Source organism: Micromonospora humi, from assembly GCF_900090105.1.
GTDB lineage: Bacteria > Actinomycetota > Actinomycetes > Mycobacteriales > Micromonosporaceae > Micromonospora > Micromonospora humi.
In genome coordinates this window covers 110,127-166,128 of sequence record NZ_FMDM01000002.1, presented here as the reverse complement: position 1 = coordinate 166,128, position 56,002 = coordinate 110,127, and the positions used below count along the sequence as shown (strand labels likewise).

General features: G+C 74.9%; 51 protein-coding genes and 1 pseudogene (2 of these 52 only partly in view). 33 read left to right on the top strand and 19 right to left on the bottom strand.

Annotation, left to right across the window (positions count from 1 at the left end; translation table 11 throughout):
* Positions 1 to 987: the end of a beta-galactosidase gene (locus tag GA0070213_RS03870; RefSeq protein ID WP_091057277.1), read on the top strand. The gene continues 1,005 nt to the left of window position 1, outside the view; the window shows 987 of its 1,992 coding nt (coding positions 1,006-1,992); its start codon lies beyond the left edge, outside the window; the stop codon is at positions 985 to 987.
* A 15-nt stretch (positions 988 to 1,002) separates the two neighbouring features.
* Here GA0070213_RS03870 and GA0070213_RS03865 read toward each other — a convergent pair whose 3' ends face one another.
* Positions 1,003 to 1,653, bottom strand: coding sequence for a LysE family translocator (locus tag GA0070213_RS03865; RefSeq protein WP_091057274.1), 651 nt, complete (start codon positions 1,651 to 1,653; stop codon positions 1,003 to 1,005).
* Positions 1,654 to 1,752: 99 nt separating this feature from the next.
* On the opposite strand from GA0070213_RS03865, the gene GA0070213_RS03860 reads away from it, so the two are divergent.
* Positions 1,753 to 2,301: a GNAT family N-acetyltransferase gene (locus GA0070213_RS03860; RefSeq protein WP_091057271.1), complete on the top strand. Its 549-nt coding sequence runs from the start codon at positions 1,753 to 1,755 to the stop codon at positions 2,299 to 2,301.
* A 4-nt stretch (positions 2,302 to 2,305) separates the two neighbouring features.
* On the opposite strand, the gene GA0070213_RS03855 is transcribed toward GA0070213_RS03860, so the two are convergent.
* Positions 2,306 to 2,695: a YkvA family protein gene (locus tag GA0070213_RS03855; protein WP_091057268.1), complete on the bottom strand. Its 390-nt coding sequence runs from the start codon at positions 2,693 to 2,695 to the stop codon at positions 2,306 to 2,308.
* Between the two features lie 101 nt (positions 2,696 to 2,796).
* Between GA0070213_RS03855 and GA0070213_RS03850 the strand changes: the two genes are divergently transcribed.
* The 5 genes from GA0070213_RS03850 to GA0070213_RS03830 all read left to right on the top strand — a co-directional run bounded on the left by GA0070213_RS03850 (position 2,797) and on the right by GA0070213_RS03830 (position 5,493).
* On the top strand, positions 2,797 to 3,264 hold the full coding sequence (locus GA0070213_RS03850) for a DnaJ family domain-containing protein (protein ID WP_091057264.1): 468 nt from the start codon (positions 2,797 to 2,799) through the stop codon (positions 3,262 to 3,264).
* A 36-nt stretch (positions 3,265 to 3,300) separates the two neighbouring features.
* Positions 3,301 to 3,657: a hypothetical protein gene (locus GA0070213_RS03845; RefSeq protein WP_091057261.1), complete on the top strand. Its 357-nt coding sequence runs from the start codon at positions 3,301 to 3,303 to the stop codon at positions 3,655 to 3,657.
* On the top strand, positions 3,657 to 4,316 hold the full coding sequence (locus GA0070213_RS03840) for a nucleotidyl transferase AbiEii/AbiGii toxin family protein (protein WP_091057258.1): 660 nt from the start codon (positions 3,657 to 3,659) through the stop codon (positions 4,314 to 4,316). Before GA0070213_RS03845 ends, GA0070213_RS03840 begins: the two co-directional genes overlap by 1 nt.
* 69 nt (positions 4,317 to 4,385) lie before the next feature.
* Positions 4,386 to 4,826: a VOC family protein gene (locus tag GA0070213_RS03835; protein ID WP_091057255.1), complete on the top strand. Its 441-nt coding sequence runs from the start codon at positions 4,386 to 4,388 to the stop codon at positions 4,824 to 4,826.
* Positions 4,827 to 4,875: 49 nt separating this feature from the next.
* Complete coding sequence (locus GA0070213_RS03830; RefSeq protein WP_091057252.1) at positions 4,876 to 5,493, top strand: hypothetical protein; 618 nt, start codon at positions 4,876 to 4,878, stop codon at positions 5,491 to 5,493.
* A gap of 44 nt (positions 5,494 to 5,537) precedes the next feature.
* Here the strand turns inward: GA0070213_RS03830 and GA0070213_RS03825 are convergent, their stop codons facing one another.
* From GA0070213_RS03825 to GA0070213_RS31390, 4 genes are read right to left on the bottom strand one after another with little or no spacing between them, the layout of a single operon-like run.
* Positions 5,538 to 6,104 (bottom strand): hypothetical protein, encoded by a 567-nt coding sequence (locus GA0070213_RS03825; protein ID WP_091057249.1) that lies wholly within the window; start codon positions 6,102 to 6,104, stop codon positions 5,538 to 5,540.
* On the bottom strand, positions 6,101 to 6,880 hold the full coding sequence (locus GA0070213_RS03820) for a class I SAM-dependent methyltransferase (protein ID WP_091057245.1): 780 nt from the start codon (positions 6,878 to 6,880) through the stop codon (positions 6,101 to 6,103). The genes GA0070213_RS03825 and GA0070213_RS03820 overlap by 4 nt, the downstream gene beginning before the upstream one ends.
* Positions 6,880 to 7,287 carry a nuclear transport factor 2 family protein gene (locus tag GA0070213_RS03815; RefSeq protein WP_245716246.1) on the bottom strand — a complete coding sequence of 136 codons (408 nt, stop codon included), beginning with the start codon at positions 7,285 to 7,287 and terminating at the stop codon, positions 6,880 to 6,882. Before GA0070213_RS03815 ends, GA0070213_RS03820 begins: the two co-directional genes overlap by 1 nt.
* Complete coding sequence (locus GA0070213_RS31390) at positions 7,274 to 7,441, bottom strand: hypothetical protein (RefSeq protein ID WP_175441188.1); 168 nt, start codon at positions 7,439 to 7,441, stop codon at positions 7,274 to 7,276. Before GA0070213_RS31390 ends, GA0070213_RS03815 begins: the two co-directional genes overlap by 14 nt.
* On the opposite strand from GA0070213_RS31390, the pseudogene GA0070213_RS03810 reads away from it, so the two are divergent.
* Positions 7,428 to 8,151: pseudogene (locus GA0070213_RS03810) on the top strand (dienelactone hydrolase family protein). The gene GA0070213_RS31390 and the pseudogene GA0070213_RS03810 overlap by 14 nt on opposite strands.
* 77 nt (positions 8,152 to 8,228) lie before the next feature.
* On the opposite strand, the gene GA0070213_RS03805 reads toward GA0070213_RS03810, so the two are convergent.
* Positions 8,229 to 8,768, bottom strand: coding sequence for a DUF1062 domain-containing protein (locus GA0070213_RS03805; protein ID WP_245716245.1), 540 nt, complete (start codon positions 8,766 to 8,768; stop codon positions 8,229 to 8,231).
* Between the two features lie 395 nt (positions 8,769 to 9,163).
* Between GA0070213_RS03805 and GA0070213_RS03800 the strand changes: the two genes are divergently transcribed.
* The gene (locus GA0070213_RS03800) at positions 9,164 to 9,562 is read left to right on the top strand and encodes an NUDIX hydrolase (protein WP_091057234.1); all 399 of its coding nucleotides are present in this window, start codon (positions 9,164 to 9,166) and stop codon (positions 9,560 to 9,562) included.
* 6 nt (positions 9,563 to 9,568) lie between these two features.
* Here GA0070213_RS03800 and GA0070213_RS03795 read toward each other — a convergent pair whose 3' ends face one another.
* Together GA0070213_RS03795 and GA0070213_RS03790 are read right to left on the bottom strand one after the other, a co-directional pair.
* A complete protein-coding gene (locus GA0070213_RS03795; protein ID WP_091057230.1) occupies positions 9,569 to 10,027 on the bottom strand; it encodes an HNH endonuclease in 459 nt (152 codons plus the stop codon).
* A 121-nt stretch (positions 10,028 to 10,148) separates the two neighbouring features.
* Positions 10,149 to 10,793 carry a TetR/AcrR family transcriptional regulator gene (locus GA0070213_RS03790; protein WP_281182236.1) on the bottom strand — a complete coding sequence of 215 codons (645 nt, stop codon included), beginning with the start codon at positions 10,791 to 10,793 and terminating at the stop codon, positions 10,149 to 10,151.
* A gap of 112 nt (positions 10,794 to 10,905) precedes the next feature.
* Between GA0070213_RS03790 and GA0070213_RS03785 the strand changes: the two genes are divergently transcribed.
* A complete protein-coding gene (locus tag GA0070213_RS03785) occupies positions 10,906 to 11,526 on the top strand; it encodes a CatB-related O-acetyltransferase (protein WP_245716244.1) in 621 nt (206 codons plus the stop codon).
* Positions 11,526 to 12,728 (top strand): macrolide family glycosyltransferase, encoded by a 1,203-nt coding sequence (locus GA0070213_RS03780; RefSeq protein ID WP_245716243.1) that lies wholly within the window; start codon positions 11,526 to 11,528, stop codon positions 12,726 to 12,728. Before GA0070213_RS03785 ends, GA0070213_RS03780 begins: the two co-directional genes overlap by 1 nt.
* A gap of 68 nt (positions 12,729 to 12,796) precedes the next feature.
* Here GA0070213_RS03780 and GA0070213_RS03775 read toward each other — a convergent pair whose 3' ends face one another.
* The 3 genes from GA0070213_RS03775 to GA0070213_RS03765 form a co-directional block, all read right to left on the bottom strand.
* Positions 12,797 to 13,105 (bottom strand): hypothetical protein, encoded by a 309-nt coding sequence (locus GA0070213_RS03775; RefSeq protein WP_091057218.1) that lies wholly within the window; start codon positions 13,103 to 13,105, stop codon positions 12,797 to 12,799.
* Between the two features lie 74 nt (positions 13,106 to 13,179).
* Positions 13,180 to 14,340 carry an XdhC family protein gene (locus tag GA0070213_RS03770; RefSeq protein ID WP_091057216.1) on the bottom strand — a complete coding sequence of 387 codons (1,161 nt, stop codon included), beginning with the start codon at positions 14,338 to 14,340 and terminating at the stop codon, positions 13,180 to 13,182.
* Positions 14,333 to 14,911: a nucleotidyltransferase family protein gene (locus tag GA0070213_RS03765; RefSeq protein ID WP_091057213.1), complete on the bottom strand. Its 579-nt coding sequence runs from the start codon at positions 14,909 to 14,911 to the stop codon at positions 14,333 to 14,335. Before GA0070213_RS03765 ends, GA0070213_RS03770 begins: the two co-directional genes overlap by 8 nt.
* A gap of 105 nt (positions 14,912 to 15,016) precedes the next feature.
* On the opposite strand from GA0070213_RS03765, the gene GA0070213_RS03760 reads away from it, so the two are divergent.
* The 5 genes from GA0070213_RS03760 (at position 15,017) to GA0070213_RS03740 (ending at position 20,494) form a co-directional block, all read left to right on the top strand.
* Entirely contained in the window at positions 15,017 to 16,891 is a 1,875-nt protein-coding gene (locus GA0070213_RS03760; RefSeq protein ID WP_139128614.1) for an acyl-CoA dehydrogenase family protein, read from the top strand.
* Positions 16,888 to 17,928, top strand: coding sequence for a phosphate acetyl/acyltransferase (locus tag GA0070213_RS31385; RefSeq protein WP_175441187.1), 1,041 nt, complete (start codon positions 16,888 to 16,890; stop codon positions 17,926 to 17,928). The genes GA0070213_RS03760 and GA0070213_RS31385 overlap by 4 nt, the downstream gene beginning before the upstream one ends.
* A gap of 78 nt (positions 17,929 to 18,006) precedes the next feature.
* Complete coding sequence (locus GA0070213_RS03750; protein ID WP_091057205.1) at positions 18,007 to 18,963, top strand: ATP-binding cassette domain-containing protein; 957 nt, start codon at positions 18,007 to 18,009, stop codon at positions 18,961 to 18,963.
* Complete coding sequence (locus tag GA0070213_RS03745; RefSeq protein WP_091057202.1) at positions 18,960 to 19,733, top strand: ABC transporter permease; 774 nt, start codon at positions 18,960 to 18,962, stop codon at positions 19,731 to 19,733. Before GA0070213_RS03750 ends, GA0070213_RS03745 begins: the two co-directional genes overlap by 4 nt.
* On the top strand, positions 19,730 to 20,494 hold the full coding sequence (locus GA0070213_RS03740; RefSeq protein WP_091057199.1) for an ABC transporter permease: 765 nt from the start codon (positions 19,730 to 19,732) through the stop codon (positions 20,492 to 20,494). The genes GA0070213_RS03745 and GA0070213_RS03740 overlap by 4 nt, the downstream gene beginning before the upstream one ends.
* Positions 20,495 to 20,507: 13 nt before the next feature.
* Here GA0070213_RS03740 and GA0070213_RS03735 read toward each other — a convergent pair whose 3' ends face one another.
* Positions 20,508 to 21,347, bottom strand: coding sequence for an acyl-CoA thioesterase (locus tag GA0070213_RS03735; RefSeq protein ID WP_139128612.1), 840 nt, complete (start codon positions 21,345 to 21,347; stop codon positions 20,508 to 20,510).
* Positions 21,348 to 21,425: 78 nt separating this feature from the next.
* Here GA0070213_RS03735 and GA0070213_RS03730 point away from each other — a divergent pair, with 78 nt between their 5' ends.
* Together GA0070213_RS03730 and GA0070213_RS32480 are read left to right on the top strand one after the other, a co-directional pair.
* A complete protein-coding gene (locus GA0070213_RS03730) occupies positions 21,426 to 22,583 on the top strand; it encodes an acyl-CoA dehydrogenase family protein (RefSeq protein WP_091057192.1) in 1,158 nt (385 codons plus the stop codon).
* A 35-nt stretch (positions 22,584 to 22,618) separates the two neighbouring features.
* Positions 22,619 to 23,695, top strand: a complete 1,077-nt coding sequence (locus GA0070213_RS32480) for an acyl-CoA dehydrogenase family protein (RefSeq protein ID WP_091057188.1) — start codon at positions 22,619 to 22,621, stop codon at positions 23,693 to 23,695.
* Here the strand turns inward: GA0070213_RS32480 and GA0070213_RS03720 are convergent.
* Complete coding sequence (locus tag GA0070213_RS03720) at positions 23,674 to 24,069, bottom strand: VOC family protein (RefSeq protein WP_245716241.1); 396 nt, start codon at positions 24,067 to 24,069, stop codon at positions 23,674 to 23,676. The genes GA0070213_RS32480 and GA0070213_RS03720 overlap by 22 nt on opposite strands.
* A gap of 78 nt (positions 24,070 to 24,147) precedes the next feature.
* On the opposite strand from GA0070213_RS03720, the gene GA0070213_RS03715 reads away from it, so the two are divergent.
* Positions 24,148 to 25,677, top strand: coding sequence for a GMC family oxidoreductase (locus GA0070213_RS03715; protein ID WP_175441186.1), 1,530 nt, complete (start codon positions 24,148 to 24,150; stop codon positions 25,675 to 25,677).
* A gap of 82 nt (positions 25,678 to 25,759) precedes the next feature.
* Here the strand turns inward: GA0070213_RS03715 and GA0070213_RS03710 are convergent, their stop codons facing one another.
* Positions 25,760 to 27,046: a condensation domain-containing protein gene (locus tag GA0070213_RS03710; RefSeq protein ID WP_245716240.1), complete on the bottom strand. Its 1,287-nt coding sequence runs from the start codon at positions 27,044 to 27,046 to the stop codon at positions 25,760 to 25,762.
* Between the two features lie 79 nt (positions 27,047 to 27,125).
* Here GA0070213_RS03710 and GA0070213_RS03705 point away from each other — a divergent pair, with 79 nt between their 5' ends.
* Genes GA0070213_RS03705 through GA0070213_RS03665 form a run of 9 tightly spaced genes read left to right on the top strand, consistent with a single transcriptional unit; the run spans position 27,126 to position 45,973 of the window.
* A complete protein-coding gene (locus GA0070213_RS03705) occupies positions 27,126 to 28,094 on the top strand; it encodes a ferritin-like domain-containing protein (RefSeq protein WP_091057176.1) in 969 nt (322 codons plus the stop codon).
* Positions 28,095 to 28,105: 11 nt separating this feature from the next.
* Positions 28,106 to 34,843 (top strand): non-ribosomal peptide synthetase, encoded by a 6,738-nt coding sequence (locus tag GA0070213_RS03700; RefSeq protein ID WP_091058491.1) that lies wholly within the window; start codon positions 28,106 to 28,108, stop codon positions 34,841 to 34,843.
* Complete coding sequence (locus GA0070213_RS03695; RefSeq protein ID WP_091057173.1) at positions 34,840 to 39,867, top strand: non-ribosomal peptide synthetase; 5,028 nt, start codon at positions 34,840 to 34,842, stop codon at positions 39,865 to 39,867. Before GA0070213_RS03700 ends, GA0070213_RS03695 begins: the two co-directional genes overlap by 4 nt.
* A 1-nt stretch (position 39,868) precedes the next feature.
* Positions 39,869 to 41,008, top strand: coding sequence for an NAD(P)H-binding protein (locus GA0070213_RS03690; protein WP_091057170.1), 1,140 nt, complete (start codon positions 39,869 to 39,871; stop codon positions 41,006 to 41,008).
* Positions 41,005 to 42,168, top strand: a complete 1,164-nt coding sequence (locus tag GA0070213_RS03685; protein ID WP_091057166.1) for a Gfo/Idh/MocA family oxidoreductase — start codon at positions 41,005 to 41,007, stop codon at positions 42,166 to 42,168. The genes GA0070213_RS03690 and GA0070213_RS03685 overlap by 4 nt, the downstream gene beginning before the upstream one ends.
* Positions 42,165 to 42,938: a thioesterase II family protein gene (locus tag GA0070213_RS03680; RefSeq protein WP_091057163.1), complete on the top strand. Its 774-nt coding sequence runs from the start codon at positions 42,165 to 42,167 to the stop codon at positions 42,936 to 42,938. The genes GA0070213_RS03685 and GA0070213_RS03680 overlap by 4 nt, the downstream gene beginning before the upstream one ends.
* Positions 42,935 to 43,756: an FAD binding domain-containing protein gene (locus GA0070213_RS03675; protein WP_091057160.1), complete on the top strand. Its 822-nt coding sequence runs from the start codon at positions 42,935 to 42,937 to the stop codon at positions 43,754 to 43,756. Before GA0070213_RS03680 ends, GA0070213_RS03675 begins: the two co-directional genes overlap by 4 nt.
* Entirely contained in the window at positions 43,753 to 44,256 is a 504-nt protein-coding gene (locus GA0070213_RS03670) for a (2Fe-2S)-binding protein (RefSeq protein WP_091057156.1), read from the top strand. Before GA0070213_RS03675 ends, GA0070213_RS03670 begins: the two co-directional genes overlap by 4 nt.
* A 28-nt stretch (positions 44,257 to 44,284) precedes the next feature.
* Positions 44,285 to 45,973: a carbamoyltransferase family protein gene (locus tag GA0070213_RS03665; RefSeq protein WP_091057153.1), complete on the top strand. Its 1,689-nt coding sequence runs from the start codon at positions 44,285 to 44,287 to the stop codon at positions 45,971 to 45,973.
* A gap of 35 nt (positions 45,974 to 46,008) precedes the next feature.
* On the opposite strand, the gene GA0070213_RS03660 is transcribed toward GA0070213_RS03665, so the two are convergent.
* Together GA0070213_RS03660 and GA0070213_RS03655 are read right to left on the bottom strand one after the other, a co-directional pair.
* Positions 46,009 to 46,488, bottom strand: coding sequence for a VOC family protein (locus GA0070213_RS03660; RefSeq protein WP_091057148.1), 480 nt, complete (start codon positions 46,486 to 46,488; stop codon positions 46,009 to 46,011).
* A 10-nt stretch (positions 46,489 to 46,498) separates the two neighbouring features.
* On the bottom strand, positions 46,499 to 47,569 hold the full coding sequence (locus GA0070213_RS03655) for a methyltransferase (protein WP_091057144.1): 1,071 nt from the start codon (positions 47,567 to 47,569) through the stop codon (positions 46,499 to 46,501).
* 59 nt (positions 47,570 to 47,628) lie between these two features.
* Between GA0070213_RS03655 and GA0070213_RS03650 the strand changes: the two genes are divergently transcribed.
* Entirely contained in the window at positions 47,629 to 49,065 is a 1,437-nt protein-coding gene (locus GA0070213_RS03650; RefSeq protein WP_245716239.1) for an LLM class flavin-dependent oxidoreductase, read from the top strand.
* On the opposite strand, the gene GA0070213_RS03645 is transcribed toward GA0070213_RS03650, so the two are convergent.
* Positions 49,008 to 50,159, bottom strand: a complete 1,152-nt coding sequence (locus tag GA0070213_RS03645) for an acyl-CoA dehydrogenase family protein (RefSeq protein ID WP_091057142.1) — start codon at positions 50,157 to 50,159, stop codon at positions 49,008 to 49,010. The two genes, GA0070213_RS03650 and GA0070213_RS03645, sit on opposite strands and share 58 nt — an antisense overlap.
* A gap of 92 nt (positions 50,160 to 50,251) precedes the next feature.
* Here GA0070213_RS03645 and GA0070213_RS03640 point away from each other — a divergent pair, with 92 nt between their 5' ends.
* From GA0070213_RS03640 to GA0070213_RS03630, 3 genes are read left to right on the top strand one after another with little or no spacing between them, the layout of a single operon-like run.
* The gene (locus tag GA0070213_RS03640) at positions 50,252 to 51,973 is read left to right on the top strand and encodes an AMP-binding protein (protein WP_091057139.1); all 1,722 of its coding nucleotides are present in this window, start codon (positions 50,252 to 50,254) and stop codon (positions 51,971 to 51,973) included.
* A 24-nt stretch (positions 51,974 to 51,997) separates the two neighbouring features.
* Positions 51,998 to 52,303, top strand: a complete 306-nt coding sequence (locus GA0070213_RS03635) for an acyl carrier protein (protein WP_091057136.1) — start codon at positions 51,998 to 52,000, stop codon at positions 52,301 to 52,303.
* Complete coding sequence (locus GA0070213_RS03630) at positions 52,300 to 53,433, top strand: class I SAM-dependent methyltransferase (RefSeq protein ID WP_245716238.1); 1,134 nt, start codon at positions 52,300 to 52,302, stop codon at positions 53,431 to 53,433. Before GA0070213_RS03635 ends, GA0070213_RS03630 begins: the two co-directional genes overlap by 4 nt.
* Positions 53,434 to 53,472: 39 nt before the next feature.
* On the opposite strand, the gene GA0070213_RS03625 is transcribed toward GA0070213_RS03630, so the two are convergent.
* A complete protein-coding gene (locus GA0070213_RS03625) occupies positions 53,473 to 55,065 on the bottom strand; it encodes a (2,3-dihydroxybenzoyl)adenylate synthase (protein ID WP_091057132.1) in 1,593 nt (530 codons plus the stop codon).
* Positions 55,066 to 55,157: 92 nt separating this feature from the next.
* On the opposite strand from GA0070213_RS03625, the gene GA0070213_RS03620 reads away from it, so the two are divergent.
* Positions 55,158 to 56,002 carry the 5' portion of a methyltransferase gene (locus tag GA0070213_RS03620; RefSeq protein WP_175441185.1) on the top strand. 193 nt of this gene lie beyond the right edge of the window, so 845 of the gene's 1,038 nt are visible here — the first part of the coding sequence; the start codon lies at positions 55,158 to 55,160; the stop codon falls past the right edge of the window.

The window sequence follows — 56,002 nt, the reverse complement described above, 5'->3', positions numbered from 1 at the left end:
CGCGGCTCCGCCGGGGTGATGTTCTTCCAGTGGCGCGCCCCGGCCGGCGGCGCGGAACACTTCCACTCGGCCGTGGTGTCGCACGCCGGCCCGGAGACCCGGGTGTTCCGCGAGGCCACCGACCTCGGCACGACGCTCGGGCGACTCGGCGCGGTCCAGACGGGCCGGATCGAGGCGCGGGTGGCCATCGCCTACGACGCGGCCAGCGGCTGGGCGCTGCGCCACCCCGGGATGCCCCGCACCGGCCTCGACCATCCGGGCGAGGTGGCCGCCGCGCACCGGGCGCTGTGGCAGGCGGGCGTCACCACCGACCTGGTGGTGCCCGGCGACCCGCTCGACGGGCACCGGCTGCTCGTGCTGCCCGCGCTCTACCTGGCCTCCGACGCCACCGCCGAGTGGGTACGCCGGCACGTCCACGCCGGCGGGCACCTGCTGGTCACCTGGCTCAGCGGGGTCGCCGACGAACACGCCCGGGTCCGCCTCGGCGGCTACCCGGGCGCGTACCGGGATCTGCTCGGGGTGCGGGTGGAGGAGTTCCACCCGCTCGCCGACGACGAACGGGTACCGCTGACCAGCGGCGGGTTCGGCCGAATCTGGTCCGAGACGGTGCACCTGGCCGGCGCGGAACAGGTCACCGCCTACATCGGCGGGGTGCTCGACGGCCGGCCCGCGGTCACCCGGCACCGCATCGGCGACGCCCGCGCCTGGTACGTCTCCACCCGGCCCGACGATGACAGCTACCGCCGGCTGCTCACCGACGCGGCCCGGCTCGCCGGCGTCGTCCCGACCTGCCCGGCGGCGCCCCCCGGCGTCGAGGCGGTACGCCGGCGCGACGGCGACCGCAGCTGGCTGTTCCTGCTCAACCACACCGACCGGCCGCAGCGGGTGCCGGCCGCGGGGCACGAGCTGCTCACCGGCGAGCCGGTCGACGACCGGGTCACCGTGCCGCCCGGCGGCGTGGCGGTGCTGCGCGAACCGCCGTGCTGAGGCACGCGTACCGGATCAGGGGGTGGCGACGGCGGCGCGGGAGCGGTCCGCGGCGATGCGCACCGCGAGCCCGGCCAGCACGGTGCCCATCACGTAGCGCTGGAGGCGGGCCCAGCCCGGCCGGCGGGTGAGGAACGCCGACACCGCGCCGGCGCTGAGCACGATCAGCGCGTTGACGGTCAGCGCGATGCCGATCTGGGTCAGCCCGAGCAGCAGGCTCTGCACCGCCACGTGCCCGCGCGCCGGGTCGACGAACTGCGGCAGCAGCGACACGTAGAGGATCGCGATCTTCGGGTTGAGCAGGTTGGTGACCAGACCCATGGTGAACAGCCGCCGGGGCCGGTCCGGCGGCAGCGGCGCCGGCGTGAACGCCGACCGGCCGCCCGGGCGCAGCGTGCGCCAGGCCAACCAGAGCAGGTAGGCCGCGCCGGCCAGCTTCACGGCCGTGTAGAGCGGCGGGACCAGCACGAAGACGGTGGCGATGCCGGCCACCGCGGCGGCCAGGTAGACCAGGAAGCCGACCGCCACCCCGAGCAGCGACACCAGCCCGGCGCGGCGCCCCTGGGTGACCGACCGGGACACCAGGTAGACCATGTTCGGCCCGGGCGTGAGCACCAGACCGAGCGCCACCAGGGCGATGCCCACCACCGCGCCGAGCGTGACCATGCCGCCTCCCGCCGTCGACCCTGCCCGGACCCTACGCCGCCGGGCCCGCCCACGGGTGCGGGGTCGCGGCCGAGGCGCGTGACGCGCGACACTGTCGCAATGTCCGTCGTGCTGTCCGCCGCCGCCACTCCCGCCGCGCCCGGCCTGACGCTGCGACCGTGGTGCGACGGTGACGCCGACGACCTGCTGGAGATCTACCAGGATCCGGTGCTGCGTGCCTGGACCCGCCACCCGGTGACCAGCCGGGGCGAGGCGCGGGCGTTCGTGCGCCGCAGCCGGCAGGGCTGGGCGGCCGACCGCCGGTTCAGCTTCGCCGTGCTGGAGCAGGCGCCGGCGGGGGAGCGGCTGGTCGCCTGCGTCGTGCTCAAGGAGGTCCGCCCGGGCCACCCGGCAGCCGAGGTCGGCTACTGGACCGCCGCGCCGGCGCGGGGGCGGGGCGTCGCGCCCCGGGCCGTCGACGCGGTCACCGGCTGGGCGTTCACCCGCTTCGCCGCCGCCGGGCTGACCCGCATGGAGCTGTTCCACCAGATCGACAACCCGGCCTCCTGCCGGGTGGCGGAGAAGAGCGGGTACGCGTTCGCCGAGGTGATGCCGGCCCGCCCGCCGTTCCCCCGCGACGGCCACCGGCACGTACGCCTGCGGCCCTGAGCCGTCACGGCGCGCCGAGCAGGCGCAGCAGCAGCCGCGGTTCACCCGGCCACGCCTCCAGCAGCACCTGGCGGGGCACCTGCCGCCCGGCGTAGCGCAACGCGAGCGCCACCACGACGATGTCGTCCAGCGGGCCGATCACCGGCAGGAACTCGGGGATCAGGTCGATCGGGCTGGCCAGCCAGACGCCCGCGACCACGATCGCGATCCGGGCCCGGCGCGGCACCCGGGGATCGCGGCGCAGCCGCCGCACCACGGTCAGACAATCGGGTAGGAACGCGGCCAGATCGCGCAGGATCCCCGGCGGCAGCCGACGGGCCGACAGCACCAGCAGCGCCCAACTCCCCACCAGGCAGACCACCGCCGCCCCGAGGCCGACCAGCCAGTCCCGCACGCCGCTCCCTTTCTCACGGGCGCCCGGGAACACCCCGGCGCCGCCCGGCGCTGACCATAGGCGAAAACCGGCGGATACGGTGGACTCGGGAGGTGACGGCGATGACGTACGGCTGGGAGGCCGCGGTCGAGGCGCAGATCCGCTCCGCCCAGGAGCGCGGCGAGTTCGACAACCTGCCGGGCGCCGGCAAACCGATCCCGGGCCGCAACGAGCCCTACGACGAGGGCTGGTGGATCCGCGGCTTCATGGAACGGGAGCAGATCCCGTCCGATCTGATGCTGCCCACCCCGCTGCAGTTGCGCCGCCGCATCGAGCAGCTCCCCGGCGAGCTGCGTGACCTGCCCACCGAGGAGGCCGTCCGGTCGTACCTGGCGGTGCTCAACGCCGAGGTGGTGGCCTGGCTGCGCACCCCGACCGGGCCGCGCGTGGTGGTCCGTCCGGTCGACGTCGAGCAGGCGGTGCTGCGGTGGCGCGCCGACCGCCGTGGTGCCGCGACTTCCTCGCCGGCCCCGATGTCACCGCCGCCGGCCGCGCGATCCCGCCGCCGGTGGCGCTGGTGGCGTCGCTGAGCCCGACAGCACGTCAACCGGGTTATTCTCGATTCCATGGACCCGACCGGCTCCGTCCGAGGTGCGAGTGCACCACACGCGGCCCGTCCGGGGCGCCGTGTGGTCGTGGCGGACGATCTCCGCGAGCTGCGCGGTCCCACCGCCGGTGTCGTCGAGCTGCCCCACCGGCTGTTCTGGCAGTCCGACCGGCATGTCGACCTCGACCGCCCGGGGCTGTTGCCCTGGATGTACGAGACGGTGCTGACTGAAGCCGTCCGCGCCGATGAGCTGCGCACGTGGCTGCACGGGCCGACGTTGATCCGACTCTGGTCGACGCTGTATCTGCCTCGCGGCGTCCGCCGTGCCTGGGAGCAGCGCCACCCGATGCTCCGCGCCCGGGACATCGCGGCCTGATGCCGCTCATCCCCGACCCGTTTCAGTGCGATGTCGCCCGGATCGCACTCACCGCGGCCGCCGACCACGGCTTCGCCCTCGCCGGCGGGCAGGCGCTCGTCGTCCACGGCGTCGTCAACCGTCCGACCGAGGACGTCGACCTGTTCACCGACATCGACGGTGGGGTAACTGCGGGCGCCGAGCTGGTCCGCGAGGCACTCCACGACGCCGGCTACCAGGTCGAGAGCGTCGCAGATCCCACCGAGTTGGATGAGGTTTTCTACGGGTTCGACCAGGACATGGTCGAGTTCGAGGTTCGCCACGACGCCGAGGCGGTCCGGGTGCAGCTCGTCCGCTTCGCCCGGACCAACACTCCCGTCGTGCTCGACATCGGACCTGTCCTGCACCTCGACGATCTCATCGGCACCAAGATGGCTGCCATGATCACTCGGGCTCAGCCTCGTGACTACATCGACGTCGCGGCGGTCCTCGACCGCTACGACCGATCCGACCTGATCGCGCTCGGCCAGCGCGCCGACCCCGATCTCACCGAAGACGAGGCCCACGACGCCCTCCGACGGCTCGACCGCCTTCCCGACGCCGTCTTCACCCTCTACCGCCTCGCGCCCTCGGAGATCGACCGGCTGCGCAAGGCCTTCGCGGATTGGCCGCGGACGTGACGACGGTCTTGGCGCACCTGCGCGGCTCGGCGTGCCGGTGACGTCGTACCTCGGTCCTATCCTCGGGGCGTGACGATTCACCGGATGGACAACGTCGGCATCGTGGTCGACGACCTCGACGCCGCGGTCGCCTTCTTCACCGCGCTCGGCATGGAGCTGGAAGGCCGGATGCCGATCGAGGGTGACTGGGCGGGCCGGGTCGTCGGGCTGTCCGACATGCGCAGCGAGATCGCGATGATGAGGATCCCGGACGCGCCGGGCCGGCTCGAACTCGCGACCTACCACGCCCCGACGTCGATCACCCCCGAGCCGGCGGTCACCCCGGCCAACACGCGGGGCCTGCACCGCGTCATGTTCGCCGTCGACGACATCGAGGCCACGCTCGCTCGGCTGCGGCCCCTCGGTGGTGAACTCGTCGGCGAGGTGACCCGCTTCGAGGACAGCTTCCTGCTCTGCTACCTGCGCGGGCCGAGCGGGATCATCCTCGCCCTGGCCGAGCAACTGACCTGAGAACCACGCCCAGCGGCAGCGGCGGGCTGCGCCTGCGTACCCTCTGGCCATGACTCGACGGGGATGGTGCCTGGTCGTCGTCGCCGCGAGTGTGCTGGCGTTGGTGTCGCTGGCCTCGAACGTGACGACCGCTGGCGAACTCGAAGGCCGGGCGGACACCCTGCTGGCCGGCCGGTTGGCCCTGAGCCAGATGGTCAACGCCGGAACGGTCTGGGCCGGGTTGGCAGTGGTGTCCGGGTGGCTCGTCCGCCGTCCCGCGCAGGCCGTCGCTGCCGGAGTCGTCGCCCTGCTCACCGCCTGTGTCGTCCACTACGGCGTGGGAACGGCGTTCGGGATGTTCGACCGGGGCGTCTGGGCGGCCAACCTCTTCTGGCTTGCGGGGGCCGTGGTGGTGGGCGGACCGCTCGGCCTGGTGGGCGCGATCGCCCACCGGGCGGATCCGTGGGGGGTGGCCGCCCGCCTCGTCGTCCCGCTCGGCGCGGTGCTCGAACCGTTCGTCGTCGGTCGGTTCACCACCCCCGCGATCCTGCCCTGGCCGAACCGGGTCGCCGACGTCGTCAGTGGGCTGGTGCTGTTGGTGGCCGGCGTGGTGGGCTGCGCGCGGATCCTCACCGTCGGCAGGCGGCGGACAGCAATGCCCGGGCAAAGGCCGACCGTCGACGTCTGAGCACCGTCGCCACAGGCCAGGAGCACGGGCGGGCCGGGCCGCGCTCAGCCGCGCGCCGCGCGCCAGGTCCAGGCGCTCCGGCGCGGTCGGCCGCCCAGCGGGGCGCGGCCGGTCAGCCAGAGCAGCACCGGCGCGGGGTCACCGGCGGGCGCGTCGGGGAACAGCCGCCGCACCACAGCCGCGCACAGCTCGGCCGGCGGTGACCAGGCCAGGTCGAGACCGCGGGTCACGTCGTGGGTGTGCAGCAGAATCTCCGCCACGCCCATCGCGGCGAACCCGTCCGCGTCGCACGGACCCCAGTGCCAGCCCCGGCCGGCCGGGTCGGCGGCGTCCACCACGGCCGCGAGCATCCCGGCGGCGGCCACCGCCACGGCCAGCACCTCGGCGGGCGGCGCGTCCGGACGGACCCGCAGGTCGAACGGGAGGTAGCCGTCGGTGGGACGGCCGGCCACCTGGCCGGCGTATCCGACCAGGTCGTGCGCGACGTGCGCGGCGGTGGTCCAGCAGGACCAGTCCAGGTCGCCCGCGCGTACCGTCCAGTCCCGGCCGGTGCCCGGCGACAGCGCGGCGGTCATCGCCGTGGCGGCCGAGCGGACGTCCGCGCCGTTCACCGCCGTCGCACGCGCAGCACGCAGGTCAGCATGGGCAGCGTGAACTCGCCGTGCGCGGTCTCCGGGCGGCTCGCCAGGAACGCGCGGATCCGGTCGAGCGCGGCCGCCCGCTCCGGCTCCGGCATGACCAGCATTCCCGCCCGGGTGGCCAGCGTCGCCACCAGGGAGTCGGCGGTGCGGCGCTGCCCGTGCGGAAACTCGGCCTGCTCCGGGTCGTCGAAGCGGGCCGGCGCGCCGTTGCCCGGCAGGTGCATCCGCGCCGTCTCGACCCGCCAACCGGCGGGCGTGTCCCGGGGGCCGACGGCCGCGCTCCCGCTGACCTCGGCCAGCCCGGCGACCCAGTCGACCCGGTCGTCCAGCACGTTCCACAGCCCGGCCAGCACACCGCCGGGGGCGAGGACCCGGGCGATCTCCGGGCCCGCCACCGCCATGTCGAACCAGTGCATGGCGTTGCCGGCCAGCACGGCGTCGACGGCGGCGTCCGGCAGCGGGATCGCCTCGGCGCTGCCCGGCAGCGCCCGCGCGTCGGGCAGGGCGCGGCGCAGCTCGCCCAGCATGGCCGGGTCCGGTTCGACGGCGGTGACGTCGGCGCCGACCGCGCCGATCGTGGCCGTCAGCTTGCCGGTGCCGGCGCCGAGGTCGAGCACCCGCCGGCCGGGCGCGGCCCGCAACGCCCACCGGACCGCGGCCTGCGCGTAGTCCGGGCGGTGCTCGGCGTACGCGGTGGCCGCCGCGCCGAACGAGGACGAGTGCCGGTCGCGCCCGTCGGTCTCCATCAGATGTCTCCCTCGTCGAGAGCGGCGAGCAGGGCCAGCGGGTTGATGTAGTCGCGGTAGGACACGATCCGGCCGTCCCGGACCCGGAACACCGCGATCACGGTCTGCTCGAACGGCGCGTCGGTCGCGACCACGCTGCCGCGGGCCTCGTATTCCACGACGACCACCTCCGGATCGGTGGTCTCGTGAAGCACCAGGTCGCGGTGCTCGTCGATCGTGACCAGGGCGTTGGCCGCCTCGGTCAGGTGCCGGCGGATCTGGGCGTGCCCCTGCACGCGGCCGGGCACACCCGCCGGCCGGAACGGCCACTCGATGTACCCCTCCGGGGCCATCAGGGCCACGAACGCCTCGACATCCTGCTCCCGGCCGGCGCGCAGCACCCGCTCGACGACCTCACGCGACGACACCGGCACCGTTGCCTCCAGAGTGGATCGGCGTTGTTGCTGCCACCGTAGTGGAGGTCCCGGTCGTCAGGTGCGCCCGCGCGCGGTTCTGCCAGCGGCGAAAGCCGTTCTGACCGGGCTCGAGCGTCACTACGCTCAGTGCGATGACGGCGATCACCACACGTACGGTCGAGTACCCGGCCGACGGCCTGACGATGATCGGGCACCTCGCGCTCCCGGCCGGTGTCGACCGGCGACCAGCGGTGTTGCTCGGGCCCGAGGGCACGGGGCTCAGCGACGTCGAGCGCCGCCGGGCCGATGCGCTCGCCGAGCGGGGCTACGTGGCGCTCGCCTTCGACCTGCACGGCGGGCGCTATCTGGGCGACCCGGAGGAGATGCTGGCCCGGTGCCTGCCGCTGCTCGCCGACCCCGAGCGGATGCGGGAGATCGGCCACGCGGCGCTCGCCGTGTTGCGCGCCGAACCGCGGACCGATCCCGAGCGGATCGCCGCCGTCGGCTACGGCACCGGGGGCGCCATCGGGCTGGAACTCGGGCGCGACGGCGTCGACCTGCGGGTGATCGGGACAGTCAACGCACTGACCACGGGCCGACCGGGCGAGGCGGCGCGCATCCGCTGCCCGGTGGGCCGGGGTCGGATCGGAGGATCCGATCATGCCGCCCGCGCAACGGGACGCGTTCGTCGACGAGATGCGGGCCGCGGGCGTCGACTGGCGCCTGGTGGTCTACGGCGGCGCCTTGCACGCCTTCCACCACCCGCCCGTCGACCACCCGGTGGTCCCCGGCGTCGGCTACCACCCACAGCACGCGCGGCGGGCCTGGCGCGACGTCGTCGCTCTGCTCGACGAATGCCTGCCCATGCCGGGGTGATCTCCCGGACCCGCCCCGGGTGATCCTGGGTTGATCCGGTCGCGGCGGGTTGGGTGCCCGCCGCGACCGGATGCCCGCTACCGCACCGACATCAGCGTGAAGGTGAAGCCGGCGATCCTGGACCGCCGCATCGGCACGTCGCACTTGACCCGCCGCTGGACCTCGGGCCTGCTGAGGCCGAGCCCGCGCGCGACGAGCCGGTCCGGACGCACCGGCACCGGATCGCGGAAGGCCACCTCCACCCGGACCGGCCACGCCTCGTCGAGCGGCGTCGGCGGGGCGTCCAACCGCCAGGCGTCCGTCCAGTCGAGGGCGAAGCGGTTGCGCCGGGCCAGCGCCGGATCCAGCAGCGTGGACGCCACCAGCCGGCTGTCGTTGACGTGGTAGCCGTGCAGTTCGACCGGATCGAACGAGCTGACCGGCGTGCGCTCGTACACGGTGAGTTTGCTCGTCCGGTCGCAGCGCACGCAGCGGACCAGCAGCCACACGTCCAGCAGCTTGCCGTTGGCGTTGACGCGGAACCGTCCGGCGCCGGTGGTGGCGGACTCCGACGGGCAGTCCACGCACCGCCACGACAGCAGCGGCAGCCGGGTTCGGTGAACGACCCAGGGCAGCACGATATGAGGTTGTGAGGACATGAGTTTCGAGACCTGATCTCTCTAGACCTGACACGAGGCCGATTACGCGCGACCTCGAACGCCGCATGACCGGGGTGCGCGGGGCAGCCCGGCGGAGCCGACGCGGGGCGTCGGCTACCGGTGAGCGGTGGAACGTGTCAGATCCGGAGAGCAGGCGGGGTCATGCTGCTCGTGTCCTCTCTCTTCGGCGTCGCAGGCAACCTACGAGAGACAGGGAAGCGGCTCAACCCGTTATCGACGCGGTTTAACGGATTACCGTTAATGAAAATCCGCTAAACCGTGCGAACAAAAGCCGTGAATCGGCCACACATCATAATGACAGTTCTTGTGCGTAATGCTTCAGCCTGGTGTTCGACGCCCGCTAACCTCCAGCGGTGAGCGTCATCGACAAGGTCACGTGGCTGCGGGTGGAGAACGGGGCGATCCTCAGCACCCGGTCCCACGGCAAGAACGTCTACTACCTGCCAGGCGGCAAACGGGAAGATGGTGAGAGCGACCTCGACACGCTCGTCCGCGAGGTCCAGGAGGAACTCAGCGTCGACGTGGACCCCGACAGCGCCGTGTTCACCGGCGTCTTCGAGGCCCAGGCGCACGGCCACGCGGACGGCGTCATGGTGCGGATGCGCTGCTACACCGCCGACTACCGGGGGACCCTCCGGCCGGCGGCCGAGATCGCCGAGCTGGCCTGGCTCACCTACGCCGACCGTCACCGGGTCTCCCCGGTGGATCAGATCATCTTCGACCAGCTACGTCGCGAGGCCGAGCTGCGGTGAGCGGGCTCAGGGCCGGTAGCCGGCCCGGGCCGCGGCCACCTCGGCGGCGCGCCGCTCGCGCCATCGCCGCTGGGCGTCGTTGTTGCAGCGCCGGCACACCTTCCGGAACCGCCCGGTGGTGGGGTCGGACTCCCGGTCGTGCCCGTTGCGGCAGGTCGGCCGCTGCTGACGCTCGCGGCAGTTGTCGGCGTGGCTGAGCTGCCGGAGGTGGGTCGGCTCGATGCAGTCGGGGACGCCGCAGTCGTGGCGTACCTCGAGGTCCGGCCGGTAGCCGCCGACGAAGACCGCGTACGCGGCGACGTGCGCCCAGGCCCGGCCGGCGAGCTTCTGGTGGACCCCGCGCCGGCCGCCGTAGCCGCGCACGACCAGGCAGCCGGTGGGCAGGCGGGTGGATCGCGCCATCAGGTAGGCGCGCAGCGACTCCTCGGTGAAGTGCCGGGACAGCCCGATCACCTGGGACAGCATGCCGCGAGCATAGGCAGGCGTCTGGACCGGACGCCGCGCGAGGGCCACGGTGGAACCCGAGATATCCGCCTTCCGGCCCCCGCCGCCGAGGTCGCGCCTCCGTACGCTCTGTGTTCCTCGGTCATCCGCTCTCTTCCCGACGAACGGCGAAGGCGCCCGCGGCTGCCGCCAGGACCGCCGCCTGCGCGGCCCGGCTCGGGAGTTGCGGGTCCGGCTCGGCGCGCAGGAGCACCAGTTGGTGGTAGAGCGGTGCGGTGGCGGCGATGAGCAGGCTTCGAGCGTCGGTGTGCTGGGCGGGGAGATCGCCCCGCTCGATGGCACGTTCAACGAGGATCTCGCATTGGTCGTACCGGTCCGCCCACAGCTGCGTCTGGGCCCGCGCCGCCTGTTCGGAGTGGAACGAGGCGGCCATCAGGGCGACGGCGAACGACGGCTGTGCGACCAGGGACTCCTGGATCTCCTGGTTGAGGGCCGTCAGATCGCCGCGCAGGGAACCGGTGTCCGGCGGCTGCCAGTTGATCTCGCCGGCGGCGTCGATGACGTCGACGAGCAGGCCGCCGACGTCGCGCCACCGCCGGTAGACCGTGGCGCGGTGCACTCCGGCCCGCGTGGCGACACCTTCCATCGTGAGTCCTTCGTGACCGCCTTCAGCAAGCTCGGCGCGCACGGCGTCGAGAACCTGGGCGCGGATGCGGGCGGTGCGACCGCCTGGGCGGCGGTCTGGCGTCGTGGCAGTCGGGTGCGTCATCGGAATCCGGTTGGTCAAGGTGACGGGGTTGTGCCAGCATCTTAACGCGACACTTGTCGCCTTGGCCCACCAGAGAGGAACTGCCTCCCCGATGCTTCCCGTCCCCGCCGACCCCACCGCGGTTCACCCCATGCGCGAGCATCCGCGCGTAGTCCTGCTCAAGCCGTTGGTGAGGTCATCGCTGGTCGAGGTCGGCGACTTCACCTACTACGACGATCCGGACGATCCGACCGCGTTCGAGGCGCGCAACGTGCTTTACCACTACGGTCCCGAGCGGCTTGTCATCGGCAAGTTCTGTGCGCTGGGGACCGGCACCCGCTTCATCATGAACGGCGCCAACCACCGCATGGACGGTCCTTCCACCTTCCCGTTCCCGATCATGGGTGGCTCCTGGACGGACCACGTCGACCTGATAACCGACCTGCCCGGCCGGGGCGACACGGTGGTCGGTAACGACGTGTGGTTCGGCCACGGCGCCACGATCATGCCCGGTGTGCGCGTCGGTCACGGCGCGATCGTCGCCGCCGGCGCCGTGGTGACCAGCGATGTCCCCGACTACGGCATCGTCGGCGGCAATCCCGCCCAGCTCATCCGCACCCGCTACGGCGCCTCGGACGTCGCCCGGCTCCTCGCCGTCGGATGGTGGGACTGGCCCGTGGAGCACATCACCAGGCACGTGCGGACGATCATGTCGGGGACCGTCGCCGACCTTGAGGATGCCGCCGCGCAGGCCGACCAGAGCGATCGCTGATGTCCCGTCGTCGTGCCCACATCGCGATGGTCGGCGTCCCTGTCGTCAGCCATGTCCTGCCCAGTCTCGCGCTCATCGGTGAACTGGTGGCCCGCGGGCACCGGGTCACCTACGCCAACGACCCGTTGATGGCCGACCGGATCGCGTCCGCCGGTGCGGCGTTGGTGCCCTGCACCTCCACACTGCCCGTCGTCGACAACGACTGGCCCGCCGATCCGATCGCCGCGGCGAGCCTGTTCCTCGATGACGCCGTCCAGGCGCTCCCGCAACTGCGCGCCGGCTACGGCGACGACCCCGCCGACCTGTACCTCTACGACATCGGCGCCTATGCCGCGCGCGCCCTCGCCGAAGCGCAGGGCCGACCCCTCGTGCAGCTCTCACCGACGTTCGTCGGCTGGGACGGCTACCAGGAGGAAGTCGCGGCGCATCTCTGGACGCTGCCGGGCGCCGACGCGTACCGAGGCAGGTTCGCGCGTTGGCTCGCCGACTGCGGGGCGACCACGACGGACATGGACGCGTTCTCCGGGCCGCCCGCGCGGGCCCTCGCCCTGATCCCGCGAGCGATGCAGCCGCACGCCGACCGCGTCGACACCCGGACGGTGACCTTCGTCGGCCCCTGTCTCGACATCCGGGCAGACCCGACGAAGGGCTGGACCCGCCCGGCAGACGCCGACAACGTGTTGCTGATCTCGCTCGGCTCGGCGTACACGCGCCGAACCGCGTTCTACCGCCGGTGCATCGCCGCCTTCGGCGACCTGCCTGGCTGGCATGTCGTACTCCAGATCGGCAAGCACACCGACCCCGACGCACTCGGTGCCATCCCGCCCACCGTCGAAGTGCATTCCTGGGTCCCTCAGCGGGGGGTCCTGGAACAGGCCGACGCCTTCGTCACCCACGCCGGCATGGGCGGCTGCGGCGAAGGCCTCCTCGCCGGTGTTCCCATGATCGCCGTGCCCCAGGGAGCCGAGCAGTTCATGAACGCCGACCGGCTCGTGGAACTCGGTGTCGCCTGCCGTGTGGACTCCGCCGACGCCACTGCCGAAACCCTTCGTGTGGCGCTGCACGACCTGGTCACGGATCCGGAACGCGTCGAACGGTCCAAAGAGTTGCAGGCCGCCGTCCGGGCCGAGGGCGGCACTCCGCGCGCCGCTGATCTGATCGAGAACATGCTGGACGCCGCGGTCGGCGGCCCTGCGCGGTGAGCACACCCGCACCCCTCACCCGACGGAAGCGGGCCGCCTCCGTCTCCGGTGGCGGCCCGCCGGTGCGGTCAGCGTCGGGTGCGGTCGTCGATCTCGGTGCCGGACTCCCCGGGCCGGGCGCCGATCGCCTCCTCGGCGGCGCGGCCGCCGGTGCTCTCATCGCCCTGCCGAAGCGAGCTGCGGGGCAGCCCGGCCAGGTGCGCCGGGTCCTCGATCGGCTGGTCCGGCCAGTCGTCCTGGGTGCCGTCGGCCAGCCCGGCGCGGCGCAACACCTCGACCAGGTCGTCGTGCGACAGGCGCTCGGCATCCGGAATGCCGGCCCCGCGCGCCATCGACTGCAGCGTCTTCAGGTCTTCGCTCACGAATGTCTCGGCCATGCCGGAGCCTTCCCGGCGCTCAGGACAAGGAAACCGGCGTGGTCCCGGACGACTGACATACCTCCGAGTCATAATTATGACCAGGAGTCATATCGCTCCTTGCTCTGCGGTTCGCACGACGGCGACACGCCCGAGGGAGCGACCGATGACGCGTGGATCCGCCCGAGACCGCGGCCGAGCGGCCCGCCGGCCCGACCGGTGCGGACCGCGATCACCTCGGCGGCGATGCTGACCGCGGTCTCGGCCGGCGTGCTCGCGCCCAGGTCCAGGCCGGCCGGACCAGCCAACCGCGCCAGCGCGCTGTCATCGACGCCGGCCGCGCGCAGCCGGGTGAGGCGCTCGGCGTGCGCGCGGCGGGACCCGACCGCGCCGACGTAGGCCGCCGGGCCGGCGAGGGCGACCTCCAGCAGCGGCAGCTCGAACTTCGGGTCGTGGGTCATGGCGATCAGCACGGCCCGCTCGTCCACCCGGGCGCCGGCGACCTCGGCGGCGAGGTAGCGGTGCGGCCAGTCGACGACCACCTCGTCGGCCGAGGGGAACCGGCGGCGGGTGGCGAAGGCGGGCCGGGCGTCGCAGACGGTCACCCGGTAGCCGAGCTGGGAGCCGACCGCGGCCAGCGCCGCGACGTGGTCGGTCGCCCCGAACAGGATCATCCGCGGCGGCGGCGGGTACGCGGTCACCAGCACCGCGAGGTCACCGGGGTGCCGGCGCACCTCGGTGCGGGCGGCGGCCAGCGCCGCCCGCGCGTCCCGGACGGCCGCCGCGTCGAACCGCGCGTCGCCGAGCGAGCCGTGCACCCCCCAGGGGCCGAGCAGCATCCGCCGACCCAGCCGGTGCCGGGGCCCGGCGACACAGGTCAGCACGGCCACCGGCGCGCCGGCGGTCACGGCGGTGACCACGTCGTCCAGCCGGGGAAATGTGTAGCGGTCGAGGCGTTCGACGAAGACGTCGATCGTGCCGCCGCAGGTGAGGCCGACGCCGGTCGCCGCCTCCCGGCCGGCGCCGTAGCGCAGCGCCCGGGCGGGCCCGGTCTCGCGTACCCGCTCGGCCTCGGCGTGCACCGCCGCCTCCACGCAGCCACCCGAGACGCTGCCCAGGACCGTGCCGTCCGGCCCGACCAGCATGGTGGCGCCGACCGGGCGCGGCGCGCTGCCGGTGGTGCCGGTGACGGTCGCGGCGGCCACCGGCCGGCCCGCCAGCCACCACCGCAGCAGGTCGGCGAGGTGCTCACGCATCGAGCAGCCCCGCCTGCTCGGGCCGGTCCACGTCGGTCCCGTCGGCGACGTCGGCGCAGGGCACGACCCGCAGCCGGTCGCGGTGGGTCCGCAGGTAGTCGCGCGCGCCCCGGTCGCCGACCGCCGTCCGGGCAACTCCCGTCCAGTGGTCGCGGCCGAGCAGCACCGGATGTCCGTGGCGACCGTCGCGGTGGGCGGCCACGGCGAGCGAGCCGGCGGTGGCGTCCCGGGCCACCCGGCGTACCGCGGCGGGGGTGAGGCCGGGCATGTCGACCAGGGTGACCACCGCCGCGACGGCAGGGGTGGGCCGGAGCGCGGCCAGCCCGGCACGCAGGGACGAGCCCATGCCGGTCGGCCACGCGTCGTTGCGGACCACCTGGGGCAGCCGGGCCCGGGCTCGCACCTCGTCGGCGGCCGCACCGAGCACCACCACGACCGGATCGCAGCCGGCCGACGTGAGGATCCCGGCGGCGTGCTCGACCAGCAGGCTGCCCCGGTAGGCCAGGAGTGCCTTCGGGGTGCCGAACCGGCGGCCGGCGCCGGCGGCGAGGAGCAGTCCAGCCGTGGCCATGGGCCGAGCGTAGGCGGGAGAACCGAGATCCGGTATCCCTCGCTTGTTGGTTTCTCGCCTAGCATGTATCTCGTATTTGTCGACGGGATGGCGGTGAGGTGCCGGGTGACACCAGACGAAGCGCCCGCGTGGCGGCGGCTCAGCCCGCTGCCCCTGGACCGGCTGGCGCCGCTGCCGGCCCTGGCCGACCACCTGGACCGGCCCGACGTCGTCCGGCGACTGGCCGACGCCGACGCCGCCCGCACGCCCCCCGACCAGGTGCTGGCCGAGGTGCGGTCCCTCGGTGTCGCGGCCGTGTACGACCCGGCCACGGCCACCGCCGTGCACGTCAACGCGCTCAACGCCGTCCTCGCGCGGCACAGCGGAAGCCTCGCGATCACCCTCGGTGTCAACGCGTTGGCCCTGCTGCCGCTCTACATCGCCGGCACGCCGCAGCAACGCGACCGGGCCGGCGCCGTGCTGCGGGCCGGCGGCTCGGCCGCCATGCTGCTCACCGAACTGGAGCACGGCAGCAACCTGGCCCGGATCGCGACCCGGGCGGTGCCCGACGGCGACGGCTGGCGGCTGGCCGGCGAGAAGGACCTGATCAACGGCGGCCGACGGCACGAGCTGCTGGTGGTCCTGGCGCGCGTCGATTCCGGCGCGGATCTGGGGATGTTCCTCGCCGAACGCGACGGCTCGGTGGACGCCCTGCCCGCCTGGCGCACACTGCCCACGGCCGCGGCCGACATCTCCGGCGTACGCCTCGAAGGCACCGTGGCGCAGCCGATCGGCGCGCCGGGGGACGGCGCGGGCGTCCTGCGGCTGACGCTCGCCCTGTCCCGGGGCGGCATCGGATCGCTGGCCTCGGGCGCTGCCAGCGGGGCGCTGGCCCAGGCGGTCGCCTACGCCCGGGAGCGGGACGTCTACGGCGAACCGATCGTCCACCTGGGTGCGATCGCGGAGCACCTGTTCCGGGCCGCTGCCCTCGACGTGCTGGTGGCGGCCGCCGCCGTCAAGGCCACCTTCCTGATCAACACGCTCGGGCCGGCCGCCGCGCACGCCACGGCGGTGGCCAAGTACGCCTGCTGCCTGCTCGCCGAGGAGGCCGTCGCCGAGGGCCGGGCCGTGCTGGGCTCGCGGGCCCTGGTCGAGGAGTTCGGCTACGCCGCCCGGGTGCGCGACGTGCTGCTCTACGGCGTCTTCGACGGCACCAGCCACATCCTGCTCGACCAGTTGCAGTGGCGGCTGGAACGCTTCGCGGCCGGCCCCGGCCGGGGCGAGGACGGTTACCGGACGCTCGCCGAGGCGTACGCCACCGGGCCGCAACCCCTGGTCCACGTCGCCCGGTTGCGGGTGCGGCCGTTCGCGCCGAACCCGGCGGTGCGCGCCGCGACGCTGGCCGCGGCCGGCGCCCGGCCGGCGGTGGGCGCGCTGGCGACGCTGCTACGGCACCTGCTCGACCTGGTGGGCCGGGCCCGGCGCAGTGGACGCTGGGCCACCGACCAGGCCTGGCGGTTCGCCGCCGCCGGGGTCCTCGCGGAGGTGGAGGCGCTGCTGGCCGCCGTCGAGCTGGTCGATCCGCACGGTCGGGTCACGGCCGGCCTGCCCGGCCGCGCCGGGGAGGTCGACGAGGCCGCGCTCGGCTACGCGCTCGGCTGGCGGGGCGCCGTGCTCGCGGCCCGGGTCGACGACCTCGCCGCCGACCTGGCGGCCGACGATCCACCCGGACCTGGGCCGGCGCGGACCGACGACCTGATCGCCGCATTCGCGGGCGAACGCGCGCCGGCGCGTGCCGCGCTGCGACGCTGGCTGACCGCCCCGGCCGGGGACCGGTCGCGGCCCGGTCCGTCGGCTGGCGCGCCGGACGGGTCCGCGGAACGACCGGCCGAACCGGCGAGGCGGCCGGGACCCGCGCCGGACGGGCCCGAGGAACGGCCGGGAACCGCACCGGTCCGCGCCGTTCCGGCGGACCGGTCGGCCGCCGGGGCGTCCCGGTGAGCGGCGTCGACCGCCGACCGCGGGTGGCCGTCGACGTGGCCGGCGCGGACCTCGGGCCGGAGCCGGTGGTCGCCGGCGCGCTGGCCGCCGCGGCGACCACGGACGTGGTGCTGGTCGGCCCGCGCGAGCGCATCCGGCCGCTGCTGCCGGGCGGCGTGCCACCACCGGGGGTACGGCTGCTCGACGCCCCGGACGTGGTGGGCATGGCCGACGACCCGGTGGCCGCCACGTACGCCAAGCGGCGCTCCTCGCTGCTGCTCGCCGCCGCGGAGGTGGCGGCGGGCCGGGCGGACGCGATGGTGACGCCCGGCAACACCGGCGCCGCGGTGCTGGCGGCGGCGGCCCGGCTGGGCCGGGTGCCGGGGGTGACCAATCCCGCGCTGGCGACGGTGCTGCCGGTGCCGGACGCCGGGCCGACCGTGCTGCTCGACATCGGCGCGACCGCCACCGCGCAGCCGGAGTGGCTGGTCGAGTTCGCGGTGCTCGGCGCCGAGTACGCCCGCTGCCGCCTCGGCGTCGAGCAGCCCCGGATCGGGTTGCTCTCCAACGGCCACGAGTCGGTCAAGGGCGGCCCGGTACGCCGCGACGCGCACCTGCTGCTGGCCGCGACGCCCGGCTACGTGGGTCAGATCGAGGCGTACGACGTGCTGGGTGGCCGGGTGGACGTGGCGGTGACCGACGGGTTCACCGGTGACGTGGCGTTGAAGATGTACGAGCGCACGCTGGACGCCACCGTGGGTCTGGCCCTGGCGGCGGTGCGGGCGTTCTCGCCGATCGGCGCGCTGGCGCGCGACCGTGAGCGGCGGGTGACCGCGACGGTCCGCCGGGGGTTGGCCGCCGAGGCCGGTGGCGCGCTGCTGGGGGTACGCGGGGTGTGCGTGGTCTGCCACGGCGCGGCCGGCGCGGCCGACGTGGCGGCCGGCGTGGACATCGCGGTCGAGTGCGTGCGCTCCGGGGTGGTGACGCGGACCGGGGTGGCCTTCGCCGCGTCGTCGCGTCGCCGGCGGGTGGTGCGTCGGGTCGCCGTCGACGGATGACTCAGTCGTTCTTGTATCTGGTTTTCCACATACGAGCGTTGATATGGTGCCGGGGTCTCCTGGGGTGAGGGTGGTGCGATGTCAGAGCAGATGATCCAGGTCCACGAGCTGCGCCGGTCGTTCGGCGCGACGACGGCGCTCGACGGGGTCGGATTCTCCGTCGCCGCCGGTGAGGTGGTCGGCCTGCTCGGCCCGAACGGCGCCGGCAAGACCACCACGATCCACTGTCTCACCACACTGCTCAGGCCGGATTCGGGCAGCGCCCGCGTGGCCGGGTTCGACGTGGTCGACCAGGCCGCGCAGGTGCGCCGCAGCATCGCCGTCACCGGCCAGTTCGCCGCGCTCGACGAGATGCTCACCGGCCGGGAGAACCTGGTGCTGTTCGGCCGGCTGCTCGGCCTCGACCGGCGGGCCGCCGCCGCGCGCGCCGACGAGCTGGTGGAGCGTTTCGACCTGGGGGAGGTCGCCGGCAAGCCGGTCCGCACCTACTCCGGCGGCCTGCGCCGCCGCGCCGATCTGGCCGCGAGCCTGGTGGTCGACCGGCCGGTGCTGTTCCTCGACGAGCCGACCACCGGTCTCGACCCGCGCAGCCGGCGGGCGTTGTGGGAGGTGGTGCGGCAGCTGCGCGCCGACGGCACCACGGTGCTGTTGACCACGCAGTACCTGGAGGAGGCGGACCAGTTGGCCGACCGGGTGCTGCTGATCGACCACGGGCGGGTCGTCGCCGAGGGCACGCCGGACGAGCTGAAGGGGCGCCTCGGCGGCACGGTCTGCGAGGTGCGGGTGGAGGACCCGCGGGCCCGGGAGACGGCCGCCGCGCGGCTGCGCGAGGCGTTCCCGGACCTCACCGAGGACGACGACGTGCTGCGCGTCGCCGCGGGCGCGGGCACGCTGACCGAGGTGGTGCGCCGGTTGGAGTCCGCCGGCGTCGAGGCCGACGACGTGACGGTCCGCCGGCCGACCCTGGACGAGGTGTTCCTGTCGCTGACCGGGTCGGCGGCCGGTGTGCCCGACGTGGCGGGGGCCGGGCGGTGACCGTCGCGAGCCCGCCGGCCGCCGGGCCGGCGCGGCAGTTCGCCGTACTGGCCGCGCGCAACCTGCGCCAAGCGCGGGTCGGCCGGTCGATCGGGCTGACCGTGGTGTTCCCGCTGACGTTCTTCGCCGGCTTCATGGTGGTGTTCCACCGGCTGATGGCGGACTACGGGATCGCCTACGAGCAGTTCCTGCCGCCGGCGATCGTCGTGCAGACCACCGTCCTGGTGGCCATGTCGGCGTGCTACATGGTCGCCGGTGACGCGCGCAGCGGGTTGATCTCGCGCTACCGGACGCTGCCGATGGGCGCGGCCGTGGTGCCCGCCGCCCGGCTGGTGGTGGACGCGGCGCGGGCCGCCGTCGCGGTGGCGGTGATCCTGGTCGCGGCCGTGGTGGTCGGCTTCCGGTTCACCGCGGGCGCGGCCGGCGCGGTGGGTTTCGTGCTGCTGGCGATCGGTTTCGCGGTCGTGCTGGCGGCCGGTTGCGCCGCGCTGGGCCTGGGCGCTCGCGACCCGGAGCAGGCCTACTCGGCGCTCACCCTGCCGTATCTGGTGTTGACCACGGTGTCCACCGCCTTCGTGCCGGTCGACGCGTTCCCGGGCTGGTTGCAGCCGGTGGTCCGGGTGTCGCCGTTCTCCGCCCAGGTCGACGCGCTGCGGGCGCTGTCCACCGAGGGCGCCGACCAGCGGGTGTGGCCGGCGCTGGTCTGGTTGCTGGTGCTGGGTCTGCTGTTCGGCTTCGCCGCCGCCCGTTCGTTCCGGAGGACCCGATGAGCACTGTCACCCAGGCGTCGCTGTTCGCCGGGCGCAACCTGCGCCGGTTCTTCCGGGCCCCGCCGGCGCTGATCTACTCGTTCGCGTTCCCGGTCCTGCTCCTGCTCACCCAGTACGCGGTCTTCGGGCGCATCGTCGGCGACGGCGACCGCCAGCACTACCTGGAGCGGCTCGCGCCGCTGGTGGTGCTCTCGACCGCCGCGTTCGGCTCGCCGTCGAGCGCGGTCGGTTTCCTGCGGGACCTCACGGGTGGGTTGGTCGACCGGCTGCGGGTCATGCCGGTGCGGCCGGGGGCGCTGCTGGTCGGCCGGCTCACCGGCGACGTGCTGCGCATCGTGCTCATCGGGGTGCTCACCACCGCGGTGGCGATGCTGCTCGGGTTCCGGTTCCGGCAGGGCGCCGCCGCCGTGGTGGGTTTCTTCGCGGTGCTCGCGCTGTTCGGGGCGATGTGGGCGGCGATCGCGTTGTGGCGCGGCTCGGGGCCCGGCGACGAGGAGTCGCTGCCGCCGTCGCTGACCGGCCCGGCGACGCTGCTGTTCATCTTCTCCTCGGGGTTCGTGCCGGTGTCGGCGTTCCCGTCGGTGGTGCAGCCGCTGGTGCGGGCCAACCCGTTCTCGACGGCCACCGAGGCGCTGGTCGGGCTCTCCTCGGGCGGGCCGGTCCTGGCGCCGGTGCTGCAGACGCTCGCCTGGGTGCTCGGGCTGGGCGGGGTCTGCCTGCTGGTGGCGGTGCGCCGGTTCGCGCGGCGCACCGCCCGCTGACGGCGCGGGCCGGTCAGACCGGGCTGGCCATCCGGTAGAGCATCTGCTGGCCGCCGGTGGCCAGCAGATGCCCGCCGTCGGACCAGACCCGGGCGCGGGCGCCCAGGGTGCCGCCGTTGGCCGAGGCGGCCTCGCCCTCGACCAGCAGCCACTCGCCGGCGTCGCCGCCGGCCTGGAAACCCACGTACAGGTCCATGCTCGGGGCCATGAACGTGGTCTGCTCGAACGCCTGCACGATGGCCGGGAACTGCACCACGTCGACGGCGAACACCAGCCGGGCGGCGGCCAGCCACGGATCCGCATCGGTCGGCAGCGGCTCGTGCAGCCGCAGCCAGCCCCGCACCGTGGGCACGCCGTCGCGCTGCGGCGACCAGCCGCCGGCGGGCCAGCCGGACAGCCGTACCTCGTAGCAGCGTTCCCAGATCGGCAGCACCGGCAGGCCGTCGCGGCGCATCAGGTCGACCAGCGCCGGCAGCTCGTCGGGCCCGGGGAGCTCGGGCGCCGGCATCCAGCGGCGTTCCGGGCCGACCAGCCCGTCCGCGACCGTCCACACGTGCGCCGCGAGCACGGTGCGGTTGCGCTGGCGCAGCGTGACGTGGAACGCGGCGGCGCGCCGGGTGCCGTGCACCCGCTCCACCGTCAGTTCGGCCTCGCCGTAGCGGGCCGGGGCGAGGAACTGGCAGCTCAGGCTCACCGGCAGCAGCCCGCCGGCGGCGTCGCCGGCGGCGCGCAGGGCCACCGCGGCCAGGTAGCCGCCGTTGGGGCCCCACACCGACCAGTCCTCGGACAGGTCGGCCCGGTAGTGGCCGGGCGCGGTCCGCTCGACCGCGGCGTCGTCCGCGAGACTGGCCATCTCGACCTCCCCCTCCACGCATCGTCCGTCGACACAAGATACTGCACAACAAAAGCAGATACGAGTACGATGCGGCGCATGGATCTGCGTGACAGCGCCGAGGAGGCCGCGTTCCGATCGGGGCTGCGCGACTGGCTCACCCGGTCGGTCCCGGTGACCGCCGGCGCGGACGGCGCCCCGGCGCGGGGACGGTGGGACGACGTCGACGCCGTCCGGTCCTTCAGCGCCGCGCTGCACGAGGCCGGCTACGCCGGGCTCACCTGGCCGGTGGAGTACGGCGGACGCGGGCTGTCCCCGGTGCACCAGGCGATCTACCTGGAGGAGAGCGCCCGCGCCGAGGCCGGTGAGCACATCGGGGTGATCGGCCTGGGCATGGTCGGTCCCACCGTCATCGCGTGCGGATCACCCGCGCAGCGGGCCTGGTACCTGCCCCGCATCCTCACCGGCGAGATCATCTTCTGTCAGGGCTTCTCCGAGCCGGAGGCGGGCAGCGACCTGTCCGCCGTGCGGACGCTCGCCCGCCGCGACGGCGACACCCTGGTGGTGACCGGGCGCAAGGTCTGGTCCTCCTACGCGCACCTGGCCGACCACTGCCTGCTGCTCGCCCGCACCGACCCGGGGGCGACCCGCCATCGTGGCCTGTCGTGCCTGCTGGTGGACCTGCGGACGCCGGGGGTGACGGTGCGGCCGATCCGGCAGATGACCGGCGAGGCCGAGTTCGCCGAGATCGAGTTCGACGAGGCGCGGGTGCCGCTCGACGCGGTGGTCGGCGACGTCGGTGACGGCTGGCGGGTGGCGATGACCACGCTGGCCCACGAGCGCGGCACCTTCGGGTTCACGCTCACCGCCCGGCTGGAGGTGGCGTTCCGCCGGCTGGTCGCGACCGCCCGGGCCCGGGGTCGCGACACCGACCCGCTGGTCCGCGACCAGATCGCCGCCCGCTACGTCGAGCTGGAGGGGCTGCGCTGGACCAACCGGCGCGCCCTGGCCGAGCTGCGCCGCACCGGCACGCCGGGTCCGGAGACCTCGGTGGTGAAGCTGCGTTGGTCGCAGGCGCACCAGCGGCTGACCGCGCTGGGGGTGCGGCTCACCGCCGGTGGCCGGCCGGACGGGTGGGACCGCTACTGGCGGCGCGAGATGCTGCGCAGCCGCGCCAACACCATCGAGGGCGGCACCTCGGAGGTGCTGCGCAACGTAATCGCCGAGCGGGTGCTCGGCCTGCCCCGGTCCTACTGACGCGCCGCCCCGCCCGTGGAGGAGGAGACAGCAGCATGGACTTCGCACTGACCGGCGAGCAGGAGGCGTTGCGCGACACCGCGGCGAAGTATCTCGCCGACGAACGCGCCCACGCCGACGCCGACCGGGCGTGGACCGACGTCACCGGGCTCGGCTGGCTCGACCCGGAGCTGGGCACCGTCGAGCTGGCCCTGCTCGCCGAGCAGCTCGGCCACGCACGCAGCCCGTCGCCCTGGTGGGCGACCGTGGGCCTGGCCGGGCCGGCGCTGCGCGCCGGCGGTCGTACCCTGCGCCGGCCGGCCACGCTGGCCTGGGCCGAGGAGTCCGGCCCCGGCACGCTCGCCGCCCTGCTGCCGCCGGCCCGCTCCGACGGCGACGTGAGTTGTACGGTCGCTGCCGACGGCACCCTCGACGGGCGCAAGGTCGCGGTCCCGCACGCCGGGGAGGCGGTGGACCTGGTGGTGGCCGTCGCCGGCCCGGACGGCGTGGAGCTGCGCCTGGTCGACGCATCCGCGCTGCACCCGGCACCGAGCGACGCCGGGCCGGCGGCCCTGGACCCGACCCGGCCGGCGGCCACGGTGGACCTGTCGGGTGCGGCGTCGACGCCGCTGGTCGCGGCGCACGCGAGCGGGGACGTGCTCGCGATGACCCGGCGGCGCACGCTGACCCTGCTCGCCGCGGAGGCCGTCGGCGTGGCGACGCGCGCGCTGGCCTGGGCCACCGGGTACGCCACCGCCCGTACCCAGTTCGGCCGGCCGATCGGCGCCAACCAGGCGGTGGCGCACCCGCTCGCGGAGCTCTACGGCCAGGTCGAGACCGCCCGGTCGCTGGCCTACCGGGCCGCCTGGTCGGTCGACGCGGAGCCCGGCCCGGTCGCGGACCGGGCGGTCGCCACCGCTGCGGTGGCCGGGCGCGAGGCCGCGACCACCGCCTGCGAGGCCGCCATCCAGACGTACGGGGGCAGCGGGTTCACCTGGGAACAGCCGCTGCACCACTGGTATCGGCGGGCGTGGTGGCTGGCCACGTTCGACGGCACGGTGAGCGACCTGCGCGCCGAGCTGGCCGCGCTGCTGTTGGACGGGACGACCGGTCAGGACGCCCCGGGCCGGTAGGAGCCGAAGCTCCAGATGTTGCCCTCGGAGTCACGCACCGAGTAACCCTGGCCGCCGTAGTCCTCGTCGCGCAGCTTCTGCACGATCTCGGCTCCGGCCGCGACGAGCCGGTCGTAGTGCGCGGCCACGTCGTCGAGGACCACGTAGGTCGCGCCGGGGCCGGTCTCCAGCACCAGGCGCCCGTCGCTGCCGTCGGTCTCGGAGGCGAGCATGACCATGCCGTTGCCCCAGGTCAGTTGGGCGTGGCTGATGGTGCCGTCCGGACCGGGGACGACCAGGGCCTCGCGGAAGCCGACGACGTCCACCAGCCAGCGGACGGCGGCCGGCGCGTCGCGGTAGCGAAGCGTGGGGATGATTTCCGGGCCTGCGCTCATGCCGAAGAGTCTAATGAAGAATCGCGGATAGCACATGCGCTGCGCATGGCATGTCGGATCTTCGGCTACGCTGTGCCCATGCTTCGCTACGACTACGTCATCGTCGGCGCGGGAGCGGCCGGCGCGGTGCTGGCCGCGCGGTTGAGCGAGGAGCCCGGGCGTTCGGTGCTGCTGCTGGAGGCCGGGCCGGACCTGGTCGGCGACGCCGGCCCGGAGGCGTTGCGCACCGGCTCGGTGGAGGCGGAGGACGGCTTCGACTGGGACCTGCGCGCCACCGTCGTCGCCGGACGCGAGGCGCCGCTGCGACGCGGCCGGGTGGTCGGCGGCTCGACCCGGATCAACGACCGGGGCGCGATGCGCGCGCCGGCGGCCGACTTCGTCGCCTGGGGCCGGGCCCTGCCGGAGTGGGACTGGCCGGCGGTGCTGCCCGCCTTCCGCCGGCTGGAGAGCGACAAGCAGTTCGGCGACCGCGACCACCACGGCGCGGACGGTCCGGTGCCGATCACCCGCTGGTCGCGCGGTCAGCTGACCCCGGCGATGGACGGCTTCCTGGAGGCGGTGCTCGCGCTCGGGCACGACTACCAGGAGGACATGAACGCCCCCGACGCGGTCGGCATCGGGATGTATCCGCAGAACCGGCGCGACCGGCTGCGCATGTCGACCGCGCTCACCCACCTCGACCCCGCCCGGTCCCGGCCCAACCTGACGGTCCGGGGCGACGCGGAGGTCGAGCGGGTGGTGCTGGCCGACGGCCGGGCGGTGGGGGTGCGCGTCGTCGGCGGCGAGACGATCGGCGCCGGCGAGGTGGTGCTCTGCGCCGGCAGCCCCTACAGCCCCGCGTTGCTGCTGCGCTCGGGCATCGGCCCCGCCGACGAGTTGCGGGCCGCCGGCGTCGACCCGCTGGTCGACCTGCCGGGCGTGGGCGCCGACGTGATCGACCAGCCGGGCGCGATCATCCTGGTGGTGCCCGAGCCGGAGGCGGTCGGCGGCGACTGGCCGCGCACCCAGCTCATCGGACGGCTCGCCGGCATTCCGGGGCACGCCGCCGACCAGGCCTTCTACCTGAGCCTGTTCACCGGGATGAGCACCACGCGCGGCGCCGGCGCGGGCCTGGACCGGATGGTCGGCACCGACCTCATCAACACGGTGATGATCGGCGACATGGCGATGGCCTCGCGCGGCCGGATCGGGTTGCGTTCCGCCGACGCGGGCACGCCGCCGGTGGTCGACCTCGACTTCTACTCCGCCGACGGCGACCTCGCCCGGATGCGCGACGCCTACCGCCACGCGTGGGAGATCGCCAACCAGGCGGCGTTCACCAAGACCGTGGCCCGCTTCGCGCTCGTGGACGACGCGGTGGTGGGCGACGACGAGCAGCTCGACCACGTGCTGCGCAACACCACCTACAGCCGGCTCAACCTGGTCGGCGGCGCGCGGATGGGCCCCTCGGGCGACCCGGGCGCGGTGGTCGACGGGCACTGCCGGGTGCACGGCGTGCCCGGCCTGCGGGTGGTGGACGCCTCCGTGGTGCCGGTGCCGCTGCGGGCGCCGGCGGCGCTGACCAGCATCATGATCGGGGAGCGCGGCGCCGAGCTGATCCGGGGCTGAGCTACCCGGGCGACCCGCCCGGGTAGCGGCGGGACGCACGCCGACGTGGGCTGAGGCCGGATGGTGGGCGGCGCGCCCGGGGTCAGCGGCGCAGCAGGCTCGACAGCGGCGTCCGCGGGTCGGCGACCACGGTGCGCGCGACGGCGACGTAGCCGTCGAGCAGCCGCTCCGCGTCGGCGGGCGCCAGCCGAGGGGTGTGGAACAGCACCACCCGCAGGCCGGGCCCGCGCGGCGCGAGCGCCAGTTCGGTGCCGAACCGGCTGCCGATCGACTCGGGCAGGAGCAACTCGAAGTCGGCGTCGGCGACCGGGACCCGGTGGTCGAGCTCGGCCATCATCTGGAACACCACGTCGTCGACCCGGCCGCCCAGGTTGGCGCTGCCGGTCGAGACCGCCTGGTACGGCTGCTCCTGGTTGGCGAAGGCGGCGGCGGTGGTCGCGTGGGTGGCGCCCAGCAGCGCCTGGAAGGTGGCGAACGGTGGCAGCCGGGTGCGCAGCACCACCATGTTGGCGCAGAAGCCCACGGTGCGTTGGCTGTCCGGGTGGCTGCGGTTGGCGAACAGCGAGGCGACGGCGAGGTCGCCCTGACCGGTGATCCGGTGCAGCACCGCGTAGTAGACCGCCAGCGTGACGGTGAACAGCGTGGTGCGGTGCTGCCGGGCAAGTTCCCGCAGCCCGCCGGCCACGGCGGCGTCCAGGTCGCGCCCCAGCACGCCCGGCGTGGCCCCCGGCGGTGGTTCGCGGTAGGGCAGTCGGGGCAGCCGCAGCCCGGTGAGCTGGGTGCGCCAGAACTCCCGCTGCCGGTCCAGCTCGGTGCCGGCGAGCCGGGCCTCCTGCCAGGCGACGAACCGGCCGTACTGCCACGGCACCGGGGGCAGCTCGGCGGGCCGGCCCAGGTGCCGGGCGTAGAGCGCGCGCAGTTCCTCGAAGAGCAGCCCGCACGACCAGGCGTCGGTGACCAGGTGGTGCATGGTGAAGCAGAGGACCACTTCGTCCTCGGCCACCCGCCAGGCGGTCGCCCGGGTGGGCCACGCGCCGACGTCCACCCGGGTGGACAGTTCGGTGGCGACGGCCGCCTGCGCCGCGGCGCGCGGGTCGGGGTGGTCGCGCAGCTCGACCACGGGCAGCGGCACCGGTCGCGGGTCCTGCACGAGCTGGGTCAGGCGGGGGCCGCGGCCGGTGAACGTGGTCCGCAGCGCCTCGTGTCGGGCGGTCAGCGCGGTCAGCGCCGCCGCCAGCGCGTCGACGTCGACCTTTCCGGTCACCCGGCACAGCAGCGGGCAGTTCAGCGCCCCGTGGTCGGCGCGGTAGTGGTCGATGATGCCGAGCAGTCGCTGACCGACGGAGGCCGGTAGTTCTCGGGGCGCCACGCTGCGACGGTACCCGCCCGCTCGCGTATCTGTCATCGAGGGTCTGGCATCTTGTGTTGTTCGTCGGTACCTTGGGCGCATGTCTGGTCTGTCGGTCACCACGCCCGTGCCGGCTCGGCTGACGTGGCGGTACGAGTCCGAGATGCCTCGGGTGCTCGCCCTCTACGAGCGGGCCAAGAGCGCGCAGTGGAACGCCACCACGGACGTGGACTGGTCGATCCCGGTGCCGTTCGGCGAGCCGTTGCCCGACGACTCGGCGTTCGCCATGGCGTCCTTCGAGGCGTCCCCACTGGCCGCGCGCGGGCGCCCGATGTGGGACACGTTCCGCTGGGAGCTGCAGTCCTGGATGGTCAGCCAGTTCCTGCACGGCGAGCAGGGCGCGCTGGTGGTCGCCGCCCGCCTGGTCGAGGTGGTGCCCGACCTGGACAGCAAGTACTACGCGGCCAGTCAGGCCGCCGACGAGGCACGGCACGTCGAGGCGTTCTCGCGCTATCTGCGGGAGAAGGTACCGGACCCGTACCCGATCAACCCGGCGTTGGCCGAGCTGCTGGAGGACCTGCTGTCCGACGCGCGCTGGGACATCACCGCGCTGGGCATGCAGATCATCGTCGAGGCGCTGGCGATGGCCGCGTTCCGGTTGGCCAACAGCACCTTCCACGACCGCCTCATCTGTGACATCACCCGGCTGGTGGCCCGCGACGAGGCCCGGCACGTCTCCTTCGGGGTGCTGTCGCTGGAGGGCATCTACGCGCAGATGACGAGCGCCGAGCGGGCCGACCGGGAGGAGATGGTGCTGGAGTCGGCGAGCCTGATGCGCCGCCGCTTCCTGCTCGAGGACGTGTGGGAGCGCATCGAGGTCGACCGCGACGAGGGCGTCGACTTCGCCGCGCACAACGAGCTGATGATCAAGTATCGGCAGGCCATCTTCGCCCGGGTGGTCACCGCCCTGGCCAACATCGGCCTGCTGACCCCCCGGGTCCGCTCGGGGCTGGAACGCCTCGACCTCATCGGGTTCGCCGACCGCTCGATCCGCCTACCTCGCGCCTGACCGGAGTGGACATGCCAGTGCTGACCACGCTGACCCTCGACGGCATGTGCGACGACGTCGCCGAGCTGCTCGACGAGCCGGTGTCGCCCGACGACGACCTGCTCGAACGCGGTCTCGACTCGATCGGCCTGATGCGGCTGGCGGCGCGGTGGTCGACCGCCGGCGCGGACCTCACGTTCGGCCGGCTCATCGAGCACCGCAGCGTACGGCAGTGGCACGCCCTGGCGCACGCGGCCGGCGGCGACGCGACGCCCGCGCCGGCCGACGACGAGCAGGTCGACCCGACCGCGCCGTTCGCGCTGGCGACCATGCAGCACGCGTACTGGGTCGGACGCGCCGGGGACCAGGCCCTCGGCGGGGTGGGCGCGCACTTCTACAACGAGTTCGACGGACGGCACGTGGACGCGGCGCGGCTGGAGCGCGCGGTGCGGGCGCTGGTGCGCCGGCACGACATGCTCCGGGCGCGGTTCCTCGACGACGGTCGCCAGCAGATCACCCCGGACGGCGGGTGGGCCGGCCTGACCGTGCACGACCTGCGCGACCTCACCCCGGCCGACCGGGACCGGCGCCTCGCCGAGCTGCGTGACACGCTGTCGCACCGCAGCCTGCGGGTGGACCGGGGCGAGGTGTTCGACATCCGGCTCTCCCTGCTGCCCGAGGGCCGCACGCGGATCCACGTCGAGATCGAGATGCTGGTCGCCGACGCGCACAGCTTCCGGGTGCTCCTGGCCGACCTGGCCGCCCTCTACGACCGCCCGGACTCACCGCTGCCCCCGATCGACTACAGCTACCCGCGTTACCTCGCCGTGCACGCCCGCCGCCGGGAGGCCGCGCGGGAGGCCGCGTCCGCCTACTGGCGGGAACGGCTGCCGGACCTGCCCGGCGGGCCCGAGTTGCCGGTCGCGGTGGCGCCCGAGCGGGTGAGCGGGCACCGGGTGACCCGCCACCACCACTGGTTGTCCGGCACCGACCGGGACCGTCTCGCCGCACGCGCCCGGGAGCACGGCGTCACCCTGCCGATGGTGTTCCTGACCGCGTTCGCCGAGGTGCTGGCCGCCTGGAGCAGCCGGCAGCGTTTCCTGCTCAACCTGCCGTTGTACGACCGCACGCCGTACCACCCGGACGTGCCGCTGCTCAGTGGTGACTTCACCAACCTGCTGCTGCTGGAGGTCGACGCTACCGACGAGGTGCCGTTCGTCGACCGCGCCCGCCGGTTGCACGAGCAGTTCACCCGCGACGTCGCGCACGGCGCGTACTCCGGGGTGGACGTGCTGCGCGACCTGGCGCGGCACCGCGCGGACCGGGCGGTGCTCGCGCCGGTGGTCTTCACCAGCGCGCTGAGCCTCGGTGAGCTGTTCGGCGCGGACGTGCGGACGTGCTTCGGCGAACCGGTGTGGACCAGCTCGCAGACCCCGCAGGTGTGGCTGGACAACCAGGTCACCGAGCGCGAGGGCGGCCTGTACCTGAACTGGGACGTGGTGGCGGAGCTGTTCCCGCCCGGTGTCTCGGAGGCGATGTTCGACGCGTACGTCGGGTTGTTGCGTGCCCTGGTGGACGGGGACTGGTCGGCGTCGGTGGGGTTGCCGGCGGCGCAGCGGGCGGTGCGGGTGCGGGTGAACGACACCGCCGCCGAGTTGCCGGTGGGTCTGTTGCACGAGGGGTTCTTCGGGTGGGCGGCGCGGGAGCCGGGCCGGACGGCCGTGCTGGGTGACGGCGTGTTGGTGTCCTACGGGGAGCTGGCCGAGCGGTCGTTGCGGCTGGCCGGTGCGCTGGTCCGGGCCGGGGTCGGTGTCGGTGACGCGGTCGGGGTGTGCCTGCCCAAGGGCGTGGACCAGATCGCCGCGGTCCTCGCGGTGCTGGCCGCGGGCGGCGTGTACGTGCCGGTGGGCGTGGACCAGCCGGCCGCCCGCCGGGACCGCATCCTGAGCCGGGCCGGCGCCAAGGTGCTGATCCGGGCCCACCACGACGGCCCGGGCGGCAGCGGCTCGCCCGCGCCGGTCGGACCGGTGGCGGGCGGGGTGCGGCCCGACGGCGACAGCGTGCCCCCTGCCGTCGGACCGGTGGCAGGGGACACCGGACCCGACGGTGGGCCGGCGGCCGGGGGCACGGGACCCGACGGTGGGCCGGCGGCCGGGGGCACGGGACCCGACGGTGAGCTGGGGCCCGGCGGGGACGGTGGGCCGGCGCTGGAGCGGCCGGTGCGGGTCGACCCGGCGGCACTGGCGTATGTGATCTTCACGTCGGGGTCGACGGGGGAACCCAAGGGCGTCGAGGTGTCGCACGCCGCCGCGATGAACACCATCGAGGCGATCCGCCGGCGCTACGACGTCGACGCCGACGACCGGGTGCTCGCGGTGTCCGCACTGGACTTCGACCTGTCGGTGTTCGACCTCTTCGGCCTGCTCGGCGCCGGCGGCGCGCTGGTCGTCGTGACCGAGGAACAACGCCGCGACGCCCGCGCCTGGCTACGCCTCGCGAACGAACATCAGGTCACCGTCTGGCAGTCGGTGCCGGCGTTGCTGGACATGCTGCTCACCGCCGCCGAGGCCGACGGCGCGACCACCCACCTGCGGCTCGCGCTGCTCGGCGGCGACTGGGTGGGGTTGGACCTGGCGGCCCGGCTGACCGCGCTGCGCCCGCACGCTCGGCTGGTCGCCCTGGGCGGCACGACCGAGACGGCGATCCACTCCACCGTCGTCGAGGTGGGCGAGGTGCCGGCGCACTGGCGGTCGATCCCGTACGGCCGTCCGCTGCCGAACCAGCGCTGCCGGGTGGTGGACGGGCGGGGCCGGGACTGCCCGGACTGGGTGCCGGGCGAGCTGTGGATCGGCGGGGCCGGAGTGGCCGCCGGCTACCGGGGCGACCCGCAACGCACCGCCGAACGCTTCGTCACCCACGACGGCACCCGCTGGTACCGCACCGGCGACCTCGGCCGCTACTGGCCCGACGGCACCCTGGAATTCCTCGGCCGCACCGACCACCAGGTCAAGATCCGCGGCCACCGCATCGAACTCGGCGAGATCGACACCGCCCTGCACCAGCACCCCGCCGTCCGCGACGCGGTCACCGTGGCGGTCGGCGCGAGCACCCGCCGGCTCGCCGCCGCCGTCACCGTCCACCACCACGTCGACGTCGACGACCTGCGTGCCTTCCTCGCCGACCGGCTGCCCGCGTACATGGTCCCGGAGCACATCGCGGTCCTCGACGAACTGCCGCTGAGCGGCAATGGCAAGATCGACCGGCGGACGCTGGCCGAGCGGCTGGCCGACCGCGCCGACCGGCCCACCGAACTCCAACCGCCGGTCGGCCCGGTGGAGACGGCCCTGGCCGCGGTCTGGGCCGAACTGCTCGACGTGCCGGCCGTCGGTCGTACGGACAGCTTCTTCGCCCTGGGCGGAGACAGCCTGCTCGCCACCCGCCTGCTCGGCCGGATGCGGGCGGCCGGTCTGGCCGGCGGGCAGCTGCGGCAGCTCTTCGCCGCGCCGACACTGAGCGGGTTCGCCGCCGGCCTGCGGCTGGAGCGCGGCGCCGACGCGACCGCCACGCTCACCGCGGACCTCGCCCACCGGCACGATCCGTTCCCGCTCACCGACGTGCAGCGGGCGTACTGGATCGGGCGCACCGGCGACTTCGCGCTCGGCGAGGTGGGCTCGCACTGGTACTGGGAGTTCGACGGCGCGGACGTCGACCTCGACCGGCTCGCCACGGCGTGGAACCGGCTGGTGCGCCGGCACGAGATGCTGCGCGCGGTCATCGACCCGGACGGGCGACAACGCATCCAGGCCGAGGTGCCCGAGGTCAGGATCCCGGTCACCGAGGGCGGCGCGGCGCTCGCCGACCTGCGTGACCGGCTGTCGCACCGCGTCGCCGATCCGACCCGCTGGCCGCTGGTGGCCGTCGAGGCGGTCCGGTACGGCGAGAACCGGGTCCGGCTGGCGTTCAGCTTCGACTACATCGTGCTCGACGCGCTGAGCATCGTCACCGTCTTCGCCGAGCTGTCCGCCCTCTACGCCGACCTGGACGCGCCGCTGCACCCGATCGGGGTGTCCTTCCGGGACTACGTGCTGCACGCCCAGCCCGACGAGGCCACCGTCGCGGAGGACCGGCGCTACTGGTCGACGCAGGCGGCCGAGCTGCCGCCCGCGCCGCAGTTGCCGCTGGCGGTCGACCCGGACCGGGTCCGCGCGCCCCGGTTCGTCCGGCACGAGGGACGCCTCGACCCCGCCCGGTGGAGCGCACTGGTGGCCACCGCCCGTACCCACGGCGTGAGCCCGGCCGCGGTCCTCGCCACCGCGTACGCCGAGGTGCTCTCGGCGTGGAGCGGCCGGGGAGACCTCACGCTCAACCTGACCCTGTTCGACCGCCGTGAGGTCCACCCGGACATCGACCACGTGTTGGGCGACTTCACGTCGCTGCTGCTCGTGCCGCACCGGCCCACTGCCGGCGACGACTTCCTGACCCTGGTCCGCCGCCTGCAGGAGCGGATGTGGGACGGCATGGAGCACCACGGCGTGTCCGCTCTCTGGGTGCTGCGGGAGATCGCCCGCCGCACCGGGGCCTCCGCGGCGACCATGCCGGTGGTCTTCACCAGCGCGCTCGGCATCAGCGACGAGCTGGTCAGCATGGACCTGCCGTTCGGCGAGCAGATCTGGGGTGCCTCGCAGACCCCGCAGGTGTGGCTGGACAACCAGGTCATGGAGCGCGACGGCGGCCTGCTCGTGAACTGGGACCTGGTGGCGGAGCTGTTCCCGCCCGGTGTCTCGGAGGCGATGTTCGACGCCTATCTGGAGGTGCTGCGCGCTCTGGCGCGGGGGGACTGGTCGCGGGCGGTGCCGGTGGGGTTGCCCGCGGCGCAGCGGGCGGTGCGGGAGCGGGTGAACGACACCGCCTGCGAGTTGCCGATGGGCGTGTTGCACGAGGGGTTCTTCGGGTGGGCGGCGCGGGAGCCGGGCCGGACGGCGGTGTGCGGCGACGGCGTCGCGGTGTCCTACGGGGAGCTGGCCGAGCGGTCGTTGCGGCTGGCCGGTGCGCTGGTCCGGGCCGGGGTCGGGGTCGGTGACGCGGTCGGGGTGTGCCTGCCCAAGGGCGTGGACCAGATCGCCGCGGTCCTCGCGGTGCTGGCCGCCGGGGGCGTGTACGTGCCGGTGGGTGTGGACCAGCCGGCCGCCCGCCGGGACCGCATCCTGAGCCGGGCCGGCGCCAAGATGCTGATCCGCCACGGTAGCGGCGCGCCCGCGCTGGTCGGACCGGTGGCCGGGGGCACGGGACCCGACGGCGGACCGGTGGCCGGGGGGATGGAACCCGACGGCGGACCGGTGGCAGGAGACACCGGACCCGACGGTGGGCCGGCGGCCGGTGAGCTGGGGCCGGACGGGGACGGTGGGCCGGCGCTGGAGCGGCCGGTGCGGGTCGACCCGACGTCGCCGGCGTATGTGATCTTCACGTCGGGGTCGACGGGGGAGCCCAAGGGCGTCGAGGTGTCGCACGCCGCCGCGGTCAACACCATCGAGGCGATCCGCCGACGCTACGACATCGACGCCGACGACCGCGTGCTCGCGGTGTCCGCACTGGACTTCGACCTGTCGGTGTTCGACCTCTTCGGCCTGCTCGGCGCCGGCGGCGCGCTGGTCGTCGTGACCGAGGAACAACGCCGCGACGCCCGCGTCTGGCTGCGCCTGGCCACCGACCACCACGTCACACTCTGGAACACCGTGCCGGCGCTGCTCGACATGCTGCTCACCGCCGCCGGCGACGAACCCCTGACGGCGCTGCGGCTCGCGCTCGTCTCCGGCGACTGGGTGGGGCTGGACCTGCGGGACCGGTTGACCGCCTGCCGGCCCGGCGCGCGGCTCGTCGCGCTCGGCGGGGCCACCGAGGCGGCGATCTGGTCGAACGCGTGCGAGGTGCACGAGGTGCCGGCGCACTGGCGGTCCGTCCCGTACGGGCACCCGCTGCCCAACCAGCGCTACCGGGTGGTGGACGGGCGGGGCCGGGACTGCCCGGACTGGGTGCCGGGCGAGCTGTGGATCGGCGGGGCCGGAGTAGCCGCCGGCTACCGGGGCGACCCGCAACGCACCGCCGAACGCTTCGTCACCCACGACGGCACCCGCTGGTACCGCACCGGCGACCTCGGCCGCTACTGGCCCGACGGCACCCTGGAATTCCTCGGCCGCACCGACCACCAGGTCAAGATCCGCGGCCACCGCATCGAACTCGGCGAGATCGAGGCCGCGTTGCTGCACCACCCCGCCGTGCGGGAGACCGTCGCCGTCGCGGTCGGCGGCACCACCCGCCGCCTCGCCGCAGCCGTCACCGTCCACCAGGCCCTGGACCTCGACGACCTGCACACCCACCTCGCCGACCGGCTGCCCGCGTACATGATCCCCGAGCACGTCACGGTCCTCGACGAGTTGCCGCTGACCGCCAACGGCAAGGTCGACCGTGGCGCGGTGGCCCGGCTGATCGCCACCGGCGACGGCGCCCCGCCCGACGAGCCGCCCCGGCCCGGGCTGGAGACCGAACTCGGCGCGCTCTGGGCCGAGCTGCTGGGCTGCCCGACGCCCGGCCGCAACCGCAACTTCTTCGGCCTCGGCGGGGACAGCCTGCTCGCCACCCGCCTGCTGGCGGTGCTGCGCGACCGCTACGGCGTCGACCTGCCGATGCGCGGGCTGTTCGACCGACCCACCATCGCGGACCTGGCCAGCGCCGTGCAGGACGCCGCCGGCGCGTACGAGGAAGGGGCGATATGACCGGGCAGGACCTTCTCGCCGAACTGGCCGAACTCGGTGTCCGACTCTGGGAGGAGGACGGCCAGCTCCGCTTCCGCGCCCCGGCCGGCGTCCTGACCGAGCAGCGGCGGGCCGCGCTGCGCCGGCACCGGGAGGAGGTGCTGGCCGCGGTGCGCGACGCCGCCGTCCCCGCCGCCGTGCCGCACCCCGAGCAGCGGTACGAGCCGTTCCCGCTCACCGACGTGCAGAGCGCCTACCTGCTCGGGCGCGGTGACACGTTCGCCTACGGCGGGGTCGGCTGCCACGGCTACGGCGAGCTGGGCTTCGCCGACCTCGACGTGGACCGGCTGGCACACGCCTGGCGGGAGGTGGTCGCCCGGCACGACATGCTCCGCGCCGTGGTCGACCGCGACGGCTCCCAGCAGGTCCGCCCGGACGTCCCGCCGTACCGGATCGAGGTCCGCGACGCGGACGCGGACGGCTTCGCCGACGCGGTCGCCGCCACCCGGGCCGAGCTGGACCACATGCGCTACGACCCGCAACGGTGGCCGCTGTTCACGCTGCGGGTGACCCGGAGCCCTCAGCGCAGCGTGCTGCACTTCTCGATCGACTTCCTGGTCTGCGACTTCGTCAGCATCAACCTGCTCCTCGACGAGCTGGGCCGCCGCTACGCCGGTGACCCGCCCGCCGAGGACCTGGAACTGACCTTCCGGGACCACCTGCTGGCCACCGCGCCGCTGCGCGACGGACCCCGCCGCGACGCCGACCGGGACTGGTGGCTGGCCCGCCTCGACGACCTGCCGCCCGCGCCGGAGCTGCCGCTGCGCCCCGACGCGCTCGCCGCAGCGCCCCGGTTCCGCCGCCTCGACCTGCGCCTCGACGCGGCCGAGTGGGCCGGGCTGCGGCAGCGCGCCGGCCGGCACGGCGTCACCCCGTCCGGCGCGGTGCTCGCCGCGTACGCCGAGGTGATCGCCGCCTGGAGCACCCACCCGCGCTTCTGCGTCGACGTCACCCTGCTCGACCGCACGCCGACACACCCGCAGGTGGACCGGATCGTCGGCGACTTCACCTCGGTCAGCCTGCTCGCCGTCGAACAGGAACCGGACGCACCGGTGCAGGAGCGGGCCAAGCGTCTGCAGGCGCAGCTCTGGTCCGACCTGGACCACCGCCGGTTCTCCGGCGTGGACGTGCTGCGCGAGGTGGCCCGGCGGCGGGGACCCGACGCCGCGCTCATGCCGGTGGTGTTCACCAGCGCGATCGGGCTCGGCGGCGACACCGGGGTGGAGGGATTCGGCGAGCTGGGCTACGGCATCAGCCAGACGCCGCAGGTCTGGATCGACTGCCAGAACATCGAACGCGCGGGCGGGCTCGCCACCAACTGGGACGTGCGCGACGGCGTCTTCCCCGACGGCGTCGTCGACGAGATGTTCGCCGCGTACACGGCGCTGCTGCGCCGGCTGGCCGGCACCGACGAGGCGTGGGAGGAGATCGCCCCGGTCGCGCTGCCGGCCGCGAGCGCCCGCCGGCGGGCCGAGGTCAACGACACCGCCGCGCCGCTGCCCGACGGCCTGCTGCACGAGGGCGTAATCGCGCAGACGTTGCGCACCCCGGACCGGGTCGCCGTGGTGGCGCCGGACGCGACACTGACCTATCGGCAGCTCACCGGGCGGGCGAGCGCGGTGGCCGCCCGGCTGACCGGGGCCGGCTGCCGCCCCGGCGACCTGGTCGCGGTGGTCGCCGACAAGGGCTGGCGTCAGGTCGTCGCGGTGTTCGGCGCGCTGCTCGCCGGCGCGGCGTACGTGCCGATCGACACCAACCAGCCGCCGGCGCGCCGCGACCTGATCCTCGGCGGCGCGGGCGTGCGCCTCGTGCTCACCGAGACCGGCCGCGCGGACGGCGGCTGGCCGGAGCGCGTCGAGGTGATCACCGTGGACGACTGCGACGGTCCCGCGCCGGCCGCCCTGCCGGCACGCCTGGTCGGGCCCGACGACCTCGCGTACGTCATCCACACGTCCGGCTCCACCGGCACCCCGAAAGGCGTGATGATCACGCACCGGGCGGCGTTGAACACGGTCGTCGACATCAACACCCGCTTCGACGTGACAGCCGACGACCGGGTCCTCGGCCTGGCCGGTCTCGGCTTCGACCTGTCCGTCTACGACCTGTTCGGGCCGCCGGCCCTCGGCGCCGCCCTGGTGCTGCCCGCCCCCGATCGGCGCGGCGACCCCACCCACTGGGCGGACCTGGTGACCGGCCACGAGGTGACGCTCTGGAACTCGGTGCCGGCGCAGTTGCAGATGCTCGCCGACTACCTCGCCGCCGCGCCGACGGTGCGCACACCGTCGCTGCGCCTGGCGCTGCTCAGCGGCGACTGGATCCCGGTGACCCTGCCGGAGCAGATCCGCGGCCTGGTGCCCGGCCTGGCCGTGGTCAGCCTGGGCGGCGCGACCGAGGCGGCGATCTGGTCGATCATCCACCCGGTCGGCGCGGTCGACCCGACCTGGCGCAGCATCCCGTACGGCGTGCCGCTGGCCAACCAGAGCTGGCACGTACGCGACTCCGGACTGCGGGACCGCCCCGACTGGGTCACCGGCGAGCTCTACATCGGCGGCGCCGGGCTGGCGTCGGGCTACCTCGGCGACGCCGAGCGCACCGCCGAACGGTTCGTCACCGACCCGGCCACCGGGCAACTGCTGTACCGCACCGGCGACCTGGGCCGCTACCGGCCCGACGGGGTGATCGAGTTCCTCGGCCGGGAGGACCACCAGGTCAAGATCCGGGGCCACCGGATCGAGCTGGCCGAGGTGGAGTCCGCGCTGCTCGCCCATCCCGCCGTGGGCGCGGCGGTCGCCGTGGTGGACGGGGACCGTCCGTTGGAGCGCCGGCTGGCCGCCGTCGTCCAGCCGGCCGCCGTGGCGCCCGGCCCGGCCTCGGCCGTCGACCCGGCCGGACCCGCCACCGCCGGCACCGCCGTGGTCGCCGGCACCGACCTGGACGGGTACGCGGCGTACCTGCACGACCTGGACCGCCTCGGCCTGGCCGCCATGCTGGACACGCTGCGCGCCGCCGGCCTGTTCCTCGACGACCGCCCGCACCCGCTCACCGAGGTGTACGCGGCCACCGGTGTCGCGCCCCGGCACCGCCGGCTGCTGCGACGCTGGCTGCGGGCACTCACCGACTCCGACGTGCTGCGGCGCGACGACGACGCGTACCGGCTGGTGGAGACGCTGTCGCCGACGGGGCGCGGGTGGGACGCGGCGGCGCGACGGGCGGCGGAGGTGGGGGAGGCACCGGAGCTGGTGCGCTACTTCCAGGGCAGCGCCGCGGCGCTGCCGGCGCTGCTGCGCGACGACGAGGACCCGCTGGCGCTGCTCTTCCCCGCCGGGGAGCTGGCCGTGTCGGACAACCTCTACGCCGGCGCGCTGTTCAACAGGTGGGCCAACGCGGTCGCCGCGGCGACCGTGCGGGCGCTCGTCGAACGGTTGCCCGGCCCGGTGCGGATCGTCGAGGTCGGCGCCGGGTCCGGCGGCACCACGGCGGCCGTCCTCGACGCGCTCGACGGGCTGGACGTCGACTACCTCTACACCGACCTGTCCGGGTTCTTCGTCGAGGCCGGCCGGCAGCGCTTCGGCGACCGGCCGGGCCTGCGCTTCGCCGCGCTGGACCTCGACGCCGACCCGGCCGGGCAGGGCCTCGCGCCCAACAGCGCCGACCTGGTGATCGCCGGTGACGTGCTGCACGCCACCCGGGACGTGCCCGCGACACTGGCCCGGCTGCGGGGGATCCTCGCTCCGGGCGGGCATCTGGTGCTGCTGGAGATGACCCGCGAGCACTACCAGATCATGACGTCGCTGGAGCTGCTGGTGCGCCTCGACGACGAACTGGGGGACTTCGCCGACCTGCGCCGCGGCACCGACCGGACGTTCCTCGACGCCGACGAGTGGCGGGGCCTGCTCACCGGGGCGGGCGCCGCGCCGGTGCTGGACCTGCCCGCGCCCGACGACCCGATGGCCGGGCTCGGGATGCGGATCATCGCGGCCCGGGTCAAGGCGGACCGGCTTCGGGTGGTGCCGGACGAGCTGCGGGCGCACCTGGCCGACCGGCTGCCCGACTACATGGTGCCGACCGTGGTGCAGGTGCTCGACGAGTTGCCCCGCACCGCCAACGGCAAGCTGGACCGCGCCGCCGTACGCCAGGTGGTGGCGGCCTCGACGGCCGGTCCGGAGACCGGCGGCGCCGCGCCGAGCGCCGGGCTGGAGGAGGAGATCGCGGCCGTCTGGGCGGACGTGCTGCGGGTCGACCGGGTCGGCCGGGACGCCGACTTCTTCGCGCTGGGCGGTGACTCGCTGCTCGCCGCGAAGCTCGCCGGCCAGCTCGCCGAGCGGGTGCCGGCCGCGGCCGGGGTCTTCTTCGACGAGCTGCTGCGGACCATCCTCGAACACCCGACCGTCGGCGCGCTGGCCGGACGGCTGGCGGCCACGGCCGGGCCCGCCGCACCGGAGGACGAGCCGGACGACGGCGCGGTGGAGACGACCCGGCTCGCCGGTGACGGCCCGCCCCGGTACGTGCTGGTGCACGACGGCAGCGGCCGGCTCGACGGGTACGCCGGTCTGCCCGCCCCGCTGGCCGCCGGCGGCCCGGTGTGGGGCGTGACCGACGGCGCCCTGCACCGCTACGCCGGCCTGGACCCGGCGCCGCTGGTGCAGCGGCTCGCCGCCGACTACGCCGCCGACCTGACCGGGCACCTGGCGGGGGAGCCGCTGACCGTGGTGGGCCGGGGCGAGGCCGGCGTGCTGGCGCTGGAGCTGGCCCGCCAGCTCACCGAGTCCGGGGTGGACGTGACCGGGCTGGCGGTCGTCGACCCGGTGCCCGGCGACGCGTACGCCAGCTCGCCGTACGCCGGGGACGTGACGCTGCTCTGTGCGGGCGAGCCGGACCCGGACGGCGTGGCGTGGTGGCGCGAGGTGTGTCTCGGCGAGCTGACCGTGGCCCGGGTGCCGGACGACCCGTCCGGGTGGGCCGACGCGATCGCCGGGGAGGGCTGACGTGTCCGGCACGATCGCGCTGGTGGGCGCGAGCGGTGGGGTGGGCCGGCACGCGCTGGCGCACCTGCTGGCCTGGACCGTGGACACCGTCCGCGCGGGCAGCCGCGACCCCCGGCGGGTGCCGGCCGGTGACCCGCGGGTCCAGGCCCGCCCGGTGGACCTCACCGATCGGGGCAGCCTGGATGCGTTCTGCGCGGGCTGCCACACGGTGGTCAACTGCGCCGGTCCCGCGGTCACGGTCGGCGACACGGTCGGCCGCGCCGCGGCCCGCGCCGGCGCCGCCTACGTGGACGCCGCCGGCGACGACGGGCTGTACCGGGCCGTCGCCGCGCTGCCCGGCGCCGCCGGCCGGGTCGCGGTCATCTCCGCCGGCATGATGCCGGGGCTGTCCGGGCTGCTCCCGGCGTACCTGGCCGGGCGCCTGCCGGGCGCCCGGCGGCTGACGGGCTGGGTCGGCGGGCGCGACGGTTTCAGCCCGGGCGCCGCGTGGGACTTCCTCGCGGTGGGCGAGGGCGGCTACGGCGAGCCGCTGGCCGCCTGGCGCGACGGTGCGCGACGCAGCCGGGTGCTCGCCGCGCAGGTCGGCGTGGCGGTGCCGTTCTTCGACGAACCGGTGCTGTTGCAGCCGTACCTGAGTACCGAGACCGAGCGGCTGGCCGGCCGGCTCGGCCTCACCGACGTGGACTGGTGGTCGGCGTTCGCCGGCAGCCGGGTGCCGGCCGCGCTCGCCGACGGCGCCCGGCGCGCGTCGGCCTCCCGGGCCGGGCCGGTCGGCGCGGCCGGGCTGGCCGGGCCGGCGGACCTGGCCGACGCGGTGGACGCGCTGTGCCGGGCGGCCGAGCTGGACGCGTTCGGCCGGCCCCGATACCAGGTGCTGCTCGTGGAGCTGACCGGGCCGACCGGCAGCCGGGTGCTGGCCTGCCGGGGCACCGGCGCGAACGCGCTCACCGGCGCCGCGGTGGCGCTCGGCGCGGTGGCGGCCGCCGCCGGTGACCTGCCGCCCGGCGTGCACCACCTGGCCGAGGTGGTCGACCCGACGTGGGCGGTGGACCGGCTGCGGAGCAGCCCGGCGGTCACCGCGCTGCACGTCGAGGACGGCCCGCTGGCCCGCTACGAACCGATCGAGGAGGGGGTGGCGTGAGACCGAGGGTGCTCGTCGCCGGTACCAAGTTCGGCCAGGTCTACCTGCAGGCCTTCCGGCAGCCCGACTTCCCGTTCGAGCTGGCCGGGATCCTGGCCGGCGGCAGCGCCCGCTCGGTGGCGTGCGCCCGGCACTACGGGGTGCCGCTGTTCACCGACGTGACGCAGGTGCCCGAGGACGTGCGGCTGGCCTGCGTGGTGATCCGCGGCGGCCTGCTCGGCGGGCCCGGCGGCGAGGTGGCCCGCGCGTTGATGGAACGCGGCCTGCACGTGTTGCAGGAACATCCGCTGCACCACGACGAGCTGGTCGAGTGCCTGCGCACCGCCGGCCGGGCCGGGGTGGTCTACCACCTCAACTCGTTCTACGTGCACACCGCGCCGGTGCGCCGGTTCGTCGCCGCGGCCCGCGCCCTGCTGGCCCGCCGCCCGGCCCGCTACGTCGACGCGGCGTGCGGCTTCCAGGTCGCGTACGCGCTGCTGGACATCCTCGGCCAGGCGCTCGGCGGGGTCCGCCCGTGGGGCCTGGCCGCTCCGGCGGAGCTGCCCGAGCAGGTACGCCGGCTGTCCCCGGTGGACGTGCCGTTCCGCAGCGTCGACGGGGTGCTCGCCGGGGTGCCGCTGACCCTGCGGGTGCAGAACCAGATGGACCCGGCGGACCCGGACAACTACGCGCACCTGCTGCACCGGGTGACCATCGGCACCGAGGCCGGCAACCTGACCCTGCTCGGCACGCACGGGCCGACAGTGTGGAGTCCTCGGCCCGACTTCCCGCAGCAGGTGCAGGACCGGGCGGTGGGCCGCCCACACTTCGCCGGCTCCGGCGGTGACGATCCGGACCACCTGGACGTGCCGAGCGCACAGCCGCTGGACGACCCGACCGCGCCCAGCTACCGCGACGTGTTCGAGCGGGTCTGGCCGGCCGGCGTGGGGCACGCGCTGGGCGAGCTGCACCGCGCCGCGCAGGCCGGGGAGAAGCCGGTGCGGCACGGCCAGTACCACCTCACCCTGTGCCGGCTGTGGCAGGACGTCACGGCGCGGCTCGGGCCGCCCGAGCTGCTGCACTCCACGCCGCCGCGGATGCTGCTGCCCGCCGACGTCGCGGAGCTCGCCGACGCCGCCGCCCGGGCGGTCGAGCCGGAGCCGATCGGGGCGCGCCGGTGACCGCCGCGCGGACCTGGCTGCGCTGCCCCCGGCCGCTGCGCTGGCCGGCGCTGCGCCTGGTCTGCTTCCCGCACGCCGGCGGCAACGCCGCGTTCTACCGGCCCTGGGCGGGGCACCTGCCCGACGACGTCGAACTGCACGGCGTGCAGTACCCGGGCCGGATGGACCGCACCGGGGAACCGTTCGCCGCCGACCTGCCGAGCCTGGCCGCCGGGGTGGTGTCGGCGCTGCGCGCGCTGCCGGGTGACGTCCCGGTGGTCCTGTTCGGGCACAGCCTCGGCGCGTCGGTGGCGTACGAGACGGCACGCCGGCTGGACGGCCCGGGCGGCGGGCTGCGGGCACTGGTGGTCTCCGGCCGCCCGGCGCCGGACCGGCTGCGTGACACCAGCGTGCACCTGGCCGACGACGACACGCTCTGGGCCGAGACCGGCCGTCTCGGCGGGACCGGTCGGGAGACGCTGGAGCACGACGGGGTGAAGGCGGTGGCCCTGCCGGTGCTGCGCGCCGACTACCGGATCGCCGAGACGTGGCGGCCGGAGCCACCGCTGCCGTTGCGCGCGCCGGTGCTGGCCTGCATCGGCGCGGACGACAGCGAGGTGACCGCGGACGAGGCGACCGCCTGGGCCGGCCGGACCCGGGGCCGGTTCACCCTGCACACCTTCGGAGGCGGGCACTTCTACCTGCTCGCCCACCGCCACCAACTGGTCGAGACGATCCTGCGCGCCACGCACCGCAGCCCGGTGCCCACCTGGTCGGCGGCGGGCCCGTGATCCCGGCGCACCTGCGCTACCACCGCGCCGGCGACCTCACCGAGGCGCTGCGGCTGCGGCGCGAGCACGGCGACCTGCTGCGGCCGCTGGCCGGCGGGCAGTCCCTGCTGCCGGCGCTGAAGCTGCGCCGCGACGCCGTCGACACGCTGCTGGACCTGGGCCGGCTCACCGAGCTGTCCTACGTGGCCGCGCGGGGCGACCACCTCGCGATCGGCGCGCTGACCCGCTACCACCTGCTGCTCGCCGACCCGCTCGTCGCGCGGCACGCGCCGATCCTGGCGACGGCCGCCGCGTCGGTCGGCGACCCGCAGGTCCGCCACGCCGGCACGGTCGGCGGCGCGCTGGCCCAGGCCGACCCGGCCGCGGACCTGCCGACCGCCCTGGTCGCGCTGGCCGCGACCGCGGTCCTGACCAGCGTGGACGGTGCCCGGCTGGTGCCCGTCGCCGAGCTGGCCGTCGCGCCGGGCGTCACCGTGTGCCGGCCCGACGAACTGCTCACCGAGGTGCGGGTGCCGCTGCCCGGCCCACGCCGATGGAGCTACCGCACGTTCGCCCGACCGGCGCTGGAGTGGTCCCTGGTGGCCGTCGCGGTGGCCGACGGCCGGGTCGCGCTGGCCGGCATGGACCGGACGATCCGGCGCGCCACGGCCGTCGAGACGGCGCTCGCCGAGGGCGCGTCGGCGACGGCCGCGGCGGCGTACGCGGACCGCGACTGCGAACCGGCCGACGACGTGCGCGGCTCCGCCGACTACCGCCGGCACCTGAGCCGGGTGCTGGTCGCCCGGGCCCTCGCCGACGCCGTGGAGGAGCGACGATGACCATCGACACCCGACCCGGCGCCGCGACGGTCACGGTCACGGTCACCGTCAACGGCCGCCCGCAACGCCGGGAGGTGCCGGCCCGCACCCTGCTGGTCCACCTGATCCGGGAGGAGCTGGCGCTGACCGGCGCCACCGTCGGCTGCGACACCTCCTCCTGCGGCGCCTGCACCGTCCTGCTGGACGGGCGGTCGGCCAAGTCGTGCACGCTGCTCGCCGCGCAGGCCGACGGCGCCGAGATCGGCACCGTCGAGGGGCTGGCCGACGGCGACCGGCTGCACCCGGTGCAGGAGGCGTTCCGCGAGCACCACGCGTTGCAGTGCGGCTTCTGCACACCCGGCATGGTGCTCGCGGCGGTGAGCCTGCTCGCCGAGCACCCGGGCCCGCTGACCGAGCAGGAGGTGCGGCACGGGCTGAAGGGCAACCTGTGCCGCTGCACCGGCTACCACAACATCGTCCGCGCCGTGCTCGCCGTCGACGCGGCCCGCCACGCCGGGTGAACGGCAGAAACCGGAAGGGAGGCCGACGATGTCGGCACGCTACGTACTCGGGGTGAACATCGGCTTCCACGACTCCAGCGCGGCGCTGCTGCGCGACGGCGCGCTCTGCTCGCTCGTCGAGCAGGAGCGCGTCAGCCGGCGCAAGCACGCGGTGGGGCAGCCGCCCGCCGAGGCGGTCGCCGCCTGCCTGGCGATGGCCGGCATCGGCCCGGCGGAGGTGGACACCGTGGCGATCGGCTGGGACTTCCGGCAGATCCCGCTGGGCCGCAACCGCCGGTTCACCACCGAAGGGCTGCGGGCGATGCTCTTTCCCGACCAGGAGGACCTGGTCATGCCGGCGGTGCGCTGGGTGCCGCACCACGTGGCGCACGCGGCCAGCGCGGCGTTCAGCTGCGACGCCGACGAGGCCGCGGTGCTCGTCGTCGACGGCGCCGGCGAGACCCAGTCGACGTCGATCGGCCGCTTCGCCGACGGCGAGGTGGAGATCCTGCGGGAGTGGCCGGTCGAGGAGTCGCTGGGCTTCTACTACAACGCCGCCGCCGAGTGGGCCGGGCTGGGCTACTGGGGCACCGGAAAGCTGATGGGCCTCGCCGCGTACGGGCGGCCCGCGCCGGGCGCGCCGGTACGCGCCGTGCCGGGCGGGTACGAGCTGGTCCGGGCGCCCGCCGCGCAGGTGCCGGCCCGGCGCATCGCGTCGCTCGGCCCGCTGATGGCCTACTACCCGGCGGTGGCCGAGTCGCTGCGCCCGGGCTTCGGCGCGTTCTTCCCGTACGCACCGCGCGAGGCCGAGGAGCCGATCGCGTACGCCGACTTCGCCGCCACCGTGCAGCAGGGGCTGGAGGAGGCGGTGCTGTCGCTGGCCACCGAGCTGCGCCGGCGGGTGGACACGCCGGTGCTGGCGCTGGCCGGCGGCGTGGCGATGAACTGCACCATGGTCGGGGTGCTGGTGCGCAGCGGCCTGTTCGACCGGGTCTACGTGCCGCCGGTGCCCACCGACGCCGGGGTGTCGCTGGGCGCCGCGCTGGTCTCCGCGCGCGAGTGCGGGTCGTTCACCCCCACCCGCATCGACCACGCGTACTGGGGGCGGCCGGTCACCACCCAGGCGGGGGAGGCGGCCGCCGCCCACGCCGGCCTGCCGTACCGCCGCCTCGGCGACGAGGCGCTGGCCCGGTTCGTGGCCGGCGAGATCGCCCGGGGGCGCATCGTCGGCTGGGCCAGAGGACGCGGTGAGATCGGGCAGCGCGCGTTGGGCGCCCGCAGCCTGCTCGCCGACCCGCGCGACCGGCGCAGCCTGGAGCGGCTCAACGTGGTGAAGGGCCGGGAGATGTGGCGGCCGGTGGCGCCGAGCATGCTCGCCGAGCACGCGCACGAGCTGATCGAGGGCCGGCTCGACGACCCGTCGAGGTTCATGCTGGCCGCCGCGTCGGTGCGCCCGGACGCCCGCCGGCGGATTCCGGCGGTGACGCACGTGGACGGCTCGGCGCGCCCGCAGACGGTGCACCGCGACACCAACCCCGGCTACTGGGCGCTGATCGAGCAGTTCCGGCAGCTCACCGGCGTGCCAGCGGTGGTCAACACGTCGTTCAACCTGGCCGGAGACCCGATCGTCGACTCGGCCGCCGACGCGGTGGACACGTTCACCCGGGCCAAGGAGATCGACCTGCTGGTGCTCGGCGACACGGTGGTGACCCGCGGCGAGGACGAGCTGCCGGCCTGACCGGGCGGGGCGGGCCGGGAGACCCGGCCCGCCGGTCAGGCACCGGTGCGCCGCCGCTCGCGTCGCCACACCTGCCGCAGCCGGTCGACGAAGAAGTCACGGTTGACCCAGTAGAACTCCAGCCAGATGTGGTCCGGGTCGCGCAGCCAGATCTGCGAGCCCGCCTCGTGCCTGGAGGTGGTGACGCCGGAGTGCGGCACGCCGAGGCCGTCCAGGTGGGCGGCCCAGTCGTCGAGGTCGCCCCGCTCCGGCACGTGGTAGGCGAGATGGTGCAGGCCGGGGCGGCGCTCGTCGAAGCGGTCCGGCACGGCCGGGTCGCCGGGCGGTTCGGCCCGGCCGAGCACCACCGAGGCGAACGAACCGGGGTGCACCAGGGTGCGGAACCGGAACCCGGACTCGGGCGGGGTGACGTCGTTGACCACCACCATCTCGAAGACCGCCTGGTAGAACTCCGTGCTGCGGTCGAGGTCGACGACGGTGAGGTTGATGTGGTTGCGGCCGTCCAGGCGGGGCATCGGATCCTCCTCATCCGGCCCGACCGGCGGAGCCGGCGGCGACCGGGGCGTCGTCGACGGGCGGGCCGGCCGGCACCGCCTCCAGGACGGACATCGACGACGTCGGGGTGATCCGGGCGAGCCGGAAGCCGGCGTCGGCGAGCAGCGCGCGGAACTCGTCAGCGGTGCGGGTGTGCCCGCCGAAGAGCGCCAGCGCCTTGACGTCCATCACCTTGCCGGTGTCGTCGTGGTTGCCGTAGCGGCTGACGGACTCCACGATGACCACCCGGCTGTCCGGCCGGACGGCGGCACGCACGGAGCGCAGGATCGCGGCGGCCTGCGCGTCGGGCCAGTCGTGGATGATGGTCTTGAGCAGGTAGACGTCGGCGCCGTCGGGCAGCGGGTCGAAGAAGGAACCGCCGCGGATCTCGGCCCGGTCCGCGACGCCGGCACGGGCCAGGACGGCCGGCGCCTCGGCCACCACGTGCGGCAGGTCGACCAGGACCGCGCGCAGCCCCCGGTGGCGGGCGAGCAGCCCGGCGGCGAAGGTGCCGTGCCCGCTGCCCACGTCCACGAGGGTGGCGTCGTCGGCGAGGTCGAGCACGGGCGCCACGGTGCGCAGCACGAACGGGTTGACGCTCTCCGCCGAGCGCTCGAACCGGACGCACTCGTAGGGGTGGTCGGCGAAGTGGTCGTAGTAGCGGGCGCCGTCGTGGACGTGACCGAATGCGGTCTCGCCGGTGCGGATGCTGTGGGTCAGCCGCGCCCACGAGTAGATGTCCGGCGGCATGAGCGGGAAGCACTCCCGCACCGAGAAGGGGTGGTCGCTGCGCAGCGGCTCGGCGAGCGGGGTGAGCCCGAAGACCTCGGGCTCGGTCTCGGTGAAGATGCCGCGCCCGGCCAGGGCGCGCAGCCCCCGGGTCAGCGCGCCGGGGTCCGCGCCGACGCGGTCGGCCAGCTCGGCGACCGGCAGCGGGCCGGCGATGAGCTGGTCGGCGACGGCGAGGTCGCACATGACCCGGATGGTGAACGGGACGATGTAGTCGGCCAGCTCGGTGAGCCGGGTGACCGAGGCGAGGTCGATGCGGGGCGTCACGGGCATGACGACACCGTATCCGCTCGGCCGTTGCCATACCAGATACGATGCGAGATGCTTGATACGTGCATCTGAATCTGTTCACCCAGTGCTCGCCGTCCCCGCAGTTCAAGGGCTTCTGGCGGCATCCCGCCGACCGCAGCGCCACCGGCTACCGCGACCTCGGCTACTGGGTGGACCTCGGCCGCAGGCTGGAGGCCGCCTGCCTGGACGCGCTCTTCTTCGCCGACGTGCACGGCGTCTACGACGTCTACCGGGGCGACTGGCGGGCGGCGGTACGGCACGCGGTGCAGATCCCCTCGATCGACCCGCTGCTGGTGTTGCCCGCCATCGCGGCCACCACCTCCCGGCTCGGCCTGGCAGTCACCTACTCGACCACCTACCACGCCCCGTACGAGTGCGCGCGGGTGTTCAGCTCGCTGGACCACCTCACCGGCGGTCGGGTCGCCTGGAACATCGTCACCTCGTACCTCCGCTCGGCCTCGGCCAACGGGCTGGGCGAGCACCTCGACCACGACGAGCGCTACGACCGGGCCGACGAGTACGTCGAGGTCGCCCGCCGGCTGTGGGAGGAGAGCTGGGACGACGGCGCGGTGGTGCGCGACGCCGCCGCGAACGTGTTCACCGACCCGGACCGGGTGCGCCAGATCGACCACCGGGGACCGTGGTTCGACGTGCGCGGGCCGCACCAGTGCGAGCCGTCGCCGCAGCGCACGCCGGTGCTCTACCAGGCCGGCGCGTCCGGCCGAGGGCTGACGTTCGCCGCCCGGCACGCCGAGGTGGTGTTCCTGACCATGGCCGAGCCGGCCGACGGCGCGCCGCAGGTGGCGAAGCTGCGCTCGACGGTCGCCGCGCACGGGCGCGACCCGCGCTCGGTCAAGGCGTTGCAGGGCAGCATGGTGATGGTGGCGCCGACCCGGCAGGAGGCCCGCCGCCGCGCCGAGGAGTACGTGGCGCTGTGGAGCGGGGAGGGCCAGCTGGCCAAGTGGTGCGGCTGGATGGACGTCGACCTGGGCGCGTACCCGGACGAGACGCCGGTGGGCGAGATCGCCGGGCAGGGCAGCCACAGCTTCCTGGGCTTCCTGCGCCGGCTCGGCCCGGAGCGCGACTGGACCGTCGGCGACGTGCGCTACCTGGTGGCGACCGCGCGCCGGCCGCGCACCAACGCGCCGGTCACCCTGTTCGGCACCGTGGAGCAGGTGGCCGACCGGATGGAGCAGTGGCTGGAGGTCGCCGACGTGGACGGCTTCAACCTCATTCCCTGCCCGACCACCCAGGGCATCGCCGACATCTGCGACCTGCTGGTGCCGGAGCTGCAGCGTCGCGGGCTGTTCCGCACCGCGTACGACCCGGCGGAGCGGACCCTGCGGGAGCGGTACTTCGGCGCGGGCGCGCCGGTGCCGCCGCGGGTGCCGGCGTCGGCGCCCGCGGCGGTCCGAGGCGCTCAGAACATCGTGGTGTCGACCGGCGCGCCGGCCAGCAACGCGCCGACCGTGGCGTAGCTGTCGCGGCCGTTGACGAAGTGCTGGGTGGCGGTGTTGATGTCGCGCAGCCGGCGTTGCAGCGGCGAGCCGTCGAACACCGTCGACGCGCCGGCCAGCGCGTACGCCGCCTGCACGGCCTGGTGGGCGACGGCGGTGACCTGCGCGGCGGTGGCCCGCAGGCAGGCCCGGTCGAGCGGGCTGAGCACCTCGCCCCGGCGGGCGGTCTCCCAGGCGGTCTCGGCCTCGGCGTGCAGCAGCGCGCGGGCCGCGCGCAGCGCCACGTGGGCCTCGCCGAGCCGGTCGTGGAAGACGGGGGAGTCGGCGAGCGAGCGGGTGCTGAACGTGCGCCGGCGGCCGGCGGCGGCCTGGGCGGCGGCGTCGCCCACCGCGCCCTGGGCGATGCCGAGGTCGACAGCGGCGATGAGCAGCCCGGCCTGGGCGATCCGGAACACCGTGCGGTGCACCTCGTCGCCGCCGCCGACCAGGCTGAAGCCGCGGTGCTCCGGACACGTCCGGGCGGCGGCCCGGACGTCCAGGCTGGCGGTGCCGCGCAGGCCGAGCACCTGCCAGGTGTCGACCAGCTCCAGCTCGGCGGCGGGGAAGAGCACCATCCGGGTCAGCGGCGCGCCGTTGGGCAGGGTGCGCGGGGTGCGCCCGTCGAGCACGAGGCAGTTCAGGTAGATCCAGCTGGCCTGCGGCGCGCCGGTGACGAACGGCCACCTGCCGTTGACCTGCCAGCCGCCCGCGCCGTCCGGCGCGGCCCGACCCTTGGGCGCGACCGCGCCGGCGCCGAGCACGTCCGGACCGTCGGCGTAGATCTCCCGCCGGGCGGCCTCGGGGAAGCAGGCGAACAGCAGGTGCGCCAGCCCGACCTGGCCGACCAGCCAGCCGGTGGACGAGTCGGCGACGGAGAGCTGTTCGACCACCCGCAACGCCTCGACCAGCGGCAGGTCGGCGCCGCCGTGCGCGGCGGGCACCAGCATGCGCAGGCAGCCGGCCGCGGCGAGGCCGCTGATGACGTCGTCCGGGATCCGGCCGGTGCGGTCGATCTCCGGCGCCCGTTCCGCCAGGTCGGGGAGCAGGCCGTCGACCCGGGGCAGCGTACTGGTCACGAACGCACTCTATCGGCTCACTCGTATCTTGTTTAGCCTTGTATCTGCTATCAATCTCAGATACATGTACTGAGGGAGGAGGTGACGGGTCGATGACCGCAGGCACCACGACGGGCTCACCGTTGCTGAGCTGGCTGGAGCACCCCCGCGCGGACCGGGGGGTGCACTTCGCCGCCACCGGCGACGACTGGGACTTCCGCTCCTACGCCGAACTCGCCGACCGCACCCGGGCCGTCCTCGCCGGCCTGCGCGCCTCCGGGGTGGGTCCGGGCGACGTGGTCTCCGTCGTCGAGCCGGCCGGGCCGGACTTCGTGGCCACGCTGTTCGCCGCGATGGCCGCCGGGGCGGCGCCCTCGCCGATCGCCCCGCCACTGACCTTTCAGGACCGCGACGTCTACCGCGAGCACGTGCTCGGGCTGCTGCGCGCCGCCGCGCCCAAGGTGCTGGTCTGCGCCCAGCGGCTCACCGCGACGATCGGGCCGCTGGCCGCGACCGCCGGCGTGCCCCGGGTGCTCACCGCCGAGGAGCTGGTCTCCGCCGGCGGCGACGCCCGGGGCGCGGTCACCGAGGCCGGGCCGCTGGCCTTGCTCCAGTTCACCTCCGGCTCCAGCGGTCGCGCCCGCGGCGTCCGGGTACCGCACGCCGCGCTCGCCGCCAACGTCGCGGCGATCCGGACGTGGCTGGCCATGACCCCCGACGACCCGACCGCCTCGTGGCTGCCGGTGCACCACGACATGGGCCTGATCGGCTGCCTGGTGACCCCGGTGGTCAACACCAGCGACCTGTGGTTGATGCCGTCCGAGGAGTTCGTCCGCGACCCGGCCCGCTACCTGCGCTGCTTCGGCCGGCACGGCGCGCGGCTGACCTCGATGCCGAACTTCGGGCTGGAGTACGTCGCCCGGCGGGTCCGTCCGGCCGCGCTGGACGGCATGGACTTCTCCGCCTGGCGGGCGGTGATCGTCGGCGCCGAGCGCATCGACGTCGACGCGCTGCGCCGCTTCTGCGACCTGCTCGCACCGCACGGCTTCGACCCGCGGGCGCTGCTGCCCGCGTACGGTCTGGCCGAGGCGACCCTCGCGGTGACCGGGCTGCCGCTGGACGAGCTGCACACCGCCGTCGGCCTGCGCACCGACCGGCTGCGCCCGGGCGCGCGGGTGGTGGCGGGTCCCGACGAGCCCACCGGCGACGAGCCGACGCAGCCGGTGGTCGGCTGCGGCCGGCCGCTGGCCGGGGTCCAGGTGCGCATCCTGGACGGCGACGGGACGCCGGTGCCCGAGGGCGTGGTCGGCGAGATCGAGGTGCGCGGCCCGTCGGTCGCCCAGGGGTACGTCACCGACGGCGAGTCGGCGTCGCAGACCGCGCTGGCCGACGGCGTGCTGCGCACCGCCGACGCCGGTTTCCTGCACGAGGGCCAACTGCACGTGCTCGGCCGCCTCGGCGACAGCATGAAGGTGCGCGGCCGGGCGGTCTTCGCCGAGGACCTCGAATGGGCGGTCTGCCGCCCGGGGGTGCCGGCGCAGCGGATGGCCGCCCTGCTGGGGCACCGGGCCGGCGCGGCGACCGTGGTCGCCGTCTTCGAGCAGGCACGCCCCGAGTGGCTGGCGCAGGCGTCGCAGGAGCTGCGCCGGCGGGCGGAGGGCGCGCAGGTGGTCATCGTGGACGCCCCGCGCGGCACGATCGCCCGCACCTCCAGCGGCAAACCCCGGCGACGCCAGATGTGGCAGGCGTTCGTCGACGACCGGTTGCCCGGCACCGTGGTCACCCCGACCGCCGGGCAGCGGCAGCAGACCACCGAACACACGACGGCGTCCTGAGGGATGTCCGGACAGGAGGCGGCAATGACCGAGGCGACCAGGTCGACCCCGACCGAGGTGCGTACCGAGGAGGACGTCCGTGAGTCGGTGACGGCGATCGTCACCGAACTGGCACCGAACCCGGAGCAGATCGAGGGCGCCGGCGACTCGCGGCTGGTCGAGGATCTCGGCTTCCACTCGCTGGCCCTGCTGGAGCTGGCGTTCACGCTGGAGGACGAGTTCGAGCTGCCGCCGATCGACGAGACGACGGCCCGCAAGATCGTCACGATCGACGCGGTCGTCGAGCACGTCACCGGGATCCTGCGCGAGCGCGGCGAGATGGCCAGTTGACCATCCGCACCGGGCCCGCCCCGGGGCCGGCGGCGCCCGGTGCGCCGGCCGACGGGCCGCAGCGCCGCGCCCGGGCGTTGTCGCTGCGGCTGTTCCTGGCCATGTTGCACACCCAGGAGCTGCTCGCCGGCTATCTGGGCACCAAGCTGGGACTCTACGAGGCGTTGCACCGGGGCCCGGCCGACGTGACCGAGCTGTGCGCGCGTGCCGGGATCGCCCCCCGGTACGCGCGGGAGTGGCTGGAGCAGCAGGCGGTGGCCGGCTTCCTCGACGTGGACGACGTGACCGCGCCACCGGAGCGGCGGGTCTACCGGCTGCCGGAGGGGCACGCCGAGGTGCTGCTCGCCTCGGACAGCCCGCTGTCGCTGGTGTCGCTGACCATGCTGCCGCTGGGCGGGGTGGCCGGCGCGCTGCCGGCGCTGCTGGAGGCGTACCGCACCGGGGCGGGCGTGCCGGACGAGGTGTTCGGCGACGACTGGCGCCACGGGCACTCCGGTGCCAACCGGGCCCTGTTCACCCACGCGCTGCCCGGCTGGCTCGCCGCGTTCCTGCCGGAACTCCACGACCGGCTCACCGCCGGGCCGAGCCGGATCGCCGACGTCGGCTGCGGGGCGGGTTGGGCGGGCGTCGCGCTGGCCCGCGCGTACCCGCTCGCCGAGGTCGACGGCTTCGACCTGGACGCGCCGACGCTGGCCGCGGCGGCGGAGCACGCCGCGGCGGCCCAGGTGGCCGACCGGGTCCGGTTCCATCGCCGCGACGCCGCCGAGGCGGAGCCGGCCGGCGGCTACGACCTGGTCTGCGTCTTCGACGCGTTGCACGAGATGAGCCGGCCGGTGCCGGTGCTGCGGGCCTGCCGCCGGCTGCGCGGGCCGGACGGCGCGGTGCTGGTGCTCGACGCCAAGGTGGCACACCGGTTCGTCGCGCCCGGCGACGAGGTGGAGCGGTTCCAGTACGCCACCAGCGTGCTGCACTGCCTGCCGGCCGGTCTGGCCGGGCCGGACTCGTCGGCCACCGGGACCGCGCTGCGCCCGGCCCAGGTGCGACGGTTCGCCACCGACGCCGGGTTCGCCGACATGCAGATCGTGCCGGTGGACGACCGCTTCCACCGGCTCTACCACCTCACCGGCTGAGCGCCGCGGGGCCGCCGGACGCGCCGGTGGCCCCGCGGTTCAGGCCGTCAGCTCCGCGGCGAGCGCGCGCTTGTCCACCTTGCCCACCCCGGTGTACGGCAGCGCCGCGCGCACCTGCAGCCGGTCGGGCAGCTTGTAGCCGGCCAGGCCGCGTCCGGTGAGGAACTCCCGCAGCTCGGCCAGCGTCGGCGCGCCCTCGTGCGGCACCACCACCGCGCAGGTCTTCTCGCCGAGCACCCGGTCGGGCACGGGGAGCACCGCCACCTCGCGCACGCCCGGGTGGGCGAGCAGGTGCTCCTCCACCTCGCCGGCCGGGACCTTCTCCCCGCCCCGGTTCACCACCTCCTTGATCCGGCCGACCACGACCAGCTCGCCGGTCGGCGTCCACCGGACCAGGTCGCCGGTGCGCAGCAGGCCGTCCGGGGTGAACGCGTGGGCGTTGTAGTCGGCGGCCCGGTAGTAGCCGCGCAGCGTGGTGGGTCCGCCGACGACCAGCTCGCCCACCTCGCCGGCGGGGACCGGCTCGCCGGTGTCGTCGACCACCCGGAACTCGTCGGCGGCCGACAGCGGCCGGCCCTGGGTGTGCGCGGCCCGCTCCGGCGGGTCGTCGGGACGGGTGCAGGCGATCGGGCCCTCGGCCATGCCGAAGAAGTGGGTCAGCCGGATGCCCAGCTCGGCCACCGCCCGGTCGGCGACCTCGGGGCTCAGGTTGGCGCCGCCGACCTCGACCACCAGGCCGGAGAGGTCGGCGCCCAGCACGGGCGCGAGGTCGGTCCAGAGCGGCAGGAACGCCGGCATCAGCGTGGTCAACGTGACCTTCTCGCGGGCGACCAGCCGGAACGCCTCGTCGGGGCTGGGACTGCCGGCCAGCACCGCGGTGCCGCCGGCGCGCAACGCGCCGAGCACGCCCGGGCAGCCGAACGCCGCGTTGTGCGCGGCCGGCAGCGCCGCCAGGTAGACGCCGTCGGCGCCGAAACCCATCGCCGCCGCGGTCGCCCGCAACTGGTACGCGTAGTCGTCGTGGGTGCGCGGGATCAGCTTCGGCACGCCCGTCGACCCGCCGGAGAGCAGGAAGAACGCCACGTCGCCCGGGTCCGGGCGGGGCAGCGGCACCGGGTCGGCGTCCACCTGCGCCAGCGCGGTGAACTCGCCGGGGTCGCCGACGACGAACACCTCCCGCAGCGACGGCGTCTCGGCGCGCACGTCGGCGGCCAGCTTGCGCAGGTCGAAGCCCTGCGTCTGGTCGACGGTCAGGTAGGCCACCGCCTCGGTGTGCGCGCACAGGTGGCCGATCTCGGCGCGCCGGTGCGCGGGCAGCGCCAGCACCGGCAGCGCGCCGAGGCGGAACAGCGCCAGGCACACCACCACGAACTCGACCGAGTTCGGCAGCTGGACGACCACCCGGTCGTGCCGGCCGATGCCGCGCTCGCGCAGGCCGGCGGCGAGCCGGTCGGCCCGCCGGTCCAGCTCGCCGTAGCCGACCCGCCGCTCGCCGGCGACCAGCGCGGTCCGCTGCGGATCGGAGCGGGCCAGGTCCCGGCCCAGGTCGCCGAGGACCTCGCCACGCCAGTAGCCCTCGGCGCGGTAGCGCGCGGCGAGGTCCTCGGGCCAGCCCACACAACCGTCGAGCATCGAAGCCTCCCGGGACGACGGTGACAGCGATCCCTCCACAAGCTAGTGTGCACATACACGAGATACAAGACACGCGATAGGGGAGGCGGTTGATGCTGGTGGCCCGGCCCCGCGCCGATCTCGGTGCCCTCACCCGGCTCACCGAACTGGCCGACTACATCGTGCCGTTCACCGTGCGCGCCGTCGCCGACCTCGGCATCGCCGACCAGCTCGCCGACGGCCCCCGCCCGGTGACCGAGCTGGCCGCGGCGACCGGGGCGCACGCGCCGTCCCTGCTGCGGGCGCTGCGCGCCCTGGCCGGGCGGGGCGTCTTCACCGAGGTCGAACCCGAGGTGTTCGGTCTCACCCCGCTCGCCGAACCACTGCGCACCGACCACCCGCTGTCGCTCCGCGACGCCTACCCGCTGCTCGCCGCCGACGTGCGGGCCTGGGCCGGGCTCGGCCGCTGCCTGCGTACCGGCGAGGCCGCCTTCCCGCGCGTGCACGGCACCGACTACTGGTCGCACCTGGCACGGCACCCCGCCGACAGCCTGGCCGTGGACCGGTGGATGTCCAGCCTGACCAAGCTGCACCTGCGCACCGTCCTGCCCGCCTGGCCGTGGGACCGGGCGCGCGAGGTGGTCGACGTCGGCGGCGGCGACGGCGCGTTCCTCGCCGGGCTGCTGACCCGCTACCGGCAGCTGCGCGGCGTCCTGCTCGACCTGCCGCACGTGGTGGCCGCCGCGCCGGCGCTGCTCGACCGTGCGGCGGTGACCGACCGCTGCCGGATCGTGCCCGGCAGCTTCTTCGACCCGGTCCCGGCCGGCGCCGACCTCTACGTGCTCAAGACGATCCTGCCCGGGTTCGACGACGACCGGGCCACCGCGATCCTGCGCCGCGTCGCCGAGGCGATGCGGCCGGAGAGCCGGCTCCTGCTGCTGGAGGCGATCATCCCGGC

Excerpts from the sequence above, each read along its gene's own strand:
- GA0070213_RS03780 (WP_245716243.1), top strand. The coding sequence starts at position 11,526 with ATGTCCCGTCGTCGTGCCCACATCGCGATGGTCGGCGTCCCTGTCGTC.
- GA0070213_RS03770 (WP_091057216.1), bottom strand. The coding sequence starts at position 14,340 with ATGCGTGAGCACCTCGCCGACCTGCTGCGGTGGTGGCTGGCGGGCCGG.
- GA0070213_RS03640 (WP_091057139.1), top strand. The coding sequence starts at position 50,252 with ATGACCGCAGGCACCACGACGGGCTCACCGTTGCTGAGCTGGCTGGAG.
- GA0070213_RS03740 (WP_091057199.1), top strand. The coding sequence starts at position 19,730 with ATGAGCACTGTCACCCAGGCGTCGCTGTTCGCCGGGCGCAACCTGCGC.
- GA0070213_RS03860 (WP_091057271.1), top strand. The coding sequence starts at position 1,753 with ATGTCCGTCGTGCTGTCCGCCGCCGCCACTCCCGCCGCGCCCGGCCTG.
- GA0070213_RS03730 (WP_091057192.1), top strand. The coding sequence starts at position 21,426 with ATGGATCTGCGTGACAGCGCCGAGGAGGCCGCGTTCCGATCGGGGCTG.
- GA0070213_RS03700 (WP_091058491.1), top strand. The coding sequence starts at position 28,106 with ATGCCAGTGCTGACCACGCTGACCCTCGACGGCATGTGCGACGACGTC.
- GA0070213_RS03695 (WP_091057173.1), top strand. The coding sequence starts at position 34,840 with ATGACCGGGCAGGACCTTCTCGCCGAACTGGCCGAACTCGGTGTCCGA.
- GA0070213_RS03775 (WP_091057218.1), bottom strand. The coding sequence starts at position 13,105 with ATGGCCGAGACATTCGTGAGCGAAGACCTGAAGACGCTGCAGTCGATG.
- GA0070213_RS03735 (WP_139128612.1), bottom strand. The coding sequence starts at position 21,347 with ATGGCCAGTCTCGCGGACGACGCCGCGGTCGAGCGGACCGCGCCCGGC.
- GA0070213_RS32480 (WP_091057188.1), top strand. The coding sequence starts at position 22,619 with ATGGACTTCGCACTGACCGGCGAGCAGGAGGCGTTGCGCGACACCGCG.
- GA0070213_RS03865 (WP_091057274.1), bottom strand. The coding sequence starts at position 1,653 with ATGGTCACGCTCGGCGCGGTGGTGGGCATCGCCCTGGTGGCGCTCGGT.
- GA0070213_RS03830 (WP_091057252.1), top strand. The coding sequence starts at position 4,876 with ATGACTCGACGGGGATGGTGCCTGGTCGTCGTCGCCGCGAGTGTGCTG.
- GA0070213_RS03655 (WP_091057144.1), bottom strand. The coding sequence starts at position 47,569 with ATGCCCGTGACGCCCCGCATCGACCTCGCCTCGGTCACCCGGCTCACC.
- GA0070213_RS03750 (WP_091057205.1), top strand. The coding sequence starts at position 18,007 with ATGTCAGAGCAGATGATCCAGGTCCACGAGCTGCGCCGGTCGTTCGGC.
- GA0070213_RS03660 (WP_091057148.1), bottom strand. The coding sequence starts at position 46,488 with ATGCCCCGCCTGGACGGCCGCAACCACATCAACCTCACCGTCGTCGAC.
- GA0070213_RS03705 (WP_091057176.1), top strand. The coding sequence starts at position 27,126 with ATGTCTGGTCTGTCGGTCACCACGCCCGTGCCGGCTCGGCTGACGTGG.
- GA0070213_RS03795 (WP_091057230.1), bottom strand. The coding sequence starts at position 10,027 with ATGCTGTCCCAGGTGATCGGGCTGTCCCGGCACTTCACCGAGGAGTCG.
- GA0070213_RS03635 (WP_091057136.1), top strand. The coding sequence starts at position 51,998 with ATGACCGAGGCGACCAGGTCGACCCCGACCGAGGTGCGTACCGAGGAG.
- GA0070213_RS03840 (WP_091057258.1), top strand. The coding sequence starts at position 3,657 with ATGCCGCTCATCCCCGACCCGTTTCAGTGCGATGTCGCCCGGATCGCA.
- GA0070213_RS03820 (WP_091057245.1), bottom strand. The coding sequence starts at position 6,880 with ATGGAGACCGACGGGCGCGACCGGCACTCGTCCTCGTTCGGCGCGGCG.
- GA0070213_RS03850 (WP_091057264.1), top strand. The coding sequence starts at position 2,797 with ATGACGTACGGCTGGGAGGCCGCGGTCGAGGCGCAGATCCGCTCCGCC.
- GA0070213_RS03785 (WP_245716244.1), top strand. The coding sequence starts at position 10,906 with ATGCGCGAGCATCCGCGCGTAGTCCTGCTCAAGCCGTTGGTGAGGTCA.
- GA0070213_RS03845 (WP_091057261.1), top strand. The coding sequence starts at position 3,301 with ATGGACCCGACCGGCTCCGTCCGAGGTGCGAGTGCACCACACGCGGCC.
- GA0070213_RS03665 (WP_091057153.1), top strand. The coding sequence starts at position 44,285 with ATGTCGGCACGCTACGTACTCGGGGTGAACATCGGCTTCCACGACTCC.
- GA0070213_RS03765 (WP_091057213.1), bottom strand. The coding sequence starts at position 14,911 with ATGGCCACGGCTGGACTGCTCCTCGCCGCCGGCGCCGGCCGCCGGTTC.
- GA0070213_RS03625 (WP_091057132.1), bottom strand. The coding sequence starts at position 55,065 with ATGCTCGACGGTTGTGTGGGCTGGCCCGAGGACCTCGCCGCGCGCTAC.
- GA0070213_RS03720 (WP_245716241.1), bottom strand. The coding sequence starts at position 24,069 with ATGAGCGCAGGCCCGGAAATCATCCCCACGCTTCGCTACCGCGACGCG.
- GA0070213_RS03715 (WP_175441186.1), top strand. The coding sequence starts at position 24,148 with ATGCTTCGCTACGACTACGTCATCGTCGGCGCGGGAGCGGCCGGCGCG.
- GA0070213_RS03670 (WP_091057156.1), top strand. The coding sequence starts at position 43,753 with ATGACCATCGACACCCGACCCGGCGCCGCGACGGTCACGGTCACGGTC.